The 48,223-nt window shown below is 38.8% G+C and carries 47 protein-coding genes and 1 pseudogene (1 of these 48 running past the window's edge); 35 read left to right on the top strand and 13 right to left on the bottom strand.

Features of this window, described 5'->3' with window-relative positions:
- Nucleotides 1-884 precede the first annotated feature (884 nt).
- Both RR876_RS14370 and RR876_RS14365 read left to right on the top strand, forming a co-directional pair.
- On the top strand, nt 885-1,955 hold the full coding sequence (locus RR876_RS14370) for an AraC family transcriptional regulator ligand-binding domain-containing protein (RefSeq protein WP_332478095.1): 1,071 nt from the start codon (nt 885-887) through the stop codon (nt 1,953-1,955).
- A gap of 316 nt (nt 1,956-2,271) precedes the next feature.
- Entirely contained in the window at nt 2,272-3,969 is a 1,698-nt protein-coding gene (locus RR876_RS14365; protein WP_332478130.1) for a hypothetical protein, read from the top strand.
- 87 nt (nt 3,970-4,056) lie between these two features.
- On the opposite strand, the gene RR876_RS14360 is transcribed toward RR876_RS14365, so the two are convergent.
- Nucleotides 4,057-4,365 carry a hypothetical protein gene (locus RR876_RS14360; protein ID WP_332478094.1) on the bottom strand — a complete coding sequence of 103 codons (309 nt, stop codon included), beginning with the start codon at nt 4,363-4,365 and terminating at the stop codon, nt 4,057-4,059.
- Between the two features lie 183 nt (nt 4,366-4,548).
- Between RR876_RS14360 and RR876_RS14355 the strand changes: the two genes are divergently transcribed.
- Together RR876_RS14355 and RR876_RS14350 are read left to right on the top strand one after the other, a co-directional pair.
- Nucleotides 4,549-4,734: a hypothetical protein gene (locus tag RR876_RS14355; RefSeq protein WP_332478093.1), complete on the top strand. Its 186-nt coding sequence runs from the start codon at nt 4,549-4,551 to the stop codon at nt 4,732-4,734.
- A complete protein-coding gene (locus tag RR876_RS14350; protein WP_332478092.1) occupies nt 4,709-4,939 on the top strand; it encodes a LysR substrate-binding domain-containing protein in 231 nt (76 codons plus the stop codon). The genes RR876_RS14355 and RR876_RS14350 overlap by 26 nt, the downstream gene beginning before the upstream one ends.
- 403 nt (nt 4,940-5,342) lie before the next feature.
- On the opposite strand, the gene RR876_RS14345 is transcribed toward RR876_RS14350, so the two are convergent.
- Nucleotides 5,343-6,272, bottom strand: a complete 930-nt coding sequence (locus RR876_RS14345) for a LysR substrate-binding domain-containing protein (RefSeq protein WP_332478091.1) — start codon at nt 6,270-6,272, stop codon at nt 5,343-5,345.
- Nucleotides 6,273-6,514: 242 nt separating this feature from the next.
- Between RR876_RS14345 and RR876_RS14340 the strand changes: the two genes are divergently transcribed.
- The 5 genes from RR876_RS14340 (at nt 6,515) to RR876_RS14320 (ending at nt 12,752) form a co-directional block, all read left to right on the top strand.
- Entirely contained in the window at nt 6,515-7,738 is a 1,224-nt protein-coding gene (locus RR876_RS14340; protein ID WP_332478090.1) for an acyl-CoA dehydrogenase, read from the top strand.
- A 234-nt stretch (nt 7,739-7,972) separates the two neighbouring features.
- Nucleotides 7,973-9,379 carry an MFS transporter gene (locus tag RR876_RS14335; protein ID WP_332478089.1) on the top strand — a complete coding sequence of 469 codons (1,407 nt, stop codon included), beginning with the start codon at nt 7,973-7,975 and terminating at the stop codon, nt 9,377-9,379.
- A gap of 44 nt (nt 9,380-9,423) precedes the next feature.
- The gene (locus RR876_RS14330; protein ID WP_332478088.1) at nt 9,424-10,677 is read left to right on the top strand and encodes a CaiB/BaiF CoA-transferase family protein; all 1,254 of its coding nucleotides are present in this window, start codon (nt 9,424-9,426) and stop codon (nt 10,675-10,677) included.
- Nucleotides 10,678-11,112: 435 nt separating this feature from the next.
- A complete protein-coding gene (locus RR876_RS14325) occupies nt 11,113-12,444 on the top strand; it encodes a HipA domain-containing protein (RefSeq protein WP_332478087.1) in 1,332 nt (443 codons plus the stop codon).
- Nucleotides 12,441-12,752: a helix-turn-helix transcriptional regulator gene (locus RR876_RS14320; protein WP_259233936.1), complete on the top strand. Its 312-nt coding sequence runs from the start codon at nt 12,441-12,443 to the stop codon at nt 12,750-12,752. The genes RR876_RS14325 and RR876_RS14320 overlap by 4 nt, the downstream gene beginning before the upstream one ends.
- 407 nt (nt 12,753-13,159) lie before the next feature.
- Here RR876_RS14320 and RR876_RS14315 read toward each other — a convergent pair whose 3' ends face one another.
- A complete protein-coding gene (locus RR876_RS14315) occupies nt 13,160-14,158 on the bottom strand; it encodes an NADP-dependent oxidoreductase (RefSeq protein ID WP_332478086.1) in 999 nt (332 codons plus the stop codon).
- A 425-nt stretch (nt 14,159-14,583) separates the two neighbouring features.
- On the opposite strand from RR876_RS14315, the gene RR876_RS14310 reads away from it, so the two are divergent.
- From RR876_RS14310 to RR876_RS14295, 4 genes are read left to right on the top strand one after another with little or no spacing between them, the layout of a single operon-like run.
- Nucleotides 14,584-15,459 (top strand): alpha/beta hydrolase, encoded by an 876-nt coding sequence (locus RR876_RS14310; RefSeq protein ID WP_332478129.1) that lies wholly within the window; start codon nt 14,584-14,586, stop codon nt 15,457-15,459.
- 39 nt (nt 15,460-15,498) lie between these two features.
- Complete coding sequence (locus RR876_RS14305; protein WP_332478085.1) at nt 15,499-16,362, top strand: alpha/beta hydrolase; 864 nt, start codon at nt 15,499-15,501, stop codon at nt 16,360-16,362.
- A 52-nt stretch (nt 16,363-16,414) separates the two neighbouring features.
- Complete coding sequence (locus RR876_RS14300; protein ID WP_332478084.1) at nt 16,415-16,801, top strand: helicase; 387 nt, start codon at nt 16,415-16,417, stop codon at nt 16,799-16,801.
- A 9-nt stretch (nt 16,802-16,810) separates the two neighbouring features.
- Complete coding sequence (locus tag RR876_RS14295) at nt 16,811-18,064, top strand: NADH:flavin oxidoreductase/NADH oxidase family protein (RefSeq protein ID WP_332478083.1); 1,254 nt, start codon at nt 16,811-16,813, stop codon at nt 18,062-18,064.
- A 50-nt stretch (nt 18,065-18,114) separates the two neighbouring features.
- On the opposite strand, the gene RR876_RS14290 is transcribed toward RR876_RS14295, so the two are convergent.
- Nucleotides 18,115-18,555: a helix-turn-helix domain-containing protein gene (locus tag RR876_RS14290; protein ID WP_065388207.1), complete on the bottom strand. Its 441-nt coding sequence runs from the start codon at nt 18,553-18,555 to the stop codon at nt 18,115-18,117.
- 652 nt (nt 18,556-19,207) lie between these two features.
- Entirely contained in the window at nt 19,208-19,813 is a 606-nt protein-coding gene (locus RR876_RS14285) for a DoxX family protein (RefSeq protein WP_332478082.1), read from the bottom strand.
- A gap of 157 nt (nt 19,814-19,970) precedes the next feature.
- Here RR876_RS14285 and RR876_RS14280 point away from each other — a divergent pair, with 157 nt between their 5' ends.
- From RR876_RS14280 to RR876_RS14220, 13 genes are all read left to right on the top strand, one after another.
- Nucleotides 19,971-20,279 carry a hypothetical protein gene (locus tag RR876_RS14280; RefSeq protein ID WP_332478081.1) on the top strand — a complete coding sequence of 103 codons (309 nt, stop codon included), beginning with the start codon at nt 19,971-19,973 and terminating at the stop codon, nt 20,277-20,279.
- A 70-nt stretch (nt 20,280-20,349) separates the two neighbouring features.
- Nucleotides 20,350-21,210 carry a DUF692 domain-containing protein gene (locus tag RR876_RS14275; RefSeq protein WP_332478080.1) on the top strand — a complete coding sequence of 287 codons (861 nt, stop codon included), beginning with the start codon at nt 20,350-20,352 and terminating at the stop codon, nt 21,208-21,210.
- A complete protein-coding gene (locus RR876_RS14270; protein WP_332478079.1) occupies nt 21,161-21,919 on the top strand; it encodes a putative DNA-binding domain-containing protein in 759 nt (252 codons plus the stop codon). The genes RR876_RS14275 and RR876_RS14270 overlap by 50 nt, the downstream gene beginning before the upstream one ends.
- The gene (locus tag RR876_RS14265; RefSeq protein ID WP_332478078.1) at nt 21,916-22,536 is read left to right on the top strand and encodes an RNA polymerase factor sigma-70; all 621 of its coding nucleotides are present in this window, start codon (nt 21,916-21,918) and stop codon (nt 22,534-22,536) included. Before RR876_RS14270 ends, RR876_RS14265 begins: the two co-directional genes overlap by 4 nt.
- On the top strand, nt 22,530-22,715 hold the full coding sequence (locus RR876_RS14260; protein WP_332478077.1) for a zf-HC2 domain-containing protein: 186 nt from the start codon (nt 22,530-22,532) through the stop codon (nt 22,713-22,715). Before RR876_RS14265 ends, RR876_RS14260 begins: the two co-directional genes overlap by 7 nt.
- A gap of 188 nt (nt 22,716-22,903) precedes the next feature.
- Nucleotides 22,904-23,452 (top strand): lipocalin family protein, encoded by a 549-nt coding sequence (locus tag RR876_RS14255; protein ID WP_332478076.1) that lies wholly within the window; start codon nt 22,904-22,906, stop codon nt 23,450-23,452.
- A gap of 132 nt (nt 23,453-23,584) precedes the next feature.
- Nucleotides 23,585-24,571 (top strand): acyl-CoA desaturase, encoded by a 987-nt coding sequence (locus RR876_RS14250; RefSeq protein WP_332478075.1) that lies wholly within the window; start codon nt 23,585-23,587, stop codon nt 24,569-24,571.
- Nucleotides 24,568-25,851, top strand: a complete 1,284-nt coding sequence (locus RR876_RS14245; RefSeq protein WP_332478074.1) for an FAD-dependent oxidoreductase — start codon at nt 24,568-24,570, stop codon at nt 25,849-25,851. The genes RR876_RS14250 and RR876_RS14245 overlap by 4 nt, the downstream gene beginning before the upstream one ends.
- A 9-nt stretch (nt 25,852-25,860) precedes the next feature.
- Nucleotides 25,861-26,649 (top strand): DUF1365 domain-containing protein, encoded by a 789-nt coding sequence (locus RR876_RS14240; protein ID WP_332478073.1) that lies wholly within the window; start codon nt 25,861-25,863, stop codon nt 26,647-26,649.
- A complete protein-coding gene (locus RR876_RS14235) occupies nt 26,646-27,851 on the top strand; it encodes a cyclopropane-fatty-acyl-phospholipid synthase family protein (protein WP_004981573.1) in 1,206 nt (401 codons plus the stop codon). Before RR876_RS14240 ends, RR876_RS14235 begins: the two co-directional genes overlap by 4 nt.
- 24 nt (nt 27,852-27,875) lie before the next feature.
- Nucleotides 27,876-28,655 carry a DUF1295 domain-containing protein gene (locus tag RR876_RS14230; protein ID WP_259234434.1) on the top strand — a complete coding sequence of 260 codons (780 nt, stop codon included), beginning with the start codon at nt 27,876-27,878 and terminating at the stop codon, nt 28,653-28,655.
- A gap of 8 nt (nt 28,656-28,663) precedes the next feature.
- On the top strand, nt 28,664-29,713 hold the full coding sequence (locus RR876_RS14225) for a cyclopropane-fatty-acyl-phospholipid synthase family protein (RefSeq protein ID WP_332478072.1): 1,050 nt from the start codon (nt 28,664-28,666) through the stop codon (nt 29,711-29,713).
- A gap of 35 nt (nt 29,714-29,748) precedes the next feature.
- Entirely contained in the window at nt 29,749-31,071 is a 1,323-nt protein-coding gene (locus tag RR876_RS14220; RefSeq protein ID WP_332478128.1) for a HAMP domain-containing sensor histidine kinase, read from the top strand.
- 17 nt (nt 31,072-31,088) lie between these two features.
- On the opposite strand, the gene RR876_RS14215 is transcribed toward RR876_RS14220, so the two are convergent.
- The 4 genes from RR876_RS14215 to ribA all read right to left on the bottom strand — a co-directional run bounded on the left by RR876_RS14215 (nt 31,089) and on the right by ribA (nt 33,573).
- Nucleotides 31,089-31,775: a response regulator transcription factor gene (locus RR876_RS14215; protein WP_332478071.1), complete on the bottom strand. Its 687-nt coding sequence runs from the start codon at nt 31,773-31,775 to the stop codon at nt 31,089-31,091.
- Nucleotides 31,776-31,786: 11 nt separating this feature from the next.
- Nucleotides 31,787-32,284, bottom strand: coding sequence for a chalcone isomerase family protein (locus tag RR876_RS14210; RefSeq protein ID WP_332478070.1), 498 nt, complete (start codon nt 32,282-32,284; stop codon nt 31,787-31,789).
- A complete protein-coding gene (locus RR876_RS14205; protein ID WP_332478069.1) occupies nt 32,260-32,832 on the bottom strand; it encodes a nuclear transport factor 2 family protein in 573 nt (190 codons plus the stop codon). The genes RR876_RS14210 and RR876_RS14205 overlap by 25 nt, the downstream gene beginning before the upstream one ends.
- A gap of 138 nt (nt 32,833-32,970) precedes the next feature.
- Nucleotides 32,971-33,573: a GTP cyclohydrolase II gene (ribA, locus tag RR876_RS14200; RefSeq protein ID WP_332478068.1), complete on the bottom strand. Its 603-nt coding sequence runs from the start codon at nt 33,571-33,573 to the stop codon at nt 32,971-32,973.
- Nucleotides 33,574-33,978: 405 nt separating this feature from the next.
- Here ribA and RR876_RS14195 point away from each other — a divergent pair, with 405 nt between their 5' ends.
- Entirely contained in the window at nt 33,979-34,479 is a 501-nt protein-coding gene (locus RR876_RS14195) for a Dps family protein (RefSeq protein ID WP_126036199.1), read from the top strand.
- Nucleotides 34,480-34,536: 57 nt separating this feature from the next.
- Here the strand turns inward: RR876_RS14195 and RR876_RS14190 are convergent, their stop codons facing one another.
- On the bottom strand, nt 34,537-35,835 hold the full coding sequence (locus tag RR876_RS14190) for a dicarboxylate/amino acid:cation symporter (protein ID WP_086209421.1): 1,299 nt from the start codon (nt 35,833-35,835) through the stop codon (nt 34,537-34,539).
- A 721-nt stretch (nt 35,836-36,556) separates the two neighbouring features.
- On the opposite strand from RR876_RS14190, the pseudogene RR876_RS14185 reads away from it, so the two are divergent.
- Nucleotides 36,557-36,831: pseudogene (locus RR876_RS14185) on the top strand (NAD-dependent malic enzyme); the annotation flags it as partial.
- Nucleotides 36,832-37,146: 315 nt separating this feature from the next.
- Here the strand turns inward: RR876_RS14185 and RR876_RS14180 are convergent.
- Together RR876_RS14180 and lipA are read right to left on the bottom strand one after the other, a co-directional pair.
- Nucleotides 37,147-38,238 (bottom strand): transcriptional regulator, encoded by a 1,092-nt coding sequence (locus tag RR876_RS14180; RefSeq protein ID WP_332478067.1) that lies wholly within the window; start codon nt 38,236-38,238, stop codon nt 37,147-37,149.
- Between the two features lie 224 nt (nt 38,239-38,462).
- Nucleotides 38,463-39,437, bottom strand: coding sequence for a lipoyl synthase (gene lipA / locus RR876_RS14175; RefSeq protein WP_332478066.1), 975 nt, complete (start codon nt 39,435-39,437; stop codon nt 38,463-38,465).
- A 341-nt stretch (nt 39,438-39,778) separates the two neighbouring features.
- On the opposite strand from lipA, the gene RR876_RS14170 reads away from it, so the two are divergent.
- Genes RR876_RS14170 through RR876_RS14145 form a run of 6 tightly spaced genes read left to right on the top strand, consistent with a single transcriptional unit; the run spans nt 39,779 to nt 46,599 of the window.
- Nucleotides 39,779-40,741 carry a thiamine pyrophosphate-dependent dehydrogenase E1 component subunit alpha gene (locus RR876_RS14170; protein ID WP_131323475.1) on the top strand — a complete coding sequence of 321 codons (963 nt, stop codon included), beginning with the start codon at nt 39,779-39,781 and terminating at the stop codon, nt 40,739-40,741.
- Nucleotides 40,742-40,756: 15 nt separating this feature from the next.
- A complete protein-coding gene (locus RR876_RS14165) occupies nt 40,757-41,776 on the top strand; it encodes an alpha-ketoacid dehydrogenase subunit beta (RefSeq protein WP_332478065.1) in 1,020 nt (339 codons plus the stop codon).
- A gap of 1 nt (nt 41,777) precedes the next feature.
- On the top strand, nt 41,778-43,310 hold the full coding sequence (locus RR876_RS14160) for a 2-oxo acid dehydrogenase subunit E2 (protein WP_332478064.1): 1,533 nt from the start codon (nt 41,778-41,780) through the stop codon (nt 43,308-43,310).
- 11 nt (nt 43,311-43,321) lie between these two features.
- A complete protein-coding gene (gene lpdA, locus RR876_RS14155) occupies nt 43,322-44,722 on the top strand; it encodes a dihydrolipoyl dehydrogenase (RefSeq protein WP_332478063.1) in 1,401 nt (466 codons plus the stop codon).
- 11 nt (nt 44,723-44,733) lie between these two features.
- Nucleotides 44,734-45,519, top strand: a complete 786-nt coding sequence (locus RR876_RS14150; protein WP_332478062.1) for an acetoin reductase — start codon at nt 44,734-44,736, stop codon at nt 45,517-45,519.
- 21 nt (nt 45,520-45,540) lie between these two features.
- Entirely contained in the window at nt 45,541-46,599 is a 1,059-nt protein-coding gene (locus RR876_RS14145; protein ID WP_004979600.1) for a 2,3-butanediol dehydrogenase, read from the top strand.
- Between the two features lie 331 nt (nt 46,600-46,930).
- On the opposite strand, the gene RR876_RS14140 is transcribed toward RR876_RS14145, so the two are convergent.
- Entirely contained in the window at nt 46,931-47,167 is a 237-nt protein-coding gene (locus tag RR876_RS14140; protein ID WP_003651786.1) for a VF530 family protein, read from the bottom strand.
- A 247-nt stretch (nt 47,168-47,414) separates the two neighbouring features.
- On the opposite strand from RR876_RS14140, the gene RR876_RS14135 reads away from it, so the two are divergent.
- Nucleotides 47,415-48,223, top strand: the 5' portion of a protein-coding gene (locus tag RR876_RS14135) for a zonular occludens toxin domain-containing protein (RefSeq protein ID WP_332481900.1). The gene runs 376 nt beyond the window's last position; 809 of the gene's 1,185 nt are visible here — the first part of the coding sequence; its start codon is at nt 47,415-47,417; the stop codon falls past the right edge of the window.

Raw genomic sequence — 48,223 nt, 5'->3', positions numbered from 1 at the left:
AAAGAAATAGATCAGCTCAAACAGTTTTTTATCAAGTTAGATCATCACATCGATAGGCTGCGCGCGTAGATTTCGGCTTATGTTTATAGAAAATCTAGTTCATGATTAAATTTATGTTTAATAATCGATGAATTTAATTACTTAGATAACTAAAGTGATAACTTATAAAGTATTTGGTTCATGAACCTAGCTATGATTGCATATTTTCCTACTAAAAAAGTCTTAAGAATAGACAAAATTCTTCTAAGAGGGTGGTGACATTCTATATTTAGAATAAAGCTTGTTGAACAAATTGATCTACAAATGCTTTACGGCTTGAATCCTGAACCAGCTTGATTTGCCAAGACTTTAAGTATCTCAATAACAGCACGTCTTAGCTTGAAAATAATGTGACTTTGGCCATACCACGTGAATAGGCATTACACTACCTGTGTAGTCCTCTAATTTAAATCCAGTTTGTCGAATTGTGTAACCACCTTTAATAAACTAGAAAGAACATAACGACAACCAAAAGCACCAGATAGTCTGATATGAATGCGCTCTTTGGGAGCAAGACCATTCTCTGCTACCTCTAGCCCTTCAATAGCAAGCACGCAAGCTCTAAGTAAGCTTATCCCTCTAGCGTCAGAGTCAAGACTTACCAAATAGACAAATTTAACAGTTGGTTGCGTTGGATGTTCAGCATGGGAAGCCAACCAATGGATTGAGTTTAAATTGGCTAATCGTTGATGATGAGCTTCTGCTCCCTTATTTTTTGTAAAAATTCAGTCGTTATCATTCATCAGTATAAAACGATAGACTTTAATCTCTATGAGGGTTAAAAGTTTGAATTGTTTTGATATTGTGATTTACAATAACTATAAATGAGGGATTAATTATCTGGGATGATGAGTATGATCACTGATTTACAAAAAAATATTGATGATACTCTTGGAAGTCAAGTACTTGTAGGACTTGTTAATCATTTCCTTGAGCATGCAACCTTTTTTGGAATCAATAGAAAGGAGCTTCTTTTACAAGGTGGTTTTACTGAAGAGCAATTAGGCGATTCAAATCAGTGTATTCCACTCAGTCATTTTGAGAAGGCGGTTTCATATACTTATAATATTTTAAACAATCCATTGGTTTCTTTAGTTTTTTCTAAGAAGATGGATTCAACAGCTTATGGTGTTTTAGGACACCTCGTACCTTTATCTTCAACTTTAAGTAAAGCAATATATACCTTAAAAGAATTCCAACCCTTAATTGGTTGTATCGGTGATATTTCTATTCAAATAGAACCCGATATCGTGTATTGGAAATGGAAGTGCAGGTCTAAAGACCCTATTTTTATTCGTTGTGCTACAGAATATAATTTGGCTTGGTGGATCAGTTTGGTTCACTTAGTCCGAGATGAGGGTGATTCTTTACTAAAATCAGTTCATTTTAGCCATACTTTGGCCGCACCAGAATTACAAAAAATGTATGATGAGTTTTTTGGATGTCCAGTTTATTTTGACCAAAAAGAAGCGGCACTGTTATTGCTACCAAAATCATTGAACATGCCATTAAAAACAGCAAATTCTGGATTGTATGACAGTGTTAAAATATTTGCACAAAAATTGCTAGAACAACAAAAAGTTGAAAAAACTTTTACTGAACAGGTCAGAGCGCAAATTTATTTATTGTTGCACCAAGAGCGGTTGTCTCGTGAAAATGTTGCTGAGCAGTTGTCTGTTAATGTCAGGACGTTAAGTAGAAAATTGCATCAAGAAGAAAATGCTTATAGTAAGATATTAGATGAAGTTCGATTCGAGTTAGCTGAAAATTATTTGGTGAACTATCAACATTCAGTTGCATTTATTTCGAAGGCACTTGGTTTTTATACCAGTCATTCATTTATTACATGGTTTAGACTGCAAACAAACTTAACACCAACTCAATACCGTAAAAAATTAAATAATTTAAATATATAGTCATTTTTTGGTCATTTTGGCCCTTTTTTAAATGAGCTGTCCTAAATTCGAAATCTTCTGACTCAGAAGCGTTATTTTTTTATTCTTGATTCATCATATTATTGGAAGAATGATCATATAGATTCTCTCAAAAGTTCATTATTTGTGAAAATTCAGAGGATCTATTAGGTTTGGTTCTTGGATAAGCCTGTTTTTTACAGTATTTGGTAAGCAGGTAAAGGAATATATACATAAAAATTACTCATATAGCTGCAAGTCAAAAACCTATTTGTTTCATATACAAGAGGTTGCGATGAGTAAACGTCAAGGAAAAGATATGAAAAAGCATCAAGTTTATAAACAACCTCTAGGTCTTATTTTACTTAGTTTGGCGGTTACTGGTTGTGGAAATGATAAGGAGGAGGGCTTTAGTACACTGCCTGAAGTGGAAGAGACATGTCCAACGATCATGGATGAAACGCTATTTGCAGATGCAGCAGCTTTAGAAAAATTAGTACAAGTCGGGCCAGAGCTTGGCCAATTTCGTTCTACAGGCAGCGACGCACATAATCAATTGATTGATTGGATTGAAGTAGAAACAAAAAAAATATCAGGTATGCAAATACAGTCAGACAGCTATGAAATTGAGCGCTGGCAACCCACGATGCAAGCTGAAAATGGAAAGGGACGCAGCTTATCACGCTCAGGAAGCCTATCTGTCAATGGTCAGGATATTCCGATTGCTGGAGCAGTGCCGTATTCATTGAGTACATCTAATACAGGGAATACAGGCCAGTTGATTTATTTAGCTGCCAATCAGCCGATTACTGCTGAGCATAAAGGAAAAATTATTGTTCGTGAAATTCCAACAGCTGATGATCCTAATTACGCTAATGTTGTGGCTCCGCCTTACGCATTTTTATTTCAATTTGCAAAATATGTTAGTTCGGCTTTGAATGATCTAAGAACTGAAAGATATGATAAGCCATTTTTAGCAGCGCGATTTATGCACAGTGATTTGGTTGCTGCTGGCAAGGTTGGAGCTGCGGGGCTGATTCTTGGTTTTGATGTACCACGGGAACAAGTGAAAGATTATTTTGATCCGCATAACGGTTTACATTATCGACTTCCGGCTGTTTTCTTAGGATCGGATGAGTTTGCCGAAATAAAAGCATTAGCAACAAATACAACGGATGCACGTATCGTTGTTCAAGCAGAACGAGATAAAGCCATGACTCGTAATTTAACTGCAACGCTACCAGGAATGAGTGAAGAAAAAGTTATTTTTGTTGCCAATACAGACGGTAATACTTGGGTTCAGGAGAATGGTGCTGCTGGTATGGTGGCTTTGGCACAATACTTTTCCAAATTACCGCTGAAATGTCGACCAAAAACTTATGAGTTTGCATTTAATACCGCTCATCTTCATATGTCTAAAGAAGGTACCAATCGATATATGGAAAAAGTCGCTGAAGAATATAAGGCGAAAAAAGTCAATTTTGTATTTGCTGTAGAGCATCTTGGAACTCGTGAAATATTAGCAAAGCCTAGACAAGATGGTAAATTTGGCCGGACCTTAGAATTTTCTGGCAGAGCAGAACCACAAGGCTGGTTTGTTCCTGAAGATCATCTTTTAATGCATAAAATTGCAGAAGATGCTGCGGTAAGACGTAAATTACCAAGTGTTTTTATTGGCACAGGTCAGGATGTACCTGTTCCAGACCGATTACCGAAACAGTGTGATTTTGGTGGACTTGGTAATGCTTCACATAAAAATTTGATTCCAACAATGGCAACCATCTCTGGCCCGTGGTCACTGTGGGCACCATCATTTGGTAAGGATGCTATTGATTTTAATCTAATGCGTCAGCAGTTGTTAGCAATTGGTGATTCAGTTTTAGCTTTACAAAAACATTCTCAAGCTGAAATTGATGGACCTTATATTGCTTGGAGAGCTGCTCGTGATCAAGGCAAATTAACATGTTCTCATTCTATAAATAGTGGTGTGGAAGATGCACCTGCAGCGACTCAATAAGAGGTTACATGACTAATAGATTTTGCAACAAAGTCACTTGAAGCTATTCGATGAATAGCTGAACTAGGCCATGCATTTATGACTATCTTATAAACAGGTTTTTAAAAGGAAATCTCTAAACCAGTGTTGTATAGAATCATGGTGTGTTCTTTCATGCCATGCCATTAATTTATTATAACCACCAACTTCGATTGGTGGTTTTTTGGAAGTAATACCTGAATCTTTCTCTAATAAATAATGTGGAGCAACAGCTATCCAATCACTATTTTTAAGAATATCAGCTAATAAAAGAAAGCTTGTAATGGACATCACAACATTTTTCTTTTTCCCAATTCTCTCTAACGCAACATCTGTAGCTCCTGTGCCCCCATCGTAAGACACTAATACATGATTCATAGAGCAAAGTGTATAATTTCTGCATGGATTGGCTTTTATTATTAAATGGAATGCAGATAATATGTTTCATGAGCTCAAAACTCTTATAGCAATCAAAAATATGGTTCATTTAGTGCTACTGGTCAGAATGTAGGCCTTACACAAGCTGCTGTTAGTGCTCAAATCAAATCTTTAGAATCTTATTTGGGGATTAAACTCTTTGAAAGAAATGGAAAAACTGTTCAATTTAATAGTGAAGGATTACGTGTACTTGCTTTAGCTGAAAAAGTTCTTGAACTCGTAAATAAGATGAAACAACCTGAGTGTCTGGCAGACTTTACGGATGAAATTAAGATAGGAGCTATTGCTTCAATCCAATATTTTGCCTGAAATACTCGAAGAACTATGTAAACACTTTCCTAAAGCAAAAATTAAATTCATGCTAGGAGTCTCGCTCAATTTACTCCATCAACTTGGAAAAAATGAAATTGACCATGCAATTATTATTAAGCCTAATTTTGAAATCCCGGATGAATTTAGTTATTACACTTTAAAGAAAGAGCCCATTCTACTCATTACACCAAATAATATCTAAGAAAATCACCCCATTGAAAGTTTAAAAAGCAATCCCTTTATACATTATGACTATTGTTCATTTGGAGGTAAAGTTGTAGAAAATTATTTAACTAGAAATCAAATTAAAACAAATGAATTTTTTGAAGTAGACGAAATTGAAGCAATTATAAGAATGGTGGAGAAAAATCTAGGAGTGCCTTGATTCCAGATATTGGTATGAATAAATTAAAAGATAGAAATATCAATATTATTGATTTAAAGCAACCAGATTTTTATCGAGAAATCATTGATATTTATAAAAACTTATTTTAAATCAATCATATATAATGTTTTTCATGAAATAATAGAGGCAGTATATACTCAACTTTAATTACCAATCACGTCAATATTTATCTTGTGTAAAATAAACTTATAGTGGCTACTTATTCTTTCACTTCTTGTTGTATCCATCCAACAAATTTTTCAATAAGTGGCGAATTTTCCTGACTGGAATGCACTAAATAATAAGCTCGCTTTTTTTCTAGTTTTTTAGTCGAAACCATAACTAATTCCTTTTTTTGTAATTCTTTTTTGATAAGCATTTGTGGAATTAACGCCATTCCCATACCATGATTAGCTGCAACGGCTAACATTGAAAATAATTCATGACGTTGACCATGGTTAGGGTTAGGGTGCTTTATTGGATGGAGATTAAACCATTCCTCCCAAATATGAGGTCTTGTTGTTTGTTGTAACAACGGAAGTTCTATCAATTGTTGTGCACTTAAATCAAAGCTATTGATATTAATCATCGTAGCATCAGGAAAATAGTGTGTAATTAAGCTGGGTGCGCATACGGCAACCACATCTTCATGCATTAAAAAGTGGCTACATGTACCTGGCCATTGTTCAATCTGTTGGGGTGTACCCGCATAAATAGCAGCATCTAGAATATGGTCATTAAATAAAAAAGGTCGTGTACTAGTTTCTAAATGGACAGTAATTTCAGGATAGAGCTGATTAAAGGTTTGTAACTTTGGCAACAACCAGCGTGTAGCAAATGTAGGCACCACTCCTAGTTTTAAAGTACCTCCTTGTCCTTTGTGCGCAATAACATCTAGTGTGGTCTGTTCTAACCCCCTTAAATAGGGCGTAATACTTTTGAAATATTGTTGGCCTACATATGTTAATTCTACGCCATGGCGTGTTCGGGTAAATAAGGGAACATCTAAATAACTTTCTAACTGCTGTATTTGTCTAGAAACAGCACTTTGAGTTAAAAACAGTTCTTGGGATGCATGCGTATAGCTAGCATGACGTGCTGCCGATTCAAAACATAAAAGTGCTTGCAAAGAAGGAATTCTGCGGCGCATAGATCATCCTTGAAAATATTAAGATATCAATAAATTACATATCATTATGTTATGACTATACAACTTAAGTGTAAAAACCTTCAATCATCCTGATAATTTAAGTTTAAGAATTTTAAATTAAATAAAGTATGCGGAAAACGCATAACTGCATGCATATTTATTGTTTGAAAGAAAGACGATTCACGCATACAGTCAATCCAAGAATAATACAACACATGGACTTAAAGGCTGGTGAGGACACTATGAATCAAATGGTAAATTCTAAGAAAGTAAGTAAATCAAATTTTAACTGGCAAGACCCGTTCATGATAGAACAGCAACTCAGTTCAGAAGAGCGCATGATTCGTGATGCAGCAGCTGCTTACTGTCAAGACAAGTTGATGCCACGGGTATTAGAGCAGTTCCGCCATGAAAAAACCGATCCAGCTATTTTTCGTGAAATGGGTGAATTAGGGTTGCTGGGTCCAACCATTCCTGAACAGTACGGTGGTGCTGGTTTAAATTATGTCAGCTATGGCCTGATTGCACGTGAAGTCGAGCGTGTCGATTCAGGTTATCGTTCAATGGCCAGCGTACAAAGTTCACTGGTCATGGTGCCGATTCATGAATTTGGTTCTGAAGAACAAAAACAGAAGTATTTACCAAAATTAGCCACAGGGGAATATATTGGCTGTTTCGGCTTGACTGAACCAGATCATGGTTCTGATCCGGGCAGCATGATTACCCGTGCCAAAAAAGTCGATGGCGGTTACCGCTTAACTGGCGCAAAAATGTGGATTACCAATAGTCCGATAGCAGATGTATTCGTGGTCTGGGCCAAGGAAGTATCCGCTGAGGGTAATGTCGGTGACATTCGCGGGTTTATTTTGGAAAAAGGCTGGGAAGGGCTTTCAGCGCCTGCGATTCATGGCAAGGTTGGCTTACGCGCATCGATCACTGGTGAAATTGTGATGGATAACGTGTTTGTACCAGAAGAGAATGCATTTCCAGAAGTCCGTGGCTTAAAAGGTCCATTTACCTGTCTGAACAGTGCGCGTTACGGGATTGCTTGGGGAGCCATGGGCGCAGCAGAGTTCTGCTGGCATACGGCACATCAATACACCATAGATCGAAAACAGTTTGGCCGACCACTTGCTGCCAATCAGTTGATCCAAAAGAAACTGGCCGATATGCAAACTGAAATTGCACTCGGTTTACAGGTGGCTTTACGTTTTGGTCGTATGAAAGATGAAGGTATTGCATCAGTCGAAGGTACGTCTTTAATTAAGCGTAATAACTGTGGTAAAGCTCTAGATATTGCACGTCTGGCACGTGACATGATGGGCGGTAACGGGATCTCTGATGAATTTGGCGTAGCTCGTCATCTGGTTAATCTAGAAGTAGTCAATACCTATGAAGGTACCCATGATGTGCATGCGTTAATTTTAGGACGTGCACAAACCGGAATTGCCGCATTCGGTAACTAATTTAGTTCTTCAATTCAGGATGTTTATTTATAGGCATCCTTGAGACTTTTTTGTCTCAAAAAATCAATAATTAACTTAAATTAAAGGATTCATCGTGAAACATTCTTGTAAATCTGTGCATTTTCAGGCTTAAAGTTCAAATGGGACAATAGAAAAATAATAAAGAACCTAAGGCAAATGTAGAGAAATAATAGGACTGCCGATGACTCATTTGGGAAAATGAGGGATATGGAAATGAATAATGATATACAAGCTGAAGCAGGAACGCTCAGCAGAAAATTGCCATCCAATATAGGTACAGTGCACCGTATTCATAAAAACACATGGAAAATTGCATTTGTTTTTGCATTTATTTCATTGGTAATAGATGGTGTCGACATCATGCTGTTGTCATTCAGCTTGACCAGTTTAAAGTCTGAGTTCGGTCTAACTTCATTTCAAGCTGGTATGCTAGGAAGTTCATCACTAGCAGGGATGGCGTTTGGTGGAATTACAGGTGGATGGGCATGTGACAAATTCGGTCGTGTCAAAACTATCGCCTGGTCTGTGGTTTTCTTTTCAATTATGACCTGTATTCTGGGCTTCACTCAAACTTATGAGCAGTTCATGATTTTGCGGTTTATTGGCGCATTTGGATTAGGTTCGTTATACATGGCGTGTAATACACTGATGGCTGAATATGTACCAACAAAGTATCGCACCACCGTTTTAGGCACATTACAGACAGGTCAAACCATTGGTTATATCGTGGCGACGTTGTTGGCGGGCGCAATTATTCCTGATCATGGCTGGCGTATGTTGTTTTATGTCACGATTGTTCCAGCAGCATTTGCACTTATTTTCATGCGTTTTGTACCTGAACCTGCATCTTGGCAAGAAGCAAAAATAGAACAATTTAAACGCAAAGAATTGAAAATTGAGCCTACAACTGAAGCAATCACTGCAAAAGCTCCCTCTGAAAGTGTGTATAAACGTATTTTTGGCCATACTCAGCACCGCAAAATGTTTTTACTGTGGATGACCACGGCTGCCTTCTTACAATTTGGCTACTACGGTGTCAATAACTGGATGCCAACCTATTTAGAAACAGAACTGAATATGAACTTCAAAGCTTTAACAGGCTATATGGTAGGTGCATATACAGCAATGATTCTAGGGAAAATTATTGCAGGCTATGCCGCAGATAAATTGGGTCGTCGGGTAACTTTTGTCTTTGGTACAGTTGCGACAGCCGCATTTTTACCAGTGATTATTTTCTACAATACACCAAGCAATATTGCTTATTTATTAATTACCTTTGGTTTCCTCTATGGAATTCCATACGGTGTAAATGCAACCTATATGGCGGAAACCTTCGCGACCGATGTTCGTGGTACAGCCATTGGCGGTGCGTATAACATGGGACGTTTAGGTGCTGCGATTGCACCTGCTACCATCGGGATTATTGCGGCAGGTGGTTCATTCACTATGGCATTTATTGTAATGGGTACAGCCTACTTTATTGCGGGTGTTATTCCAGGCTTGTTTATCCGTGAACGGCAGTATGATCCACAGCAATCTTCATTAGTGACGGTCACAAATACGGAAGAGAAAACGTCGAGTAGCGTGGAAGTAATCAACAAAACTATTACCGCTAAATAATAAAAATGGCCAGCAGCTTCCTCTGCTGGCTTTTGGAGTAGAACATGGGTGCATTACAAGGAATACGGGTACTGGATTTAAGCCGCGTACTAGCAGGTCCATGGTGTGGACAGATTTTGGCAGATCTAGGTGCTGAAGTGATTAAAATTGAACGTCCAAAAGTGGGAGATGACACCCGTATGTGGGGACCACCGTGGATGCTGGATAATCAGGGTGCTGCCACCCGTGAATCGGGCTATTACCAGTGTACCAACCGCAACAAATATTCAGTTGCTATCGATATTGCAACTGAACAAGGGCAGGAACTGATTCGTGAAATTGCTAAAACTGCCGATGTAGTGATTGAAAACTATAAAGCAGGCTCATTGGAAAAATACGGCTTAGATTATGCATCTTTAAATCAGCTTAATCCAAACTTGGTCTATTGCTCAATTACTGGATTCGGCCAAACTGGACCGCGTGCAGAAGAGCCGGGGTATGACTTTATTATTCAAGGTATGTCCGGATTAATGAGTATTACAGGTGAAAAGGATGAGTTACCCGGTGGCGGTGCACAAAAAGTCGGTGTAGCTGTGGTCGATATTCAAACGGGGCTGTATGCAACCGTTGCCATTCAGGCGGCTTTACTGGCACGCCAACACACTGGTTGTGGGCAATATATCGATTTATCCTTATTAGACGTACAGGTGGCTACACTGGCCAATCAGGGCATGAATTATTTAACTTCTGGTATTGCTCCAAAGCGCATGGGAAATAATCATCCAAATATTGTTCCTTATCAAACATTTAAAGCCAAAGATAAAGAGTTTATTATCGCCTGTGGCAATGATAAGCAGTTTAAAGATTTGTGCATTGCCATTGAGCTTCCTAAATTATTAGAAGATAAAAAGTTCCAACATAATCAGGATCGGGTTAAGCATCGTGATGAATTGATTTCATTACTGTCAGAGTACTTCTTGACTAAAAATGCACAAGATTGGGTAGCGGCAATTCATGCAGTAAAAGTGCCGGTCGGGGTGATTAACTCGATAGAAGATGCACTGCATGAACCACAAATTCAGTCTCGGAATATGGTGGTGGATGTTGCACATCCGTTGAATGATCAATTTAAAATGATTGGTTCACCGATAAAGTTATCCAATACACCGGTTGAATATAAGCATGCTGCGCCACAGTTGGGTGAACATACGCTAAAGATTTTATTACAGTTTAAAACCCGAGAAGAGCTTGCTTCTTTACAAGCTAAAGGTGTTATTGATAGTTCAATAAATATTTTAAATGACGATTCGGTTGCTTGAATATGTATTCAATAGATAAATGTACCCATTAAATTTGGGCTGCTCCAAGTATCCAGACATGAGGCAGTCGGATGTTGAAGTTGCCTCAAAGACTTCAATTTTAGAGAAGTCTATACCGATGAAGCATTCACAATTGAAGCCAAGAATGGTTACTTCACAGAATCGCTCGCCAGCAACGTGGCTTCATTTTTCATCTGGAATCGCACTCGTATAAACCATTACCAGATCAAGTCTACTATTAGAGATCTTAAGGCACATGTTTTGTTTACTGTCTTATGTGGACGAGCTCTATATTTGTAGTATTACAAGAAACCGCAGCTATTGATTGAGCAAATATTTGCTCATTTAATTTAAACCACCATAAAAATGCGCAAATATATTCTCATTTTTTTGATTTTATGATATTTTTGAGAAAATGTTTGCTCATTTCTATCTATGGAAAAATTAACGATCCAAGCTCTTCTCGATACAGAATGGCTAGATATAGCAGAACTCAAGATACTAGAACCACATAAAGGTTCTGCAAGTGCGAGTGAGTTATCCTACGAATTAGAATATGCCATTTCTTATCTAGATAAGAGAGATGAACATGCATGTAGCTTAGCACTTCCTGTTCAGATTCTCATTCAACATGAATCGAAAGTCTGGTTTAGTTTTTTAGATGATATTGTGCCATCTGGTGCTGCTCGACGTTATTTAGTGCAATATCTAGGTCTGCAAAAACTTTCGCCAGCAGAACAAGATTTTACTTTATTAGAAAAGGGCACAATTGCTCCTGTAGGGAATCTAAGAGTTAAGGAATCAGTTCCACCAATCAATCCAGAATCAACATTGCACTTACGCAAGTTCACTACTGATGATGTTACGGAACGGAATATTGATTTTCTCGAATATGCACAACAAATGGGTGCAATTAGTGGTGGTGCAACTGGTGCAGGTGGTGAGGCTCCAAAACTACTGATTCGCGTGTCAAAGGATCAGCAAGTTTGGATTGATGCCTATCAAAATTCTTTTGATGAACCAGATCAGCATTATCTAGTTAAATTCCCTCGAAATAAGCGTAGTGCAATAGATTGCGATATATTGAGAGCAGAATATCATTTTTATCATGCCCTGAATGAACTTGGGTTTACAACAATTGAAACTTCTCAGATGAAGCTGATTGAAGGTCAGAAATACCCTTCGTTATGGCTGCCGAGATTTGACACAGAGTGGCGTAATCAACAATGGCATAGATTCGGGCTTGAGTCAGTTTATTCCGTATTGAATAAAACATCAGGGAGCCATTTGAATCATTTTGAGGTCATAGACGCGCTTTGTACCTTATTAAAATCGGTGGACAAAAACTTTGATTCTTCGCAATTCGTTTGTGAGTGGTTACAAAGGGATTTGCTGAATATCATTTTTGGTAACTCAGATAATCACGGCCGTAATACGTCATTCTTAAAAAAATCAGGACGAATATTTCTTGCTCCAATTTACGACTTTGCCCCAATGAAAGCCGATCCAGAAGTTGTAATGAGATCAACAACATGGGGAAGTCCGTATGAAGAAGGAGGGGAATACCGCTGGGAAAGTATTAGTCGAAATCTTGCACATTGGTGTGAACCACAAATATCTTTAAGTACATTGAAAACATTGGCGAGCAAACTTATTGGTCTCAAACAGCAATTAATCAATAGAGGTGTTCCCCAAACGATTATAGATATGCCAGGTCTAGGATATGACTTTATTGAAGCCAAATTGAGTCGATGGGAGCTATTATGAAAAAGGAAAATCAGCCACTTGACCGTCAGCAATTGCTCATTGATTTATATACGCAATATTTATTCGGTAAAATTACCTTGGGGCAACTGCTGAGCCACTTGCGCAAAAATGTATTGGGACTATCTCAAGAAAAATATGCAGCAATGGTTGGAATCAGTCGGCGTACTTTAACAGACATTGAGCAGGATAAAGGTCAACTGACTCAGGTCGTGTTAGATAAGGTGTTTAAACCACTTGGCTTAAAAGCCGGCCTCGTACCCACACATGAGCATATCGTTCACAAGATTATTCAGCCATCTAGTGATTAAAACTTAAGATTGAAGCTATTTTGATCATCACATCGATAGGCTGCGCGCGTAGATTTCGGCATAACGTATATTATGTTCATTAGCGTACTCGGCATCGTGAATATAATTTTACTGGAATTCACGATGTCGAGCTGTAGCACCAACTGAGTTGCGTAGGCTACAGTCTTGGATATTCTATTTAACTTATGTTGACCTGAGTTCTAGTTAATAATAAATTATTAAAATTTATATTTTAGTTTCAATGGTTTATTTGGATAAATTAATTTACTTAAAATAAGATGGTTCATGAACCTAAGATTTTTATTAAAACTAAGCTTAAAACCATAATCTCTTTCATTCGATTGAAGCCTACTCTCGTTTATTGAGAAAAAGGCATCAAAAGATGCCATTTTCTATTTTCCCTGAATTTATTCTGCAATTTTTAAGACGACTTTACCTTTTGCTCGTCCAGTATTCACATATTGGAAAGCATCTTTAATCTCTGTAAATGCATATGTCTTATCAACAATTGGATTTATTTTTCCAGACTCAACTAACTTTGAAATTTCAGATAGCTGTAGTCCATTCGGCTGCATAAACAAAAATGAATAAGTAATTCCTTTCTTTTTGGCTTTATTTCGGATCGACCAACTTAAAAGAGGAATAATACATTTCAATAACCAATTTGCATGGATTGCTTCTGCAAACTCACGATCAGGTGGACCAGAGATACTGATAATACGACCACCACTTTTAAGAACATTTAGAGATTTCTCTAAAATTTTTCCGCTTTGCGTGTCTAAGACTACGTCATAGTCTTTGAGTTCTTGTTCAAAATCAGTCGTTTTATAATCAATGATAATGTCTGCACCTAATGCTTTGACCCATTGTGCATTTTTACCACTCGTAGTCGTCGCAACAGTCGCACCTAAGTGTTTCGCAAGCTGAATAGCAATTGAGCCAACACCGCCAGAACCTGCATGAATAAGCACTTTTTGTCCTGCTTGAACTTTCGCAATTTCAACCAAGGCCTGCCATACAGTCAATGAAACAAGTGGAAGAGAAGCTGCGAGTTCCATCGAAATATTTTGAGGTTTTAGCGCCAACGAAGATTGATGAACGACAGTATATTCAGCAAAAGCACCATTTTGATCAGTCTTGGCATACACCTCATCACCAGCTTTAAACTGTTTAACATTTGCGCCAACTTGGACAACTGTACCTGCAAAATCATTGCCTAAAATAAAAGGAAACTTAACAGGCTGAATGGCCTTAAATTCACCTTCTAAAACCCTTAAGTCCAGAGGATTAATACTTGCTGCATGTATTTTAACAAGTACATCATTCTCTGTAATCGGTGGTTTAGATTGTTCATCGAGTTGAACATCATCAATATTGCCGTAGCGGTTAATATAGGCTGCTTTCATATAAGACCTCAATTGGTTTGCTTTTTGTTTTAATGTTTTACGTATGTAAATCTACATTAAATTTTCAGATTAGGGTGCATATCAGACTCTTCGATTAAAACTTGAATTGAGTCATCAACAATATTTATTTTTTTATCATAATCTAAAAAATGATTAGTTGATACTGAAAAGATAGTAACTATTCAAAATTAATCCTGTACTGTTAGTACTAATTCGATAGTTACAATGTTATTTCCTATTGAAGAGTGCATAGACCAGCTCAAGATATGAATGATTTCAAAAGTATGAGGTTCTTATTCTTAGGGTAGCGGTTTAGATATTAATCTTACTTTAGGAAATTCATCATGCGTGGCTTAGTCAAAAAAAGTCTGATTTCAATGGCTTTAGCTGTATCAAGTTCAATCTATGCCGATGTAAATACAGCTATGACTCAGAATTCAGGAGCGATTGTAATGACGGAAAAACAATATCAATGGACAACTGTTCCAACTCAATTTATTTCAGCTGATGGTGTTAGCTTCGCATACCGAGAATATGGTCAACAAAATGGTGGAACGCCTATCATTTTTCTCAATCATTTAGCTGCTGTCTTAGATAATTGGGATCCACGAATCATTGATGGTATTGCAGCAAAACATCATGTCGTTATTTTTGATAATCGTGGTGTCGGCGCATCAACTGGTGAGCCAGCAAAGTCCATTGAACAAATGGCTGATGATGCGATTACATTTATTCAAGCAAAAGGATTTAAACAGGTTGATTTATTTGGTTTTTCAATGGGTGGCATGATTTCGCAAGAGATCGTTCTTAAACAACCAAACTTGATTCGTAAAATGATTTTATCGGGAACTGGACCTGCGGGTGGTACTGGAATTAGTACAGTGGGGCGAGTTTCAAATTGGGATTTAGTTCGTGGTATGACGACTCGTCAAGATCCTAAAGTTTATTTATTTTTTACGCGTACAGATAATGGCAAAGCTGCTGCAAAAGAATTTGTGCAGCGTATAAATGAACGCACTGAAAATCGTGACAAAGAGATTACCATTTCTGCATATCGTGCCCAGCTTAAAGCATTGAAAAAATGGGGAAATAAGAAACCAGCTGACTTTTCAGTTATTCAACAACCTGTCTTAGTTGCCAACGGTGATCATGACCGTATGGTTCCAACAGTGAATACCTACGACTTAGCAAAACGCCTCCCAAATAGCTCGCTCATTATCTATCCAGATGCAGGTCATGGCGGAATATTTCAGTTTAATCAAGATTTTGTAAAACAATCGCTCACGTTCTTAGCTAAATAAATTTAGACCCAATCAGATATTTAAATGAGGACAATGAAGATGACTGTAATTACACATCAAACAGCTGAAACCCAGTTTATAGAAGTTAATGGAGCAACTTTTGCCTATCGTCGCTGGGGCAATGCAAATACAGAGCAACCTCCTTTATTTTTTCTTCAGCATTTCCGAGGCGGTTTGGACAATTGGGATCCATTGATTACAGATGGGTTAGCAGCAGGGCGAGAAGTCATTTTGTTTAATGGTCGTGGTGTCGCTTCATCCACAGGTCAGCCACGCACTCGCATTGAAGATATGGCTGATGATGCTGCCGCAGTAATTTGTGCATTGGATTTAAACCAAGTGGATCTACTTGGATTCTCACTGGGAGGATTTCAGGCACAGGATTTAGTACGTCGTCATCCTGAACTGGTCAGAAAATTAATGCTTTTGGGTACAGGTCCACGAGGTGGAAAACCACGTGGTGATGATCCAGATGTACCTGCTTTGGTCTTGAAGTATGCAACCAGTGCAGTACCTTCCGAAGAGGACTTTCTATTTTTATTCTTTGGTCGATCAAAAGCCGCAATTCAAGCAGGTCGTGATTTTTGGCAACGTCGCCATCAACGTAAAGATCAGGATCCAGCAAGTTCAGTCGACGTGATGCAGGCTCAGATTGAAGCCAATATGCACTTTTTACCGAAACTTGATGAACAAGATCCATTTGCTCATTTACGTGAGATTAAACAGCCAACTTTTATCCTCAATGGTGTGGATGATGTGATGATTCCGACCATCAATGCCTATCAGATGGCACTTAATATTCCAAATGCACAGCTGTTTATTTATCCCGATGCAGGGCATGGCGCACAGTTTCAATATCCAGAACGATTCGTGAAGCATGCCATACAGTTTTTAGGTGAGTAATCGATCAGAATTTCCTTAGTGTTTTTTATATATTGATGAACTGAGAGCTAAAATGATGAAATTTAAATTATTACTGTGGATGCTGACTAAGCTGTTACAACGGGCTGTGAAAACCAATCCGAAATGTGCTTCATACGTGAAAGATAAAAATGTCACATTCCAAATCCAGACGGCAAGTGGTGAAGGGCGTTATTTTGAAGTTAAAAATGGCAAGATAAGCTCTCACGCAGGACGAATCAAATCGCCAAGTTTTACATTCACTTTTAAGAATGGCAGTACAGGTTTTGCTGTGCTATCAGCCAAAGATAGTATCAATACGTTTCTAACTGCTCTTAGAACAGAGGATCTTGTGATTACTGGAAACTTTGTAGATGTAATGTGGTTTCAAAGTTTAGTGGACTTTATTCAACCTTATTCTCAATCATCTTCCACTGTGTGAGCGAAGTGCATGACTCATTTGCAATTAAAAACAAACCTCCTGAATCAGCCTTTAACGTTACCGAATGGTGTGGTGATTCCAAATCGGTTGGCTAAAGCAGCGACCAGTGAAACCCTAGCGACCTATTCCAATAATCCAACTGAAAAGCATATACGGTTATATCAGCGTTGGGCTTCATCAGGAATTGGCATGATTATCACGGGTAATATTATGATTGATCGACGTGCCTTAGGTGAACTAGGGAATGTTGTCATTGAAGATGAGCGTGATTTTGAAATTTTACAGAAATGGGCGAAAAGCGTTACCGAGCAAGGCTCTCAATTGTGGGCGCAACTCAACCATCCGGGAAAACAATCCCCGAAAGGCTTAAATGCACGTAACATTTCTGCATCGGCAGTGCCATTTGGGGTTGAAATGCAATCTTTATTTGCGACTCCAGATGAAGCAACTCATGACGAGATCATAGAGATCATTCAACGCTTTGGTCGTAGTGCGGTGATATGCAAAAATGCTGGATTTAGTGGTGTTGAAATCCATGCTGCACATGGCTATTTGATTAATCAGTTTTTATCTCCATTACACAACTTAAGAAATGACGAGTGGGGTGGTACACCTGAAAAACGTCGTAAATTCCTAATGGAAGTTTATCAAGAGATTCGCAAGCAAGTCGGTACAGATTTTCCAATCGCCATTAAACTCAACTCCGCTGATTTTCAAAAAGGCGGATTTACTGATGAAGATTCTTTAGAAGTCATTAAAGCATTAGCAGTCGCAGGGATTGATCTGATCGAAATCTCAGGTGGTACTTACGAATCTGGTGTAGCTAAAGCACCACAGAAATCTTCAACCATTGCGCGTGAAGCATTTTTTATCGATTTTGCTGAAAAGGTGAGAAAGTATGTAACAACACCATTAATGCTTACAGGTGGTTTTAGAAGTGCAGAGGGAATGAATCAAGCGCTAAAATCCAATGCATTTGATGTGGTCGGAATTGCAAGACTGATGGCAATAGACCCAGATGCAGCAAAATATTTGTTAGTAGGAACGGATAGCAAACAAAAGGTTCAACCTATCAAAACAGGAATTAAAAAAATCGATAGTCTTGGTATTATGGAAGTTCTTTGGTATACCCAACAACTTAACCGTATTGCTCAAGGTAAAGCACCAAAGCCTAAAGAAAGCGGTTTATGGGCATTTATTAAATCTGTTTTACGTAGTGGTTGGGGAACGTATGCGACACAACGGACCCGGATAAAATCATAAACTACTCGTTGAAGCTATAAAAAAGCACCCAGAAAGGGTGCTTGTTAGCTTTATTCACCTTGTTGGCGAATAAGTCGTGTACCAATTTCCGCACCAGTTACCTGATCAATTACGATTGGTTCAATTTCAGTACCATTTTCAGCATCAAGAAACTTAACCATTTCTTCAGGATGCTCATAAGGTTTGTGTTTACGTCCCCATGCTCCAATTACAAATAGAACTGGTAGAAAATCTTGGCCTGCTTGAGTGAGTACATATTCTTCACGTGGAGGATGTTCTGAATATTGTCTTTTTTCAAGCAATCCTTCATCAACCAAAACGGATAAGCGTTTAGTTAGCATTGTAGGCGCAATACCTAAGCTTTTACGAAATTGATCAAATCGTGAGAAACCTGAGTGTGCATCTCGTAATATCAGCATGCTCCAAGCATCACCTAGAACGGATAGGCTTCTCGCAATTGGGCAGATTTCAAGATTGGTATTTTTACTCATAAGAATTAATAAATTTAAAAGTAACTACTGAAACAATAGTAACACACTCTTACTTATTCAACTATGCTTTACTTTTTAAAGAAGGGCTATTCATCAATAACTTCTATTTTTGCTGTAATAGGTTGTCATAAATTCTATTATGTAAAACTTGATATAAAGACGAATAAAACTTAACATATTAGTATTAATGAACTAAATTTCAAATGTTATCTATTTAACTGATCTTACTTAAAGTTAACTTCATAACTTTTTATACATTATTATTTAATAATCTCATATGTTTAAATTAATAATGTTTATTGCATAATTTTCACTGGTTCATGAACATGATATATAAAGTAGGTTTGATCCTAAAAATAAGACAATAATATTAAGAAGTACACATCCCCCAAAGCATGCAGTGTTCACAACCTTAAAGTTCAATAATATTGGTATCAGGAATGGTTGTTTTATATCTTATGCGCCATAAGTTCACAAGAATTTGAATATTGTCTCCCATTGATGAGTAGCATAGAAATCTGACTGTTTTTCAAAATTCCAATACATTTACTCCATCAAGCTAAAGTTTTTATTTTATGTTGAAATTAGATTACATGTGTCCAAAGTTTTGCTAGTTATTGGTTATTAGATACCTTTATATTCCAAAGTATATTTAACGTGACATTAGATATTTCACCCAGTAATCCAAACTTAGATAGCGTCCACCGCCAAGTACAATTAACGCTATGAGCATGACTAAGTAAGTTACTGCAAACTCAATACCATTATTCAAGATGACAAATGATCCACTTGAAGTTAACCAGTCATAATTTCCATATGTTTCTAAGATCTGACGAGCTTTTTCTAACTTTTCAGACGAAGAAATCACCTCAGCACTAGCAAATGGAGCATTGGGATCAGCAATTGCTTGCCATCCATTGGGTAAATGTACCGTAACGATAGCAACTAACATGGTGATAATGAGTGGAATACTGATGAATCGAGTTAATAAACCTACTGCTAAGAGAATAGCCCCCATAATTTCAGTCGAAGTTGCGAGTGCTGCCAGCAGTGTAGGAAATGGTAGACCTAAACCCCAATCAATATTACCGAACCATTCGACTGTATCTTGAAAATGGGTAAATTTATTTGTACCCGCCATCCAGAATATCGGAACTAAATAAAGTCTTAGTGCAAGTGCTGCAATACCATCACCATGTTTTATGACACTACAAAATTTTCGGTATTTTTCTGATAAAAGATAGATAACGTTGTTCATGAAAATTTCACACCCAATGCGATTGAATAGTCATTAGTCGGGTGATAACGGTGTTTCTTACATAATTTTTAATTTGGACTGTAATAAATGTCAGTTTAAGTCGTCTAACCATAGTACCTAAGTACAAACCGTGAAATTATATTAAAGGAATAGAAAAATGAACAAATTAAACTCAATCACATCAGTTGCTGCACTATTAGCGTTATCTGTAGTTGGTGCAACTCAAGTATCCGCAGCAACAACTACGCATACGACAGAAACACATGCAAGTAAAGTGGCTGATGGCAAATGTGGTGAAGCTAAGTGTGGTGCAAATAAAATGCATAAACACGAAAAGACCACTGAAGCAAAATGTGGCGCTGATAAAAAATCAGCAGACGGTAAATGTGGTGCAACCAAGAAAGCAGCAGATGCGAAATGTGGAGCTGATAAAAAAGTTGCTGATGGCAAATGTGGCGCTAAATAGTCAATCAGTTAGAAGATGATGTCGCTATGGATCACATAGTCGGCATCATTTCCAAAATTGGAGTATCACTATGGTTGATTTAGCAGGTGTAGGACTTGGGCTAAGAAGGGATTTTATAGATGAATTTCTTAGTGCTGAAAAAGCTCCTGACTTTATAGAGATTGCACCTGAAAATTGGATGGGTTTTGGGGGGCGGCATGCAAAGCTATTAGCACGATGCGTAGAAAAAGCACCTTTAATATGTCATGGACTATCTTTATCGATTGGAGGACCTCATCCGCTCAATATTGAATTTATTCAACAGATTAAAAGTTTCTTAGCAGATTATAATGTCCCGATTTATTCTGAACATTTAAGCTATACACATGATAGTGGCTACTTATACGACTTGATGCCGATTCCAATGACAGACGCTGCGGTCAAATATGTGGCTGAACGTATTTTACGTGTCCAAGATATTTTAGGAAAAAGGTTGGTGATTGAAAATGTCTCAACCTATTTAATGCCAAATGCTGAGATGAGTGAAGCCAATTTTGTTTCTGAAGTGCTTCAGCAAGCTGACTGTGAATTACTACTTGATGTGAATAATGTCTATGTAAACAGTATAAATCATGGCAGTGATGGCTACGCCTTTATTCGAGCAATGCCAAAAGAGCGGATTCGTTATATACATATTGCGGGACATGAACAAGTTGAACAAGATCTATTGATTGATACGCATGGCGCAGAAGTGTGTGATTCTGTTTGGCAATTATTGCAACATACTTATCAAGTCTGCGGGGTAAAGCCAACCTTACTTGAGCGTGATTTTAATATTCCATCATGGCAAGAGTTAGAAGATGAAATGACCAGAATTACAATAATGCAGCAGGAGGGCGGTAATGAAAATAGAGCAAATATCTTTCCAAGCGACGCAGCAGCAGTTTTGTAACTGGATTCGTTCGCCTCAATCTGAATTGCCGAAAGCACTTCCTGCGGAAAGAATGCAGATTTATCGAGATTTACTTTTTAATAATGTTTGTTCTTTTATTGAAGTAGTTTATCCAGTGACTCAAGCAATGTTGCCTGAGTTACAGTGGCAAAAGCTATTGAATGAATTTTTTCAAAAAGCGAAATGCGGTTCACCGTTTTATAATGATATTTCTTTACAATTTAGAGAGTATTTGACAGATTGCCAGCATCCTAGTTTAAAAGAATACCCATGGTTAGCTGAGCTCTTACAGTTTGAATGGCTTGAACTCTATTTAGATACCGTTGAAATTGCAAAAAAAAAGGTGACTTTGCAGGATAAATGGCAATTAAAAACCCAAGTCTGGGTGCTCGTTTATCAATATCCAGTCTATCAATGGTCGTCACGTATGAGCATTTCTGAAATTGAGCATATGCCGAGTGTCATCATGGTATGGCGAAATGATCAAGATCATATCTGCATAGAAACCTTATCTGCTTTATTTGCAGTGGTCATTGAACAACTCAATCAACAAGAGTTAGTTGAACAAGACATTAAAAATTTAATAAAAGCGATATTCCCTGATTTTTCTAACACCCAGATCCAAATACAGGTCTATGAGTTAAAAGTGTTATTAACTCGATTGAAATTGTTAGATGCTCCCAATAACAATGATGAGGAAAAGGGATGAGCGCAGAGCCAGCAAATAGAGATGAGGAAATATTGCAACAACTGCAAAGCCCAGCCTTTTTAATCGACCTAAGACAACAAATGTTGAAGTTTGCCATTTTACAATTGTCCTCATTTCAACTTGCTGAAGATGCTGTTCAAGAAGCATTAGCCAGTGCATACCAACATATTGATTCTTTTACTGGGCGGGCAGCTTTTAAAACATGGGTTTTTGCTATTTTAAAAAACAAAATTATTGATTTAATTCGACAAAAATCTCGTTTGATGACGATGAGTGAGTTGTTTAATGATGAGGAAAGCGAATTAAGTATAGATGCGTTATTTGATGCGTCCGGACATTGGCATAAATATGAAGCACCTAAAGCTTGGCCTAGTCCAGAAGAGATGTTGGAGCAAAAAGATTTTTGGATCATTTTTAATGCCTGTTTGAATCACTTACCAGCCAAATATGCACAAGTTTTTATGCTTAGAGAAATGATTGAACTGAGTTCAGATGAAATTTGTGAAAAGCTCGGAATTACTGTTACTAACTTAAATGTACTTATGTATAGAAGTCGAACAAGATTACGTGAATGCTTAGAAAATAAATGGTTATTGAAGGAGGATTGCTCATGCTAACGTGTCGCCAAGCCACCCAATTATTATCTGAAAGATTAGACAGACCACTTCTGTTTCTAGAACAGACTAATTTACAAATTCATTTGTTGGCATGCCGTTCATGTCGTCGTTATGGAAAGCAAGTCAAAACACTTAGTCAGCTTTCCAAAGAGTTTAAAAAGTTTGACGACGGTAAGTAGGTAAAGTCGACTGTTTCACATTAAAGATACCTGAACGTATAAACATGTAACAGATGACACTAGTGAGTTGCTTTAATAGGAATTAAAGTAGAGCTTTACTAAATACTAAATTTCACTATTTAATTTTCACGCTTTGTTCACATCTACTGGGTTTATCTTAATGATTAAATCAAAAATAAGGCTTAAAAATGAATACTTTATTCAAGTCATTTTTTACAGCTGCGGCGCTGGCTATGATCAGTTTGTCTATGACTGCTCAAGCAGAAACTGTTACACCTCAGGCTGTAGATGAAGTTGATATTCAACAATATGCTGGAAAATGGTATGAAATTTCTCATTTACCGATGTATTTTCAGCGTAAATGTATAGCTAATATCAACGCAGAATATAGTGTTAATGACGATCAGACAGTGAATGTATTGAATAGTTGTCGAACTGCCAATGGTGAGATGATAAGTTCTGAAGGAGTTGCATATCCGCAAAATAGGGGAAATAGCAAATTAAAGGTCAGCTTTTTGCCTAAAGGTTTAAGATGGATACCCTTTACTAAAGGTCATTACTGGGTATTACGAGTAGACCCGGAATATAAAGTGGCACTTGTGGGTGGCCCAAGTAATAAATACCTATGGATTTTGACACGTGAACCGCAACTAGATGAAGCAACTTATCAGTCATATATAGACACTGCGAAAGATTATGGCTATGACGTGACAAAACTTATCAAATTGCCTCATTAATCTGCTAACCTTTTGCCGAACTGGTAAATCTCTCTACAGTTCGGTTTTTTTTTACTTCACATAAAATTCATACCTGACTGATTACACTCATCAAATAGAATAAATACAATCGCTCGAAAGTAGGATGAGTCCATGTTGAAAAGTCTGATGCGATGGATAGATAGCTGGTCTACACCCACAGCGCCCGAAACACAGAGGGTTGAAAATAGAAAGATTCAGTGGTTGAGGATTTTTCCCTTTATTCTGTTGCATCTGGCTTGTCTAGCCGTGTTCTGGGTGGGAGTGTCGTGGTTTGCACTTGGCTTTATGCTGCTGTTTTACCTGATTCGTATGTTTTCTATTACGGCTTTTTTTCATCGCTATTTATCGCATAAAACCTTTCAGACCTCGCGTCCAGTGCAGTTCCTATTTGTATTACTAGGTACCATGAGTGCACAGCGTGGCCCCTTATGGTGGGCAGCCCATCATCGTTATCACCACCGCTATACAGATTCGTCACAAGACCCGCATTCATCTACCCACGGTTTTTGGTATAGCCATGTGGGTTGGTTTCTGAATGAATATAACTTTGCCACGCGTAAAGAAGTAATCAAAGACTGGCTGAAATATCCGGAATTAATCTGGCTAGACCGATTTAGTCTAATTGTTGTGCTGTTGACCGCGGGTGGGATTTATGTACTAGGAGAATGGCTGGCAATAGCTTGGCCGCAACTGGGGACTTCCGGCTTGCAATTACTAGTCTGGGGATTTGTGGTGTCCACCGTGTTGCTGATCCATGCGACCTTATGTATCAATTCACTTGCGCATCATTACGGTAGCCGTGATTTTGACACTGATGATCAAAGCCGCAACAATTTATTCTTGTCTATCATTACTTTGGGCGAAGGCTGGCACAACAATCACCACTATTATGCAGGCAGTACCCGACAGGGCTTTTACTGGTGGCAGATTGATGTAACCTATTACCTCCTAAAAATTATGTCTTGGCTCGGGATAGTCTGGGGTTTAAAGCCAATTCCAACGCGGGTCTATGACGTCAGTAAAATTGCACAAGCTCGAAAACAGAGAAAAGTAGCCAAAACAGGCACTCCTACAATTCATTCGAAGGAATCACCATGAAAATTGCGATTATTGGTTCAGGTATTTCCGGTTTGTATGCGGCTTGGAAATTAGGTAAAGTGCATGACGTTACCGTCTTTGAAAAGAATAATTACTTTGGCGGCCATACCGATACCCATCAGTTGAATATAGATGGCGAACAGGTCGCGGTGGACAGTGGCTTTATTGTATTTAATGAGCATAACTATCCACTGTTCTGTGCAATGCTCAAAGAACTCGGGATTCAATCGCAAAGCAGTGACATGGGCTTTTCGGTCAACAATCAAGTCACTGGCTTGCAGTACAATCCTTCAAAAAAATTCTCGCTGTTGTTCCGACCGCAAAACTTCTTTAACGCTGATTTTCGCGTGATGTTGTCGGATCTGTTCCGTTTCTATGCGGCGAATAAAGATATTGATGTTGAACAGGTCGATGCTCAGCTCAGTATTGATGCATATCTCAATCGACATGACTATTCCGAAGCCTTTCGTCAGGAACATCTCTATCCGATGTGCGGGGCGCTATGGTCCTGTCCAGTAGAGCAAGCTGGACAGATTCCGTATAAATTTGTGGTGAGCTTTTTTCAGCACCATCGTATGTTGCAGCTGAAAGAGCGACCTTCGTGGCTTACGGTCAAGGGTGGATCAGCGCGTTATGTTCGTGCCATTCAGGCCCAATCGAATATGACTTTCCGCAAGACAGGTGTGCTTCATGTATCCCGGAGTGCCGATGATGTAGTGATTGAAACGGCACAGGGCAGTGAACGTTTTGACTGGGTCATTTTTGCGAGCCATGCTGATGACAGCTTGAATTTACTTAAAGACCCTTGCGCACAAGAGCTTGAAGTACTTGGCAAGTTTCGTTATCAGGATAACCATATGGTGGTGCATTCCGATACTCATATCATGCCCAAATCCAGACGCCAATGGGCCAGCTGGCATGTACATGTAACACCTAGCTATGCAACTGAATCAACTCCATTCCAGCATAGTGGCATGCATTATGGTTTCAGTTACTGGATGAACCAGTTGCAAAACCTGAATTGTAAAACCCAAATCTTTGCCACACTCAATCCTAACTTTAACCTCGATCCGAAAAAAATATGGGTAGAACGATATTACCGTCATCCAGTATTTGATGCTGCCGCGATTGAGGCACAACAACGTTGGGCTGAGGTTAATGGTCAGAACCGGACGTCATACTGTGGTGCCTACTGGGGCTGGGGCTTTCATGAAGATGGAGCGCGTAGTGCTTCATGGGTTGTAAATCAGTTGCTGCAACACACTGAGCAAGCGGCTTAGGAGTACAGAATGCAAATGTATCCACTGGCTATCGCTTCTACCGAAATTCGCCATCGTCGCTATTTGCCCAAATCACATGCTTTTAAGGTGAAGCTTAGCTATTTATGCTTTGATCCGGATCAACTGGCAAATTTTACCCAAAAATCTTGGTTCTGGTCTTCTAGTCGCTGGAATTTATTGACCTTGGATGAACGTGACTTTCTAAACATGGAATATGGCTCGATTCGGCAGAAAGTTGCACGGTTACTGATCAAGCACGAAAACTATCATTTACCACATGCTGCATCTATTCGTGTACTGGCTTTACCACGCACACTGGGTTTTCGTTTTAATTCTGTGGTGTTTTATTTGATCTTTGATACGACCGATCAACTGATTTTTATACTGAGTGAAATCACCAATACACCGTGGAATGAACGTCAGGTGTACATTCACGATTGTCGCCATAATGTAACTAAACATACGCCTTACCAGAGCCACCAGTTTGACTTTAAAAAGACCTTTCATGTGTCACCATTCATGCCGATGTCACTGGATTATCGTTGGCGTTTTAGCTTTTCAGAACAGCAAAATGTGATTCACATGCAGCTGTTTGAACAAGAAATATTGCAATTTGATGCCACGATGAAATTTAAGCTGCAAGCCATCACACTTCCTTCACAGCAACATCGATATGCTGTATTAAAAGTTCTTGAGCCCTTTAGGATGGTGAGCGGGATTTATCTACATGCTTTGCGCTTATGGAAAAAGAAAATTCCGTTTTATCGGCATCCTAAAAAAGAAAAAGGAAAGACATGACTATGAAAACACTGTTAATGGGAGAGCATACCGAACTGCCGATAGTCCTACGCCATATGCTGAAATTGCGTCATGGTCAGCTAATATTTAAAGGTATCTGGAATGGTCTGGTCGGGGAAAATTACAGTGACTTGCATGCAGTAATTCAAGTTCACGACCAACGCCTTATCGATTTGCTGTTCCGTAATGGTGTACTGGGGGCAGCAGAAGGCTTTATTCGTGGTTACTGGAGCAGTGAAGATCTGGTCAACGTAATTCGTATTCTAGCACGTAATCGTGATGTGCTTGATCGGATGAATCAAAATGTAGTGGCAAAAGCCAGCCAGTTGGTACTCAAGGCTTGGTATAAATCCCGCAAGAATTCGATTGATGGTAGTCGTCAGAATATTGCTGAGCATTATGACTTGAGCAATGATTTTTTTAAATTGTTCTTAGATTCCAGCATGATGTATTCCAGTGCGGTGTTTAAAGAACCCTGTATGAGCTTGGAACAAGCTTCAGATTATAAAAAAGAACTGATCTGCCAAAAACTTCAATTGCAACCGATGGACCATTTGGTTGAAATTGGCAGCGGCTGGGGAGGCTTTGCCATTTATGCGGCTCAGCATTATGGCTGTAAGGTGACCACCATTACCATTTCCAAAGCTCAGTACGATGAAGCACTCGCCCGAGTTGCTGAAGCAGGGCTGTCTCATCGGGTGTCTGTACAGCTTCAGGACTACCGTTTACTCGAGGGTAAATACGACAAATTGGTGTCCATTGAAATGATTGAAGCAGTTGGTGAGCAATATTTACCAACTTATTTCCGAAAATGCCGCGAGCTCCTCAAGCCGAATGGTCTAGCCTTGATACAGGCGATTACGATTGAAGATGCACGCTATGTTAAAGCTTTAAATACGGTAGATTACATTAAGCGTTATATTTTCCCCGGTAGTTTTATTCCATGTATCAGTGTGATGACGCAAACGGCTTCTGAGCAAAAACTTCGTCTCAAACATCTGGAAGATATTGGTCAAAGCTATGCACAAACCCTGAAGTGTTGGCGCCAGCGTTTTCTGGAGCAGCGTGATCAAGTACTGCAACTTGATTTTGATGAGCGTTTTATACGTATGTGGGATTTTTATCTGTGTTATTGCGAAGGTGGTTTTAGGGAAGGTGTGATCAGTGATGTTCATTTGCTGTTTGAAGCCAGTGCTTACTAAGCAGAAATAAAACAGGAGGGCGACATGCTGCTAGATTTATTTTTGCTCAATGTCTTCATCATGCTCTGTAGCTGGGTGTTAGTGACCTATAACCGCAGAGCGGGGCTGGTCGATGTCGCTTGGAGTTTCAGTATTGCCCTTAATGTGATTATTGCCGCTTGGGCGATTGACAGTGCACCGATGTTGGTTCGGTTATTTCTGGGACTGGCGAGTGGGATCTGGTTTTCACGGCTGACTTGGCATCTGTTACGGCGCTATTCCAATGAAACCCAAGAAGACACGCGTTATGCCAACATGCGCCGAGCGATGGGGGATTATCAGCATCTTGGTTTCCTGGTGTTTTTTATATTTCAGGCAGGTTTGGCTCTACTGTTTTCGTACCCAATGCTGAAGTTGTTAAGTATTTCGACCCAGCAATGGAATGACTGGACTTTGGTCACTGTGATTGTGGCGGGCATGATCATGCTATCGGCTTTGATAGGCGAAAGCACTGCCGATCAGCAACTTTACCGTTTTAAGCTAGATGCACAGAATCAAGGTAAAACCATGGATCAGGGCTTGTGGAAATACTCACGCCATCCGAATTATTTTTTTGAATGGCTGCATTGGTTTGCCTATCCAGTGCTCGGTCTGGCAGCAGGATGCTATGAATTATGGATTTATCCGCTGCTGATGTGGCTATTCCTGTACTACTTTACGGGTATTCCATTTAGTGAAAAACAGGCCCTCACCCACCGTGGTGACAACTATAAAGACTATCAACGACGAACTTCAATGTTTATTCCGTGGCCACCCAAAGAGTAGGTAAATACATGGACTTTATGATTCAAAAATCTTTAGAACTGATCGAAAATGGCAAGGTGCCAGACCCAGTGATTCGTGCTGGTATTAAAATCTTGAGCAAAAAACGTTTGGCACAAGAAGGTCGGTTTAACCCCGCATTGGCAGCGCAGCGCTATATGGATGTGCTGACCATGCTGAAAAACAGCGAAATTGCCATTGAGACAGACAAAGCCAATGAGCAGCATTATGAACTGCCGACCGCATTTTTTCAGGCAGTACTCGGTAAGCGTTTGAAATATAGCGCGAGTCTATTTAAACATGCCGATATGACGCTAGACCAAGCCGAAGAAGCTGCCCTTGCATGCTATTGCCAGCGAGCACAACTGAAAGACGGGCAGGATATTTTGGAAATTGGCTGCGGTTGGGGTTCTTTAAGTCTATATATGGCCGAGCATTATCCAACGGCCCGTATTACAGTCGTGTCAAATTCTTCAACGCAGCGCGAGTATATTCAGGAACAAGCCCGTTTAAAAAAACTGGATAACCTTAATGTGATCACTTGTGATGTCAATGTGTTGCAACTTGAACCTGCGTCATTTGACCGTGTGGTATCGGTGGAGATGTTTGAGCATGTACGCAACTATCAAAAACTGTTTGAAAATATTAGTATTTGGCTCAAACCAGATGGCTTATTGTGGTGTCATATTTTCTGTCATCGTTTCTTGCATTACCCGTTTGAAGTCAAAAATGAGTTTGACTGGATGTCGCAATATTTCTTTAGTGGTGGTTTGATGCCAGCAGCCTCAACTTTCCTACATTTTCAGCAGCATTTACAGCTAGAACAGCACTGGCAATGGGCGGGTACGCAGTATGAACGTACCGCAAATGCTTGGCTAGAAAATATGGATGGTAAACAGGCCGAGCTAAAGCCCTTATTTGAAAAAACTTATGGCGCGGATGCCGCAATCTGGTGGCAGCGCTGGCGGATTTTCTTTATGGCCTGTGCCGAGCTATTTGGTTATGACCATGGACGCGAGTGGGTCATTGGCCACTTTCTGTTAAAGAAGAAAGCCGTATAATTGAACAATGGGATTGGCCAGCGGGGAATGCATCAATGTTAAAGCTGTTTAGGGACAAACGTGATCATCCTCTGGGTGAGGTGTTTAACCGCTACTACTGGCTGCAAATCGGATTCATTGCCCTGTCTGTGGTGATTGGGATTGGCTTCAGTGCCTGGGTGATTAAAGGTTCTTTGCTCAGAACGGCGCTAGAACAGGAGATGTCACACTACTGGCAGCGATTAGAACGTAATCCTGCCGCAGAATTGCCCGATACCAAAAACCTGTATGGTTACCGCTGGAACACTGTGCCACCCTCCCAATTTAAGAATATGTCACTTGAGCAAGGGGTGAATCGGCATTTTGTCGATGGCAAGGAACGCATGACCGTTTATGGTGAAAAAGACGGGCAGCATGTGCTATTGGTTTTTGGCGAAAGCAATGTCAATAAACTGGTCTGGCTGTTTGGTCTGGCACCATTGATGGTCAGCTTGTTTGTACTTTATAGTATGTTATGGTGGTGGAACCGTCGTGCCCGGCGCTATTTTTCTCCCATTACAAGGCTTGCCAACGCACTGGAACATATTGATTGGGAAGATTATAAAAATCAGGCTTCACCGTTTCATGACATCCGGACTGATTCAAATCTGGAAGCGGAATATCTGAAGCAGGCGCTAGAAAAATATCATCAGGTATTAAGCGAGTTTATTCAGCGTGAACGTGAATTTACTGGTGATGTCAGTCATGAGCTTCGCACACCACTTACCATCTTAAAAGGCAATGTGCAGTTGTGTCAGGCACGCTATGGGGACAATAAATCATTTACTCGCTTGAACAACACCATTGAAGACATGCAACTATTAGTTGACACACTACTGGCTATCGCCCGCAATACCGCCAATACTTTAACCGCTGAATCGACTATGCTTTCAGAATGTCTGGAAAATCTAGTTCAGGATCTGGATAGTGTTAGCCATAACAAAGGCATGCGGATAAATTTTCAAAAAGATCTAAACGAACAGCCACGTAAACTTTACCCGTCGATGACCAAAATGGTATTTGGCAATATTTTGCGGAATGCACTGAATTATTCACAAGGCACAGAAATTGATGTCATTTTGCAAAAAAATACAGTATTGATTGCAGATAATGGTGTCGGCATTCCTTTACCGAATAACTCAAAGGTGCAAGAACTGTCGGGGCAGCAATTGCAATTAGAGATCAAAGGTCATGGCATTGGACTGCAATTGGTACAGAAGTTGTGCAAGCAGCTTGGCTGGCGAGTGGAATTGTTTGATCGGCAGTATTATCTCAATACCCATCAGGATGTTGATCTGGCGATGACGACTGGACTGATTGTCGTCGTGTATTTAAATTAAGGCTGGGCTTCTAGAGCTTAAGTTTCTAAAGTGATCTTTAACCCTACACCCGATATGGTGTGAATTAGTTTTTGCTCAAAAGGTTTATCGACCATTTTACGCAAATTATAAATATGACTACGCAGGGCATCGCTTTCAGGCTCTTGATCCCCCCAAAGCTCTATCATAATTTCCTGTTTAGTCAGAACTTTAGGCGAATGACGCATCAGTAGTTTGAGCAGTTTGAATTGAATGGGGGGCAGTTCAATGGTTTGTCCTCCACGAGTCAGTTGCTGTGTTGCAGGATCCAGAATAAGATCATGAATTTGAAGACGGCTAGAGGAGACTTCGCCCTGTGAACGCTTGATCAGAGCTTTGACTCGAACCACCAGCTCATTAAAGTCAAATGGCTTGACTAGATAATCATCCGTGCCTGAATTGAAACCTTTGAGTTTGTCATTCAACGTATCGCGTGCGGTGAGCATCAGCACGGGGAGGTCCATACCTTCTTTATTTCGTAGCCATTCACATAGTTCATAACCCGAACCATCAGGTAAGTTAATATCTAAAAGTAAAATATGATAGCGTTGCTGCTTGAGCAATTGGCGCGCAGCATTTAGGTTTCGAGCATGATCGACCACAAAACCATGCTCTTCTAGAAACTCGCATAGGGTAGATGCCAGTTCGTAATGATCTTCAACCATCAAAATAAAATGTTTAGACATAACTGTAGAGACTACTTTATTAATTGCTGTTTTAATTTAGCACTAAATGGCTGAGGACCTAGCCATATATTAAAATATTGCTGGGCTAATGGGTTCTGGAGTTGTCCCTGCAGTTTCTGGTTTAAGTATAGGCTTAATGTGTGTGTGGCATGGCTATATTTTAGTTGGTATAGATCTCCTGAGTTCACTGGAAGATACAGATTGGTGATTGGATTGAAAACAGCCTGAATCTTTTGATCTTTGATATTACGTTGGAGTAGATGTCTGGCTGCACGTTTGAATGCCCATTCTGGAATATTCTGCGTATAGGTAAAATCCATCTGCATGTTTTGGCCTTGCCAAGGCTGATTACAGTTTTGCGCAAAGTAACTGGCCACACCGACCTGTTTTTGTCCCACCATTAGTGGGCCATTACCACATTTATTTAAGGTTTGTGCATGCGCCCACGAACCGAAACTCCCAAGCATCAGTACAGTGGTTATGGCTACTTTTTGAAAGGCAGTACCCATGAATAGGTTCCTCCTACATAAGGCAAAGAACGATACAGACCATTGGCCGGATCCCAGAAGTCTTGTTGGAAAATAATCTGATGATTTGGGTTGACCTTTATTTCACTGATTCCAAATGAATCCATTGTTCGTGTCTTCCCGAACATTTTAAAATCATAAACCATATGCCAATGCACATAGGCTGAGTCTTGATGATATGAAGCATTTAATAGACTGACAGTTACATTACTCACCCGCTGGTTCATACCGTGAAAATGTTCAAGCAGTTTTTTACGCGATGAAAATTGCGACAGAGTATCGTTAATAAAAAGCTGATCTGCATACAGTGCTCCAGCATTTTCAACGAATTTAGGTGTGCCCAAGGTATTAAATGCCGAAGTGAAGCGGGTACCGATTTCTAGTGCTTTTACATCATCTAAGGGTATTCCCTGAATACTCGTTCTGGCATTTGCATAATCAGAGGAATAACGAGGAACACTTTTACATCCAGACAGGAAAAGCACTGGTAAGGATAAGGCAATTGCCATTAACGTTTTGACTTGATTCATGTTCACTGTCCATCTTCACAGTTTATTTTTATACTTTAGGTGAGTTAAGGTGAATAGAATGTGAAGATGAAAGTTAAATGTAGTTCATATAATAGAATTTTTATGACTATTCAAACAGTTTTTCTATTATTAAATATTTTAAAAGTCACTATTATCATACATATGTGACATACGTTTTTGCTTTGTTTCTAAATAAGCTTTGTTAAAGATATTTAAACCAACTTTTAAAGGAATACGTTCAACAACATTAATTCCTAAATCAGTCAAAGATTTGATTTTAAATGGATTATTTGTAATCAACTTGACGTCTTTTATTTGTAAATAATCAAGCATAATGGTACACATGTCATATTTACGAGCATCTTCTGGCAGGTTTAATAATAAATTTGCATCAAGGGTATCATGTCCTTGGTCTTGAAGTGCGTAGGCCCGAATTTTATTGGTTAGTCCTATGCCACGGCCTTCTTGGCGAAGGTATAAAATGACACCTTGACCGGCATCATGAATCATCTTCATGGTTGAGTGTAATTGTGGACCACAATCACATTTGAGTGATCCAAAAGCATCACCTGTTAAGCACTCTGAATGTATTCTGACCAATACAGGTTGATTGGGAGCAGCATTTATCCCTTTAGCAAGAGCGATATGTTCTTCACCAGTCTTTTGATCTTGAAATGCTATAATTTCAAAATAGCCAAATGCAGTAGGTAACTTTGATTTGGAAACAAATTCTATAGCCATTTAACTATACCCCTGTATTTTAAGAATTTAGAAACTTGCAACTATTACTTTCCAGCTAAAATAGTTCTCAGATAGTGAAATTTATGTGAAAACACAAGAGTTTTTAGCGTGTTAAGTAAATTTCAATAAAAAATCAATGAGTTACTTCTAATTTTAGATTTGAAAAGTTTTCTAAAATCATTTTTAGTTGGATGTTAAATATACAATTTTTATATGCATAATAACTAAGATCGAAATTAACAGTCATTAGGAATGATATAGACTATTTTTAAAATGGTAACTTTTTACTCGCAATTGCTTTCTGAGTAGGTTGATATAGAGTCTTAATAGTTAAGCTCTACATTCAGTTTGTTCTCATTTTTTAAATTTTTAATATTATGTACTTATTACAAAAGGAAGAGATTCATGGCTAGTCCTAAAAAAGAAGTAAAAGCAATAAAGATTGATATCGGTATTTCGCATAATGATCGAGAAAAGATTGTTTCTGGTCTGTCAAAATTACTTGCAGATAGTTATACCTTATATTTAATGACGCATAATTTTCACTGGAATGTTACAGGGCCTCAGTTTAATAGTTTACACAACATGTTTATGGATCAGTATACTGAACAATGGAATGCTTTAGATACTATAGCAGAACGTATTAGAGCATTAGGTTTCCCTGCCCCTGGTACATACAAACAGTTTGCTAAATTGACCGCAATTAAGGAAGTAGAGGGTGTTCCAAAAGCACAAGAAATGGTTGGTTTATTAGTGAATGCTCACGAAACTGTTGCAAAAACAGCAAGAGGAATTTTTCCAATTGTCGATGAGGTAAACGATCAGCCATCAGCAGATTTAGTTACACAAAGACTTGAAGTACATGAAAAAACTGCATGGATGTTAAGAAGTCTTTTAGAAGATTAATAGATGTAAAAAAACCCTTGAATATATATTTATTCAAGGGTTTGAATAAACTAGAGATTAAGATGATTTTGGTTTATTTAAAACTTCATCTAGTACATCTTTCTCCAAAGCATTATCCCAACGAGCAACAACGATTGTTGCGCAAGCATTTCCTACTAGATTGGTTAATGCACGGCATTCTGACATAAAGCGATCAATACCTAAAATTAATGCCATTCCTGCAACAGGTACTGCTGGTACAACAGACAATGTAGCCGCTAGCGTAATAAATCCTGCACCAGTTACTCCAGCTGCTCCTTTAGAGCTAACCATTGCTACCAGTAAAAGAGCTATTTGTTCACCAATTGATAAGTCTACATTACATGCTTGAGCAATAAATAATGCTGCCATGGTCATATAAATATTAGTACCATCAAGATTAAATGAATACCCTGTCGGGATTACTAGGCCCACTACAGACTTTTCACAACCAGCTTTTTCCATTTTTTGCATTAAAGTGGGTAGGGCCGCTTCTGATGAACTTGTACCTAATACAAGCCATAATTCATCTTTAATATATCGAATAAGAGCTAAAATTGAAAAACCATTGTAGCGAGCTACCGCACCTAAAATAATAAGTATAAACAACAACGATGTTATGTAGAAAGTCATTATCAGTAATAGCAAATTACCTATAGCTTCAATACCGTATGCGCCAATTGTAAATGCCATTGCTCCAAAAGCACCAATTGGAGCTAACTTCATTAACATTCCGACTAAATAAAATACAGGAGCTGTCAAATTATTTAGAATATCAACAATTGGGCGACCACGGTCACCAATTGCAGCTAAAGCAATACCGAATAGAACTGCGACAAATAAGACTTGTAGAATGCTTCCTTCAGCTAAAGGGCTTATTAGTGTCTTAGGAATAATATTCATGAAAAAGTCGACTAAAGTCGCATCATGTGCTTTTTCTACATAATCAGCTACTTTATCATTTGCTAATGTAGTTGGATCAATATTCAAACCTTTACCGGGTTGAATGATATTTGCCACTACCATGCCTACAATAAGAGCTAATGATGAGAAGGTAAAAAAGTACAACATCGCTTTACCAGTCACACGACCAACACGACTCATATTAGTCATGCCAGCAATACCCGTAACAACTGTTAGAAAAATTACCGGAGCAATAATCATTTTAACAATTTTAATAAATGCATCGCCTAAAGGTTTTAGGCTTTCACCAAACTCAGGGTAAAAATGACCTAATAATATACCTAAGATAATTGCAAATATTACCTGGACATATAATATTTGATGAAACTTCTGTTTCTTTTTTATAACTTCTGGTTCAAGGGTACTGAATTCCATTATCTATATACCTTTTTAGATCAAATTTTAAATTACGCAACCATGCAACATTTGAAGCATGAAACCACTCTGTTTGAGAAGAGCAGGCAGTTTATAGAAAAAAACAACAATCAGGTCATAAGATTTCGAAATGTTAATATGGAATCCATATATTAAAGACATGCTTAACAATTAATTATTAATGCACCAAAGTAGCGCTAGTTAATAAACACCTGCCGCACCACAATGAATCAAAAATAAGTTAATATAGATCCAATATGGTGCATTTCCATATTTGTAAATTCTTGTATATTTATATCTTATTAATTTTTATGATATTTATAATTATCTCAATGAAAAATGAATACTACAAAATTTAAATTTATTTTATTTTTTGTTTATTTTTACTTAAATTTAATAAATATTTTATTACATATAATCACCATTTAATAATTTTATTATATTAATAAATAGAAATAGTGTTAATTAGAAAGTAAGTTAGAATTTAGAACTGAAGTAAGCACCATCTTGAAACTCATTTTCACTAAGAAAAATATCTTCATTTTTTATTTTATTTTCAAACTAAATTACTTTTACAATTACATCACGATTATAAATACCAAAAGACGTAAAATTACACTAAGCTAAAAAATAAATTAGATCCATAGATTCTACTCATAAGATGACCTAAATCTATATATAACGAGATAGGTAAGAACAAAAGAATTTTTAAAGACAAAACATCCCTTATGCGTGCAATACCTTACTTGAGTTGCCGCTGTTAAATAAAGGACCCGCGTTACGGAAGAAGAGAGCGCTCTCTTCAACTTGCATGGTTTAATTCTACACGTTGAAGAAATTATTGAAGAATAAAGTCACTAATCCTAACAATACTGTGTTTTTAATGATGCGATCAATAAACACTTTTACTTGCGTAACATTCAAGACATCAACGAAACCCTGTTCTATCACCTCATTAAAACCTCTTTAAGAAAGGGGATGCCTATCTTTTATACCTGCAAAGGTGGGTGAGGCTAGTCAGCATTCTCAGATATTTATCATCACCATCACGGCATAGGCGTGCGCTTATGGTAAGTCACACTTACATAACTTAGACCTAGAAGATTTGGTGGCTTTAACTATTAAAGCTGTAGTAATGGCATGGGTACACCTTGCAGCGACAAACTAGGTGTCAAAGCTAGGTAAGTGAATTACTAGACTTCACTGTAGTTAGTTCTCAATTTTAAATTTTATTAAAGGAAGTATGAAAGTCATACTTCCTTTTCAATCGGCTACACAATAAAACTTTAGAGTTGAGGCAATAGATCAAATCTAAATCAGATTTGAAAAATAATTACGGTGGATACTGTCCTGTGGTAATAACTCTAATAAACGCTGTACCGCATCAATTCGATCATGTGTTTGCCCAATAATTCGTAATAATTGATCGATATCCTTTATTTGATAGATCAACTGGCTTAAACGGGCATCAAAACAATGTCTCCAAGTACTTAGTAAAGGGCTATCTGATTTAGATAAAAAGCTACCTTTATATAGCGAGAATGTACTGGAAATAAGATTTGCATTTAATGATTGTTCAGCACGTAAAAAATCACACTGGACTTCACAGCTAAGCCTATAAATCCGAGCCTCAATTGAATGAGGTAATAGGCTACGAAGTTGTGAAAGCTCAGCCTTTAGGGTTTTTAGGCTGACACTACGCTCACCATAAAGGGCATAGTGTAACTCTTCTAAACCAATGCCATGGGGATGCAAAGCTAAAATGCAAAGTATTTCAATTTGACGGTGACTTAAGTTCAAGGTATGCCCATTAAATTGAACCCAAGGCGAGCCTAGCGCCTTAATGTATAAAAAATTTTGCTGTTCAAACTTTATGGCTCGTTGTATTAAATCCGCACAGCGTTCAACTGCAAGCAGCCCCAAAGGAGTATGTTTTTTATATTTTGTGGAAAGGTTAATAATGCCATGAAATTGCCCTGATGTCGGATCCCAGATCGGTGCGGCATAACAAACCCAATCTCGAACACTGTCCATTTGGTTTTCATGAGAATAGACACAACTTGATATTTGGCTGTTTAAAGTCATACCTATCGCATTGGTCCCAACAGCCTGTGTAGACCAATGCCCACCCTCAATAAAATGAACCTGTTCGGCAGAAGAAAGCATTGCAGAACTACTCCATGTCCATAAGAGAGTACCTTGATGATCTGTAAGACCAATCGCCATATCTGAATCATCAGCTATTTTGAGTAAGTCGGCATAATTATGTTGGATAGAGCGGCGAAATAAAGAAGTTTTATCTTCTGGAGGTAAGGCTAAAACAGGAGCGGCATGAACAGTATGTTGATTAATTAAATGGGTTGTTTGCAGATTTTTTGCAGGTGCTGTATTGAACAGATACATATCATATTCCTTTATGATGAGACTGTAATATTTTTAAACTTTAGAAATGAGCTTCTAAATTTATAGTCATTTCTTCTTGCTTAGATTTTAAATGGTTTTATCTTTGCTTGGTTAAATCATATCTTTTGGCTGTACCAGTCCTTGAGTTACTTTAAAAGTGTTCTTATGAGCTGAAAATGACTATTTCCATCTGAAATGTTAATAAACGTAAATAGGATGAAAATTCATTCGCTCATGTAAGGGCTAGGCACAGCCTCACCATGATACTGACGGTCTGCAAAATAACTTGATCGTACTAATGGCGCACTCCAAATATTTTTAAACGCTAAGCGCTCTCCATGTGTTTGATAGTGCTTAAACTCTTGCAACGTAACAAAACGATGAATTGGCGCATGAGATTTGGATGGCTGTAAGTATTGACCGATTGTGACATAGTCCACTTGATAATCTTTCAAATCATTTAATAACACAATAACCTCAGCCTCGACTTCTCCTAAACCGACCATCAAACCGCATTTGGTTGGAATGTCGGGACAGTAGTGTTTAAATTTTTTGAGTAAATCCAATGAGTGCTTATAGTCAGAGCCTGGTCGCATGGCCTTATACAGACGTGGAACGGTTTCAATATTATGATTAAAAACATCGGGTGGGGTCTGACTCAGAATCTTGAGGGCAATATCTGCACGACCACGAAAATCAGGAACCAAAATTTCTATCAGAGTCTCTGGACTAGTTTGACGAATTTCTCGAATGCAATCTGCAAAATGCTGTGCACCACCATCTTTTAAGTCGTCTCGATCAACAGAAGTAATCACGACATACTTTAAGTTTAGATTCTTGACTGTTTCAGCCAGATGCTTTGGCTCATTAAGATTTAGGATATTAGGACGACCATGTGCGACATCACAGAATGGGCAGCGTCGAGTACAAATATCTCCCATGATCATAAACGTTGCAGTCCCTCCGCTAAAGCATTGTGGCAAATTGGGGCAGGCCGCTTCTTCACAAACCGTATGTAGTTTCTGTTGTCGTAATAAATCCTTAATGATTTGAACTTCCTCAGGTTGACTAATTTTGGTCCGAATCCATTCTGGCTTTTTCGGTGTCGTTTCCGTTGGAACAACTTTAATTGGAATACGCGCCATTTTTTCAGCGCCACGTAGCTTCTTTCCAGTTAATACTGTGTTATTTAAATCCATTCCAAACACTCCATCGTTTAAAATAATTAATATAGACCCCGATATTAAATAAGCTGCTTTAAAAGCATTAATAAGATTAAAACAGGGCAAAAAACTTATCATATAAAATAAAGGTTGGTTAAAGGTTTGTTTTCATATGTAATTGAACTATTGTAAAATTTTAAAAAATTTTTAAGTTCATAACCTTCTGTTTTTAATATTTTTCTCATCTTTTTATGCATTATATTTTTTTAGTCTAATATGAAATTAAATAAAAATATATTTATATAAATATACGGTTTAAAAATCCAACCCTTCATTTTTGGATTTTCTTTTAAGCGTAGTTAATAAGGAACAAAGATATGCAATTAACGGAAGAGCAATTGCTAGCAGCATACAAAAGAATGCGCGACATTCGTGAATTTGAGGATCGACTTCACGATGAAAATAATACAGGTGATATTCCCGGTTTTATCCATTTATATAGCGGTGAGGAAGCTGTTGCCGTAGGGATCTGTGAAAATTTAACAGACAAGGACTTCATTACATCAACGCATCGTGGTCACGGACATTGTATTGCTAAGGGCTGTGACATTCACGCCATGATGTTAGAAATTTTTGGCAAAGATGATGGTTTGTGTCGTGGTAAAGGCGGCTCAATGCACATTGCGGACTTAGATAAAGGCATGCTCGGTGCAAACGGTATTGTGGGTGGTGGCCCACCTTTAGCGATTGGAGCTGCTTTAAGCGCCAAAACACTCAAGAATGGTGGGATTGGTCTATCATTTACCGGTGATGGCGGGTCAAATCAGGGCTTAACTTTTGAAGCCATTAATATGGCTGTCGTGTTAAAGCTCCCTGTCATTTTTGTTTTTGAAAACAACGGCTTCGGTGAAGGTACTGCACATGACTATGCCGTAGGCAGTAAAGATATTGCAGGTCGAGCAGCAGGTTTTGGCTTACCTGCTGAAAAGGTAGACGGAACAGACTTCTTTGCTGTGTATGAGGTTGCGCAAAAAGCTATTGAGCGTGCACGCCGTGGTGAAGGTCCGAGTGTGATTGAAACGGTAACCAACCGTTTTTATGGACATTTTGAAGGTGATCCGGGGCTTATCCGTTCCAAAGAAGAACTGGATTATGTCAAAGAACATAAAGACCCATTGAAAATATTCCGTGAAAAAGTCAAGGGCAAAATTGACGAAGCCAAACTGGATGCAATTGATATTCAGTCTAAAGCCAATGTAGACGATGCCGTTGCAAAAGCACGCGCAGCTAAGTACCCAGAAGTCTCTCAGTTACTTACTGATGTTTACGTCTCTTACTAAAGGAATAGTAGAAAAATGCCAAATAAAAGTTATCGAAACGCAATTAAAGAAGCAATTGAATTAGAAATGCGCCGAGACCCAAGTGTCATTGTGGTTGGTGAAGATGTTCGTGGTGGGCATGGTGGTAAAAATACCGATGACAATAAACTGGAAGGCTTTGGTGGTGTACTTGGTGTAACCAAAGGCTTATGGACTGAATTTGGTTCTGAACGAGTCATTGATACTCCAATTACAGAATCTGCCATTATTGGTATGGCGGCAGGTGCTGCTGCAACGGGTTTAAGACCTGTGGCAGATTTAATGTTTATGGATTTTTACGGCGTGTGCTATGACATGCTGTATAACCAAGCGGCTAAATTCCGCTACATGTTTGGTGGCAAAGCCAAAGCGCCACTCGTTATACGTGGCATGATCGGTGCAGGTTTTTCCGCCGCAGCACAGCATTCTCAGTCGCCATATAACGTGTTTGCCTCAGTGCCTGGTTTAAAAGTGGTAGTGCCTTCGAGCGCCTATGATGTGAAAGGACTATTAATTCAGGCAATCCGCGATGACGACCCTGTCGTATTTTGTGAACACAAGTTGTTGTACGACATTAAGGGCGAAGTACCAGATGAGGCCTATACTATTCCTTTTGGTATCGCAAATTACACTCGTGAAGGGACAGATATTACTATTATTGCCTTAAGCCTTATGGTGCACCGTGCCAATGAAGTCGCTGATAAGCTCGCAAAAGAAGGCATTTCAGTTGAAGTGATTGACCCTAGAACCATTTCCCCATTAGATGAAGACGGTATTTTAGAATCAGTGGCTTCAACAGGTCGTGTGGTGATTGTGGATGAATCAGCAGCGCGTTGCGGTTTCGGACATGATGTGGCTGCGCTTATTGCCCAGAAAGGCTTTCACTACCTTAAAGCCCCGATCGAATTAGTCACACCGCCGCACTCACCAGTACCATTTTCGCCAGTATTGGAAAAAGAATGGCTCCCTAGTGTAGAACGCATCGAACAGGCTGTACGTAAGACGTTGGAGGCTTAGGATGAGCGAAATTAAAACCTTAGAAATCCCAAAATGGGGTTTGTCCATGGAAGAGGGCACGATTGCCCAATGGCTGATTCAGGAAGGTACGCAATTTAGTAAAGGACAGGAAATTTGTGAAATTGAAACCACAAAAATCGTCAATGTTCTGGAAGCACCTTTCGATGGCTTGCTACGAAAAATTATTGCTAAAGATGGTGACACCCTTGTCGTAGGTGGAGTCATTGCAATTTGTGCAGACGCTCAAGTTTCCGATGTAGAAGTTGAAGCATTTGCACAGTCCTTAGGTGGAACACCTGCTGTAACTGAAAATAAAGCGGTAGCAGCGGTTCTTGAAAAATTAGCTGTGGCTCAAGCTGAAACCAAAGTACAAGCTGCTCCTCAACAAAACAGTGTTGGTCATGTATCAAAAGCGGTGCCTCAGGGTGGATATTCAATTCCTGCTACGTTACAAGGCTTCCAACAAAGCGATGATATTTTTGCAACGCCACATGCCTTGAAATTGGCTGAAAAGCATAATGTAAACTTGTCTCAGATTACTGGTTCTGGACGTGAAGGTCGTATTAGTGTTCAAGATGTTCAGGCCGCAGTTCAAGCTGCTGGTGGTTCTTGGCCAGATGTGCGTCATCAAGCCAGTACGAAAGCCGCGAAATCTAAAGCAGATGATAGTGATGTTCTAGCAACACCTGTTGCCCGCCGTTTGGCAAAACAATGGGGCATTAATTTGCATGATTGTCGTGCATCGGGTTCACGTGGACGAGTCTGCAAGGAAGATGTTGAAGCTGTATATCAACGTGAAAACCCTGTACAAGCTCAACATGATCATGTGCATCCAACAGAGTCAGCAAAATTTACCACTGTGGCTATGAATGGTATGCGTAAAGCAATCGCTTCACGGCTACAAGCAGCAAAACGTAATGCACCACATTTTCGCTTAACGATAGACTTAAATGTTGAGTCGGTTCAGGCTTTGCGTCAGCAAATTAACAGTACCGTACCGCAAGTAAAACTGTCCATTAACGATATGCTGATTAAAGCTGCTGCCGCAGCACTGATCAAAGTTCCACAGGTCAACGTTCAGTTTGATGAAGAAAATCAGCAGATTTTACAGTTTGAACAGGCTGATATTTCGGTTGCTGTGGCCATCGAAAATGGACTGATCACGCCAATTATTAAAGCAGCAAACCGTAAATCTTTGGCACAAATTTCCAATGATATGCGTGATCTGGCGACACGTGCCAAAACTGGAAAACTAGCACCTGATGAGTTTCAAGGCGGTAGTTTCAGTATTTCCAATTTGGGAATGCTTGGTATTCAACAGTTTGATGCCATTATTAACCCACCTCAAGGTGCAATTCTGGCCTTAGGTGCAGCAGAGAAACGTGCTGTCGTCGAAAATGATGAGATTGTTGTTCGTGAAATGGTGACAGCAACATTGTCTTGTGATCATCGTGTCATTGATGGTGCATTGGGTGCTCAATTCTTATCGGCATTTAAGCAGTTTGTCGAAAATCCTGCATTAATTTTGGTGTAGGAGGAATAGCCATGTCAGATACACAATTTGATCTTGTGGTTATTGGTGCTGGTCCTGGAGGATATGTCGCTGCGATTCGCGCAGCGCAACTGGGATTAAAAACGGCAATTGTTGAAAAACAACACTTAGGCGGAGTGTGTCTTAATTGGGGATGCATTCCAACCAAGGCATTATTGAGCGGGGCTGCGCTTGCGCAGCAGTTCAAACATGCAGAGCAGTTTGGCTTTACTCTTAACGCGGTTGATTTTGACATTCAAAAACTGGTCCATCATAGCAGACAGGTTTCTGAGCAACTGGTACAAGGTATCGGTCAATTATTGAAAAAGAATCAAATCACTGTTTTTAATGCAGCAGCCCAGTTTATTGCCAAAGAGCAATTAGAGCTTACAGATGCGAATGGACAAAAACAGCAGATTTTTGCACCGCATATTATTGTAGCAACAGGTGCACGTGCGGCCAATTTACCTCATATTCCTGTAGATAGTCGTCAGGTCTGGAGTTATAAAGAGGCTTTAGTTCCAGAACAATTACCAAAATCTTTACTGGTCATTGGTTCGGGTGCTATAGGCAGTGAGTTTGCAAGCCTATACCAAGACTTAGGCTGCCAAGTCACCTTGGTCGATATTGCCAAGCAGATTCTCCCTAGTGAAGACATTGAAGTTGCGAGGTATGTACAAAAGCAATTTGAACAGCAGGGTATGCAGGTTTTAACCGAAGCGACCGTAAAAAAAATAGAAACTGATCAGCCTCAAGTACATTGTCATATTGAAACTGCCACAGGTGTGCAAATTATTAGCGTTGAAAAGGTACTTTCAGCAATTGGCGTGAAACCGAATGCTGAAAGTCTTGGCCTAGAAGTTTTGGGGGTTGAATTTGAGGATGGTTTTATTAAAGTCGACTCATGGTGTAAAACCAATGTTGTGGGCGTTTATGCAATTGGCGATGTCGCAGGCGCACCGTGTTTGGCACACAAAGCCAGTCATGAAGCCATTCTTTGTGTGGAGAAAATTGCAGGCCTAAGTCATGTACATGCTTTAGATCGTACACAAATTCCAGGCTGTATCTTTACCCATCCTCAAGTGGCCAGTATTGGTTTGACAGAACAGAAAGCGAAAGCTGCGGGCTTGAATATCAATGTAGGTAAGTTCCCTTTACAAGCCAATGGTAAAGCATTGGCTTTGGGCGATAGCGCAGGATTTGTTAAAACCATTTTTAGTCAGGAAACAGGTGAATTGTTGGGTGCTCATATGGTCGGACATGAAGTCACCGAACACATTCAAGGTTTTGCCATCGCAAAATACCTAGAAGCTACGGATGAAAGCTTAGCGAAGGTCATTTTCCCTCATCCTACTTTGTCTGAGGCGATGCATGAGTCGGTATTGTCGGCGATGCAACGTGCAATCCATATTTAAGGAGTCGCAACATGCCTAGAGGTTTAAACAATAAAGTTGCATTAATTACGGGTGCGGCACAAGGTATTGGACGCGGTATTGCCTTACGTTTAGCACAAGAAGGTGTTCATATTGGATTGATCGATCTTCACCAAGAAAAGTTAAATACTGTTCAACAAGAGGTTGAAGCCTTTGGCGTAAAAGCCACCACATTTATTGCGGATATTTCAGATCCAATACAAATCAGTGACGCTATTAATCATGCAGAATCGACACTTAATGGTTTTGATATCATGATTAATAATGCAGGTATTGCACAAGTCAAAGCTTTGGCAGAAGTAACGCCGAGTGAATTTAACCAAATTATGAACATCAATGTCGGTGGTGTACTTTGGGGGATTCAAGCCGCAGCAAATAAATTTAAACAACGCCAACAGGCTGGAAAAATTATTAATGCATGCTCAATAGCAGGTCATGAAGGCTTTGCTTTACTCGGTGTTTATTCGGCAACTAAATTTGCAGTTCGTGCATTGACGCAAGCTGCGGCTAAAGAATATGCCAGTGTTGAAATTACTGTAAATAGTTATTGTCCGGGTGTTGTTGGTACAGACATGTGGGTCGAAATAGATCAGCGGTTCTCTGAAATTACAGGCGCACCAATTGGTCAAACGTATAAAAAATATGTAGATGGTATTGCTTTAGGACGTGCTGAAACACCAGATGACGTGGCTGCATTAGTTGCATTTTTAGCCAGTGAGGATGCAAACTACATTACAGGTCAGTCTATTTTGACAGATGGTGGAATGGTTTATCGTTAATATCAATATAAGGAATACAAAATGAAAGCAGCTCGTTTTTATGATCGAGGGGATATTCGGATTGAAGATATCCCTGAACCGAAAGTACTTCCAGGCACAGTTGGAATTCAAGTAGCATGGTGCGGTATTTGCGGTACAGATTTACATGAATTCATGGAAGGTCCTATTTTTATTCCACCTTGCGGTCATCCACATCCAATTTCGGGAGAATCTGCACCTGTAACAATGGGACATGAATTTTCAGGTGTGGTTTATGCAGTTGGTGAGGGTGTAGATGATATCCAAATTGGGCAACATGTCGTAGTTGAGCCCTACATTATTGCTGACGATGTGCCGACTGGCCCGAATGATAAGTATCATTTATCAAAAAATATGAACTTTATTGGCTTAGGCGGACGTGGTGGTGGTCTTTCTGAAAAAATCGCAGTTCAACGACGTTGGGTACATCCTATTTCAAATGATATTCCCTTAGACCAAGCAGCGTTGATAGAACCTTTATCTGTTGGTCATCATGCCTATGTCAGAAGTGGTGCAAAAGCTGGCGATATAGCACTGGTTGGTGGAGCAGGCCCAATAGGCTTACTTTTATCAGCCATTTTAAAGGCCAAAGGTCTCACGGTCATCATTACGGAGTTGAGTGCAAAACGTAAAGAAAAAGCGATAGAAGCGGGTGTTGCAGATTATGTATTAGACCCATCACAGGTTGATGTGGTTGCTGAAGTAATGAAAATTACTGAAGGCCATGGTGTAGATGTCGCTTTTGAATGTAGTAGTGTCAATAAAGTCATGGATACACTCGTTGCAGCAATGAAACCAACTGGCGTAGTCGTTATCGTTTCTATTTGGAGCCATCCTGCCACAATTAATGTACATAGTGTGGTGATGAAAGAGCTAGATATTCGTGGAACGATTGCTTATGTCAATGACCATCAGGAAACCATCCGTTTAGTAGAGCAAGGTAAGATTAATCTAGAACCTTTTATTACCCAACGTATTGCATTAGATGATCTTGTTTCTAAAGGCTTTGAAACGCTGATTCATAATAATGAGTCTGCAGTAAAAATTATTGTTCATCCGTAGTAAAGCCTAATTTTAACGACAAATGTGAATAAGTTAGAAATAAACTCTATGTAGCTATTTCTAATATCTTTATCGATAGGGAATGAGTCTGTACGTACAGATTCATTCTTAAATTTACAGTGTTGAGTGCCAGTATGATTTTGATCATACAGCCTAGTAAAGATAGAAAATAAGTTTTTAAATAAACCATAGGGGTATAGACTAGATTTTTCTAGGAGAGTGGTGGTAGTCCACCACTAATTAAAAGATGCCTACAAAATCAGTGTCTATTCAATAAGTTTAGTTTACTATTTGGTATAAAATATTATGCTAAGGTTGGGGGTTTTGAAAGCTACGATTTCTGTTTGGCTTTTTGGCGTAAGACATACAAATATAAGCTTTCTACTTTTTCACGTGCCCATGGTGTGGTACGTAAAAATCGCAATGATGACTTAACACTCGGATCTATACAAAAACATCTAATTTCAATTTTACGACTTAAGCCTTCAAAGCCACCGTAGTAATCTAATAATTCATCCAAAATGTCAGCAAGTTTTTTGCCGTGTAGAGGGTCATTGGAGGCGTTCATAATAGATCAACCATATTTTGGGAGACCATCATTATAACCTGAGCTAGTTGAAAAATGAGAGGATTGGAATTTAAACCTAATTAACATTGATGTGTGCTGAAATAGCAGGAGACATTTACTTGGGAGATTCTAGGCAGCCGACTTGTAAAAATCTTTTGCCATTTGATTTAGTGTCTTAGAATCTAGACCTTTCTTTTTATAGAATGAGACCTCAAAGAAAACCTATTTAACTGAAGCAAACATAAAAGTGCATTTCTACGTTTCGTTTGCTAAGACTTTAGAAACATTAGCTATTGAAAACCCAAAGGTTTATTTTGGTTTCAAAACACCTGAACAACTTATTTCCTCATTTGAACAATTCCAAAATATTGAGGATGGACAGGATTTTCTAGAATATTTTAAGTTTCATATTATCTATAACGATTTCATTAAATACGTTTTTAAAAACCACACATCTTTAAAATTGGACTTCTTAAAACCTGTACATCAATTGATGGCAGATATTAACGGCATTAAAGTTGATAATGTTTATGCACCACCTGACGACTGGAGAACAGCACCACTAGGATCTAAGATTTTCTATGATGAATTTCAGGACAGACCTGAGTTTTTATTTGATGGCAATCGACCATCAAAAAACCCAATGATTCTAGAATTATCAAAGATACGTCACTATGACATTGATCTTTTCTTGATGACTCCTGATCCTGATAACTTGCACAAATCATTAAGAAAAATTGTTCATGTTCTTTATTTCGTAAAGAGACCTCATGGTAATTCGCAATGCTGTTCCATTTACACATTTGACCAGTTCTTGTCGAACCCTCGTGCTGCTGCTGACTCAAAGCGCGAACCTAAAAAATATTCAGAATACAAATTATTAAATTATAAAAGGTCTATTCAACGCCTATATACCAGTGCTGCAAATCATTCTTCCATGCGTTTTAAAATGCCTTGGAAATGGATTCGTAATGCAACACTGATTTCAATTGGTCTAATAGTCGTTATTTCGCTGTTCTTTAAAATTCCTATTTTCGGATTTTTTATTGATGCTAT

This window comes from Acinetobacter sp. (assembly GCF_036666595.1).
GTDB lineage: Bacteria > Pseudomonadota > Gammaproteobacteria > Pseudomonadales > Moraxellaceae > Acinetobacter.
This window is presented reverse-complemented; position numbering and strand designations above follow the sequence as displayed.

Excerpts from the sequence above, each read along its gene's own strand:
- RR876_RS14215 (WP_332478071.1), bottom strand. The coding sequence starts at position 31,775 with ATGTCTAAACATTTTATTTTGATGGTTGAAGATCATTACGAACTGGCA.
- lpdA (WP_332478063.1), top strand. The coding sequence starts at position 43,322 with ATGTCAGATACACAATTTGATCTTGTGGTTATTGGTGCTGGTCCTGGA.
- ribA (WP_332478068.1), bottom strand. The coding sequence starts at position 33,573 with ATGGCTATAGAATTTGTTTCCAAATCAAAGTTACCTACTGCATTTGGC.
- RR876_RS14255 (WP_332478076.1), top strand. The coding sequence starts at position 22,904 with ATGAATACTTTATTCAAGTCATTTTTTACAGCTGCGGCGCTGGCTATG.
- RR876_RS14360 (WP_332478094.1), bottom strand. The coding sequence starts at position 4,365 with ATGAATCATGTATTAGTGTCTTACGATGGGGGCACAGGAGCTACAGAT.
- RR876_RS14315 (WP_332478086.1), bottom strand. The coding sequence starts at position 14,158 with ATGAAAGCAGCCTATATTAACCGCTACGGCAATATTGATGATGTTCAA.
- RR876_RS14210 (WP_332478070.1), bottom strand. The coding sequence starts at position 32,284 with ATGGGTACTGCCTTTCAAAAAGTAGCCATAACCACTGTACTGATGCTT.
- RR876_RS14270 (WP_332478079.1), top strand. The coding sequence starts at position 21,161 with ATGAAAATAGAGCAAATATCTTTCCAAGCGACGCAGCAGCAGTTTTGT.
- RR876_RS14205 (WP_332478069.1), bottom strand. The coding sequence starts at position 32,832 with ATGAATCAAGTCAAAACGTTAATGGCAATTGCCTTATCCTTACCAGTG.
- RR876_RS14275 (WP_332478080.1), top strand. The coding sequence starts at position 20,350 with ATGGTTGATTTAGCAGGTGTAGGACTTGGGCTAAGAAGGGATTTTATA.
- RR876_RS14160 (WP_332478064.1), top strand. The coding sequence starts at position 41,778 with ATGAGCGAAATTAAAACCTTAGAAATCCCAAAATGGGGTTTGTCCATG.
- RR876_RS14280 (WP_332478081.1), top strand. The coding sequence starts at position 19,971 with ATGAACAAATTAAACTCAATCACATCAGTTGCTGCACTATTAGCGTTA.
- RR876_RS14330 (WP_332478088.1), top strand. The coding sequence starts at position 9,424 with ATGGGTGCATTACAAGGAATACGGGTACTGGATTTAAGCCGCGTACTA.
- RR876_RS14295 (WP_332478083.1), top strand. The coding sequence starts at position 16,811 with ATGACTCATTTGCAATTAAAAACAAACCTCCTGAATCAGCCTTTAACG.
- RR876_RS14150 (WP_332478062.1), top strand. The coding sequence starts at position 44,734 with ATGCCTAGAGGTTTAAACAATAAAGTTGCATTAATTACGGGTGCGGCA.
- RR876_RS14225 (WP_332478072.1), top strand. The coding sequence starts at position 28,664 with ATGGACTTTATGATTCAAAAATCTTTAGAACTGATCGAAAATGGCAAG.
- RR876_RS14285 (WP_332478082.1), bottom strand. The coding sequence starts at position 19,813 with ATGAACAACGTTATCTATCTTTTATCAGAAAAATACCGAAAATTTTGT.
- RR876_RS14310 (WP_332478129.1), top strand. The coding sequence starts at position 14,584 with ATGACTCAGAATTCAGGAGCGATTGTAATGACGGAAAAACAATATCAA.
- RR876_RS14245 (WP_332478074.1), top strand. The coding sequence starts at position 24,568 with ATGAAAATTGCGATTATTGGTTCAGGTATTTCCGGTTTGTATGCGGCT.
- RR876_RS14370 (WP_332478095.1), top strand. The coding sequence starts at position 885 with ATGATGAGTATGATCACTGATTTACAAAAAAATATTGATGATACTCTT.
- RR876_RS14250 (WP_332478075.1), top strand. The coding sequence starts at position 23,585 with ATGTTGAAAAGTCTGATGCGATGGATAGATAGCTGGTCTACACCCACA.
- RR876_RS14220 (WP_332478128.1), top strand. The coding sequence starts at position 29,749 with ATGTTAAAGCTGTTTAGGGACAAACGTGATCATCCTCTGGGTGAGGTG.
- RR876_RS14345 (WP_332478091.1), bottom strand. The coding sequence starts at position 6,272 with ATGCGCCGCAGAATTCCTTCTTTGCAAGCACTTTTATGTTTTGAATCG.
- RR876_RS14290 (WP_065388207.1), bottom strand. The coding sequence starts at position 18,555 with ATGAGTAAAAATACCAATCTTGAAATCTGCCCAATTGCGAGAAGCCTA.
- RR876_RS14190 (WP_086209421.1), bottom strand. The coding sequence starts at position 35,835 with ATGGAATTCAGTACCCTTGAACCAGAAGTTATAAAAAAGAAACAGAAG.
- RR876_RS14145 (WP_004979600.1), top strand. The coding sequence starts at position 45,541 with ATGAAAGCAGCTCGTTTTTATGATCGAGGGGATATTCGGATTGAAGAT.
- RR876_RS14140 (WP_003651786.1), bottom strand. The coding sequence starts at position 47,167 with ATGAACGCCTCCAATGACCCTCTACACGGCAAAAAACTTGCTGACATT.
- RR876_RS14260 (WP_332478077.1), top strand. The coding sequence starts at position 22,530 with ATGCTAACGTGTCGCCAAGCCACCCAATTATTATCTGAAAGATTAGAC.
- RR876_RS14365 (WP_332478130.1), top strand. The coding sequence starts at position 2,272 with ATGAAAAAGCATCAAGTTTATAAACAACCTCTAGGTCTTATTTTACTT.
- RR876_RS14305 (WP_332478085.1), top strand. The coding sequence starts at position 15,499 with ATGACTGTAATTACACATCAAACAGCTGAAACCCAGTTTATAGAAGTT.
- RR876_RS14235 (WP_004981573.1), top strand. The coding sequence starts at position 26,646 with ATGACTATGAAAACACTGTTAATGGGAGAGCATACCGAACTGCCGATA.
- RR876_RS14230 (WP_259234434.1), top strand. The coding sequence starts at position 27,876 with ATGCTGCTAGATTTATTTTTGCTCAATGTCTTCATCATGCTCTGTAGC.
- RR876_RS14320 (WP_259233936.1), top strand. The coding sequence starts at position 12,441 with ATGAAAAAGGAAAATCAGCCACTTGACCGTCAGCAATTGCTCATTGAT.
- RR876_RS14340 (WP_332478090.1), top strand. The coding sequence starts at position 6,515 with ATGAATCAAATGGTAAATTCTAAGAAAGTAAGTAAATCAAATTTTAAC.
- lipA (WP_332478066.1), bottom strand. The coding sequence starts at position 39,437 with ATGGATTTAAATAACACAGTATTAACTGGAAAGAAGCTACGTGGCGCT.
- RR876_RS14325 (WP_332478087.1), top strand. The coding sequence starts at position 11,113 with ATGGAAAAATTAACGATCCAAGCTCTTCTCGATACAGAATGGCTAGAT.
- RR876_RS14170 (WP_131323475.1), top strand. The coding sequence starts at position 39,779 with ATGCAATTAACGGAAGAGCAATTGCTAGCAGCATACAAAAGAATGCGC.
- RR876_RS14165 (WP_332478065.1), top strand. The coding sequence starts at position 40,757 with ATGCCAAATAAAAGTTATCGAAACGCAATTAAAGAAGCAATTGAATTA.
- RR876_RS14180 (WP_332478067.1), bottom strand. The coding sequence starts at position 38,238 with ATGTATCTGTTCAATACAGCACCTGCAAAAAATCTGCAAACAACCCAT.
- RR876_RS14195 (WP_126036199.1), top strand. The coding sequence starts at position 33,979 with ATGGCTAGTCCTAAAAAAGAAGTAAAAGCAATAAAGATTGATATCGGT.
- RR876_RS14265 (WP_332478078.1), top strand. The coding sequence starts at position 21,916 with ATGAGCGCAGAGCCAGCAAATAGAGATGAGGAAATATTGCAACAACTG.
- RR876_RS14240 (WP_332478073.1), top strand. The coding sequence starts at position 25,861 with ATGCAAATGTATCCACTGGCTATCGCTTCTACCGAAATTCGCCATCGT.
- RR876_RS14300 (WP_332478084.1), top strand. The coding sequence starts at position 16,415 with ATGATGAAATTTAAATTATTACTGTGGATGCTGACTAAGCTGTTACAA.
- RR876_RS14335 (WP_332478089.1), top strand. The coding sequence starts at position 7,973 with ATGAATAATGATATACAAGCTGAAGCAGGAACGCTCAGCAGAAAATTG.